The 55,969-nt window shown below is 65.4% G+C and carries 53 protein-coding genes, 2 tRNA genes, 1 pseudogene and 1 riboswitch (2 of these 57 only partly in view); of the genes and pseudogenes, 28 read left to right on the forward strand and 28 right to left on the reverse strand.

Going from position 1 to position 55,969, the window contains the following annotated elements:
- A protein-coding gene (locus tag BW990_RS13470; RefSeq protein ID WP_076448583.1) for a S1C family serine protease crosses the window boundary here: on the reverse strand, window positions 1–890 show its 5' portion. The gene continues 256 nt to the left of window position 1, outside the view; only the first 890 of its 1,146 coding nucleotides appear in the window; the start codon lies at window positions 888–890; its stop codon lies beyond the left edge, outside the window.
- Window positions 891–1,132: 242 nt separating this feature from the next.
- Here BW990_RS13470 and BW990_RS13475 point away from each other — a divergent pair, with 242 nt between their 5' ends.
- Window positions 1,133–1,807, forward strand: coding sequence for a response regulator (locus tag BW990_RS13475; RefSeq protein ID WP_076448584.1), 675 nt, complete (start codon window positions 1,133–1,135; stop codon window positions 1,805–1,807).
- The gene (locus BW990_RS13480; protein WP_076448586.1) at window positions 1,804–3,162 is read left to right on the forward strand and encodes a sensor histidine kinase; all 1,359 of its coding nucleotides are present in this window, start codon (window positions 1,804–1,806) and stop codon (window positions 3,160–3,162) included. The genes BW990_RS13475 and BW990_RS13480 overlap by 4 nt, the downstream gene beginning before the upstream one ends.
- A gap of 18 nt (window positions 3,163–3,180) precedes the next feature.
- Here the strand turns inward: BW990_RS13480 and BW990_RS13485 are convergent, their stop codons facing one another.
- The 3 genes from BW990_RS13485 to BW990_RS13495 form a co-directional block, all read right to left on the reverse strand.
- Entirely contained in the window at window positions 3,181–3,744 is a 564-nt protein-coding gene (locus BW990_RS13485) for a hemerythrin domain-containing protein (protein WP_076448587.1), read from the reverse strand.
- A gap of 41 nt (window positions 3,745–3,785) precedes the next feature.
- Window positions 3,786–5,291 carry a D-alanyl-D-alanine carboxypeptidase/D-alanyl-D-alanine endopeptidase gene (gene dacB / locus BW990_RS13490; RefSeq protein ID WP_076448589.1) on the reverse strand — a complete coding sequence of 502 codons (1,506 nt, stop codon included), beginning with the start codon at window positions 5,289–5,291 and terminating at the stop codon, window positions 3,786–3,788.
- 302 nt (window positions 5,292–5,593) lie between these two features.
- Entirely contained in the window at window positions 5,594–6,199 is a 606-nt protein-coding gene (locus BW990_RS13495; RefSeq protein ID WP_076448591.1) for a nicotinate-nucleotide adenylyltransferase, read from the reverse strand.
- 177 nt (window positions 6,200–6,376) lie between these two features.
- Here BW990_RS13495 and ettA point away from each other — a divergent pair, with 177 nt between their 5' ends.
- A complete protein-coding gene (gene ettA, locus BW990_RS13500) occupies window positions 6,377–8,032 on the forward strand; it encodes an energy-dependent translational throttle protein EttA (RefSeq protein WP_076448592.1) in 1,656 nt (551 codons plus the stop codon).
- An 81-nt stretch (window positions 8,033–8,113) separates the two neighbouring features.
- Here ettA and BW990_RS13505 read toward each other — a convergent pair whose 3' ends face one another.
- Entirely contained in the window at window positions 8,114–8,689 is a 576-nt protein-coding gene (locus tag BW990_RS13505) for an REP-associated tyrosine transposase (RefSeq protein WP_076448594.1), read from the reverse strand.
- A gap of 223 nt (window positions 8,690–8,912) precedes the next feature.
- Between BW990_RS13505 and BW990_RS13510 the strand changes: the two genes are divergently transcribed.
- Together BW990_RS13510 and BW990_RS13515 are read left to right on the forward strand one after the other, a co-directional pair.
- Entirely contained in the window at window positions 8,913–9,119 is a 207-nt protein-coding gene (locus tag BW990_RS13510) for a cold-shock protein (RefSeq protein ID WP_076448595.1), read from the forward strand.
- Between the two features lie 174 nt (window positions 9,120–9,293).
- Complete coding sequence (locus tag BW990_RS13515) at window positions 9,294–10,199, forward strand: DMT family transporter (RefSeq protein ID WP_076448597.1); 906 nt, start codon at window positions 9,294–9,296, stop codon at window positions 10,197–10,199.
- Here BW990_RS13515 and BW990_RS13520 read toward each other — a convergent pair.
- Complete coding sequence (locus BW990_RS13520) at window positions 10,171–10,848, reverse strand: thiamine diphosphokinase (RefSeq protein WP_076448598.1); 678 nt, start codon at window positions 10,846–10,848, stop codon at window positions 10,171–10,173. The two genes, BW990_RS13515 and BW990_RS13520, sit on opposite strands and share 29 nt — an antisense overlap.
- A gap of 137 nt (window positions 10,849–10,985) precedes the next feature.
- On the opposite strand from BW990_RS13520, the gene BW990_RS13525 reads away from it, so the two are divergent.
- Window positions 10,986–14,009 carry a prolipoprotein diacylglyceryl transferase gene (locus BW990_RS13525; protein ID WP_076448599.1) on the forward strand — a complete coding sequence of 1,008 codons (3,024 nt, stop codon included), beginning with the start codon at window positions 10,986–10,988 and terminating at the stop codon, window positions 14,007–14,009.
- A 143-nt stretch (window positions 14,010–14,152) separates the two neighbouring features.
- Here BW990_RS13525 and fsa read toward each other — a convergent pair whose 3' ends face one another.
- On the reverse strand, window positions 14,153–14,806 hold the full coding sequence (fsa, locus tag BW990_RS13530) for a fructose-6-phosphate aldolase (RefSeq protein ID WP_076448600.1): 654 nt from the start codon (window positions 14,804–14,806) through the stop codon (window positions 14,153–14,155).
- A 76-nt stretch (window positions 14,807–14,882) separates the two neighbouring features.
- Between fsa and BW990_RS13535 the strand changes: the two genes are divergently transcribed.
- Window positions 14,883–17,084: a primosomal protein N' gene (locus BW990_RS13535; RefSeq protein WP_076448601.1), complete on the forward strand. Its 2,202-nt coding sequence runs from the start codon at window positions 14,883–14,885 to the stop codon at window positions 17,082–17,084.
- Window positions 17,085–17,099: 15 nt separating this feature from the next.
- On the opposite strand, the gene BW990_RS13540 is transcribed toward BW990_RS13535, so the two are convergent.
- The 10 genes from BW990_RS13540 to BW990_RS13585 form a co-directional block, all read right to left on the reverse strand.
- Window positions 17,100–17,714: an ABC-type transport auxiliary lipoprotein family protein gene (locus tag BW990_RS13540; protein WP_234990260.1), complete on the reverse strand. Its 615-nt coding sequence runs from the start codon at window positions 17,712–17,714 to the stop codon at window positions 17,100–17,102.
- Between the two features lie 8 nt (window positions 17,715–17,722).
- On the reverse strand, window positions 17,723–19,462 hold the full coding sequence (locus tag BW990_RS13545) for an MlaD family protein (protein ID WP_076448603.1): 1,740 nt from the start codon (window positions 19,460–19,462) through the stop codon (window positions 17,723–17,725).
- A gap of 10 nt (window positions 19,463–19,472) precedes the next feature.
- Window positions 19,473–20,255 (reverse strand): ABC transporter ATP-binding protein, encoded by a 783-nt coding sequence (locus BW990_RS13550; RefSeq protein WP_076448604.1) that lies wholly within the window; start codon window positions 20,253–20,255, stop codon window positions 19,473–19,475.
- Window positions 20,252–21,379 (reverse strand): ABC transporter permease, encoded by a 1,128-nt coding sequence (locus BW990_RS13555; RefSeq protein ID WP_076448605.1) that lies wholly within the window; start codon window positions 21,377–21,379, stop codon window positions 20,252–20,254. The genes BW990_RS13550 and BW990_RS13555 overlap by 4 nt, the downstream gene beginning before the upstream one ends.
- A gap of 41 nt (window positions 21,380–21,420) precedes the next feature.
- On the reverse strand, window positions 21,421–22,869 hold the full coding sequence (locus tag BW990_RS13560; RefSeq protein ID WP_076448606.1) for a TrkH family potassium uptake protein: 1,449 nt from the start codon (window positions 22,867–22,869) through the stop codon (window positions 21,421–21,423).
- A 306-nt stretch (window positions 22,870–23,175) separates the two neighbouring features.
- Window positions 23,176–24,270, reverse strand: coding sequence for a GTP cyclohydrolase FolE2 (folE2, locus tag BW990_RS13565; protein WP_076448611.1), 1,095 nt, complete (start codon window positions 24,268–24,270; stop codon window positions 23,176–23,178).
- A 133-nt stretch (window positions 24,271–24,403) separates the two neighbouring features.
- On the reverse strand, window positions 24,404–25,582 hold the full coding sequence (metZ, locus tag BW990_RS13570) for an O-succinylhomoserine sulfhydrylase (RefSeq protein WP_076448612.1): 1,179 nt from the start codon (window positions 25,580–25,582) through the stop codon (window positions 24,404–24,406).
- A 78-nt stretch (window positions 25,583–25,660) separates the two neighbouring features.
- A riboswitch (SAM riboswitch) is annotated at window positions 25,661–25,739 on the reverse strand.
- Window positions 25,740–25,904: 165 nt separating this feature from the next.
- The gene (locus tag BW990_RS13575; RefSeq protein ID WP_076448614.1) at window positions 25,905–26,126 is read right to left on the reverse strand and encodes a DUF1127 domain-containing protein; all 222 of its coding nucleotides are present in this window, start codon (window positions 26,124–26,126) and stop codon (window positions 25,905–25,907) included.
- Between the two features lie 201 nt (window positions 26,127–26,327).
- Entirely contained in the window at window positions 26,328–28,715 is a 2,388-nt protein-coding gene (locus BW990_RS13580; protein WP_076448616.1) for an ATP-dependent helicase, read from the reverse strand.
- A 98-nt stretch (window positions 28,716–28,813) separates the two neighbouring features.
- Complete coding sequence (locus BW990_RS13585) at window positions 28,814–29,263, reverse strand: hypothetical protein (protein WP_076448617.1); 450 nt, start codon at window positions 29,261–29,263, stop codon at window positions 28,814–28,816.
- 402 nt (window positions 29,264–29,665) lie between these two features.
- On the opposite strand from BW990_RS13585, the gene BW990_RS13590 reads away from it, so the two are divergent.
- The 14 genes and pseudogenes from BW990_RS13590 (at window position 29,666) to BW990_RS13635 (ending at window position 44,241) form a co-directional block, all read left to right on the forward strand.
- The gene (locus tag BW990_RS13590; RefSeq protein ID WP_076448619.1) at window positions 29,666–30,814 is read left to right on the forward strand and encodes an alpha-hydroxy acid oxidase; all 1,149 of its coding nucleotides are present in this window, start codon (window positions 29,666–29,668) and stop codon (window positions 30,812–30,814) included.
- Window positions 30,815–30,868: 54 nt separating this feature from the next.
- Window positions 30,869–34,318, forward strand: coding sequence for a pyruvate carboxylase (locus BW990_RS13595; RefSeq protein WP_076448621.1), 3,450 nt, complete (start codon window positions 30,869–30,871; stop codon window positions 34,316–34,318).
- A 571-nt stretch (window positions 34,319–34,889) separates the two neighbouring features.
- Window positions 34,890–35,294 carry a rhodanese-like domain-containing protein gene (locus BW990_RS13600; RefSeq protein ID WP_076448623.1) on the forward strand — a complete coding sequence of 135 codons (405 nt, stop codon included), beginning with the start codon at window positions 34,890–34,892 and terminating at the stop codon, window positions 35,292–35,294.
- Window positions 35,294–35,695 carry an MAPEG family protein gene (locus BW990_RS13605; RefSeq protein ID WP_076448625.1) on the forward strand — a complete coding sequence of 134 codons (402 nt, stop codon included), beginning with the start codon at window positions 35,294–35,296 and terminating at the stop codon, window positions 35,693–35,695. The genes BW990_RS13600 and BW990_RS13605 overlap by 1 nt, the downstream gene beginning before the upstream one ends.
- A gap of 94 nt (window positions 35,696–35,789) precedes the next feature.
- A tRNA-Gly gene (locus BW990_RS13610) sits at window positions 35,790–35,864 on the forward strand.
- A 1,177-nt stretch (window positions 35,865–37,041) separates the two neighbouring features.
- Window positions 37,042–38,193 carry a tyrosine-type recombinase/integrase gene (locus BW990_RS21055; RefSeq protein WP_083950610.1) on the forward strand — a complete coding sequence of 384 codons (1,152 nt, stop codon included), beginning with the start codon at window positions 37,042–37,044 and terminating at the stop codon, window positions 38,191–38,193.
- 186 nt (window positions 38,194–38,379) lie between these two features.
- Window positions 38,380–38,454: transfer RNA gene (locus BW990_RS13620), tRNA-Gly, on the forward strand.
- A 257-nt stretch (window positions 38,455–38,711) separates the two neighbouring features.
- A complete protein-coding gene (locus tag BW990_RS21440) occupies window positions 38,712–39,302 on the forward strand; it encodes a hypothetical protein (RefSeq protein ID WP_143526197.1) in 591 nt (196 codons plus the stop codon).
- Between the two features lie 622 nt (window positions 39,303–39,924).
- The gene (locus BW990_RS22280; protein WP_234990261.1) at window positions 39,925–40,824 is read left to right on the forward strand and encodes a DEAD/DEAH box helicase; all 900 of its coding nucleotides are present in this window, start codon (window positions 39,925–39,927) and stop codon (window positions 40,822–40,824) included.
- Window positions 40,825–41,582: 758 nt separating this feature from the next.
- Window positions 41,583–42,089, forward strand: coding sequence for an ATP-binding domain-containing protein (locus tag BW990_RS22285; protein WP_268794341.1), 507 nt, complete (start codon window positions 41,583–41,585; stop codon window positions 42,087–42,089).
- On the forward strand, window positions 42,086–42,769 hold the full coding sequence (locus tag BW990_RS22545; protein ID WP_083950612.1) for a DUF2290 domain-containing protein: 684 nt from the start codon (window positions 42,086–42,088) through the stop codon (window positions 42,767–42,769). The genes BW990_RS22285 and BW990_RS22545 overlap by 4 nt, the downstream gene beginning before the upstream one ends.
- 26 nt (window positions 42,770–42,795) lie before the next feature.
- Window positions 42,796–42,924: a hypothetical protein gene (locus tag BW990_RS22470; protein WP_268794340.1), complete on the forward strand. Its 129-nt coding sequence runs from the start codon at window positions 42,796–42,798 to the stop codon at window positions 42,922–42,924.
- Window positions 42,925–42,927: 3 nt separating this feature from the next.
- A pseudogene (locus BW990_RS22290) lies at window positions 42,928–43,026 on the forward strand (IS5/IS1182 family transposase); the annotation flags it as partial.
- Window positions 43,027–43,926: 900 nt separating this feature from the next.
- Entirely contained in the window at window positions 43,927–44,241 is a 315-nt protein-coding gene (locus tag BW990_RS13635; protein ID WP_076448630.1) for a DUF1272 domain-containing protein, read from the forward strand.
- Between the two features lie 126 nt (window positions 44,242–44,367).
- Here the strand turns inward: BW990_RS13635 and BW990_RS13640 are convergent, their stop codons facing one another.
- Entirely contained in the window at window positions 44,368–44,604 is a 237-nt protein-coding gene (locus BW990_RS13640; protein ID WP_076448632.1) for an Lrp/AsnC ligand binding domain-containing protein, read from the reverse strand.
- Window positions 44,605–44,739: 135 nt separating this feature from the next.
- Between BW990_RS13640 and hisB the strand changes: the two genes are divergently transcribed.
- Genes hisB through BW990_RS13655 form a run of 3 tightly spaced genes read left to right on the forward strand, consistent with a single transcriptional unit; the run spans window position 44,740 to window position 46,648 of the window.
- Window positions 44,740–45,327 carry an imidazoleglycerol-phosphate dehydratase HisB gene (gene hisB, locus BW990_RS13645; protein ID WP_076448634.1) on the forward strand — a complete coding sequence of 196 codons (588 nt, stop codon included), beginning with the start codon at window positions 44,740–44,742 and terminating at the stop codon, window positions 45,325–45,327.
- A gap of 2 nt (window positions 45,328–45,329) precedes the next feature.
- Entirely contained in the window at window positions 45,330–45,968 is a 639-nt protein-coding gene (gene hisH / locus BW990_RS13650) for an imidazole glycerol phosphate synthase subunit HisH (RefSeq protein ID WP_076448636.1), read from the forward strand.
- Window positions 45,965–46,648 (forward strand): Dph6-related ATP pyrophosphatase, encoded by a 684-nt coding sequence (locus BW990_RS13655; protein ID WP_076448638.1) that lies wholly within the window; start codon window positions 45,965–45,967, stop codon window positions 46,646–46,648. Before hisH ends, BW990_RS13655 begins: the two co-directional genes overlap by 4 nt.
- 106 nt (window positions 46,649–46,754) lie before the next feature.
- On the opposite strand, the gene BW990_RS13660 is transcribed toward BW990_RS13655, so the two are convergent.
- Window positions 46,755–47,066 carry a DUF2147 domain-containing protein gene (locus BW990_RS13660; protein WP_407690140.1) on the reverse strand — a complete coding sequence of 104 codons (312 nt, stop codon included), beginning with the start codon at window positions 47,064–47,066 and terminating at the stop codon, window positions 46,755–46,757.
- A 211-nt stretch (window positions 47,067–47,277) separates the two neighbouring features.
- On the opposite strand from BW990_RS13660, the gene hisA reads away from it, so the two are divergent.
- Window positions 47,278–47,997, forward strand: coding sequence for a 1-(5-phosphoribosyl)-5-[(5-phosphoribosylamino)methylideneamino]imidazole-4-carboxamide isomerase (gene hisA / locus BW990_RS13665; RefSeq protein WP_076448642.1), 720 nt, complete (start codon window positions 47,278–47,280; stop codon window positions 47,995–47,997).
- 134 nt (window positions 47,998–48,131) lie between these two features.
- Here hisA and BW990_RS13670 read toward each other — a convergent pair whose 3' ends face one another.
- Window positions 48,132–48,587, reverse strand: a complete 456-nt coding sequence (locus BW990_RS13670) for a DUF302 domain-containing protein (RefSeq protein ID WP_076448644.1) — start codon at window positions 48,585–48,587, stop codon at window positions 48,132–48,134.
- A 182-nt stretch (window positions 48,588–48,769) separates the two neighbouring features.
- Here BW990_RS13670 and hisF point away from each other — a divergent pair, with 182 nt between their 5' ends.
- From hisF to BW990_RS13685, 3 genes are read left to right on the forward strand one after another with little or no spacing between them, the layout of a single operon-like run.
- On the forward strand, window positions 48,770–49,528 hold the full coding sequence (gene hisF / locus BW990_RS13675) for an imidazole glycerol phosphate synthase subunit HisF (RefSeq protein WP_076448645.1): 759 nt from the start codon (window positions 48,770–48,772) through the stop codon (window positions 49,526–49,528).
- Between the two features lie 2 nt (window positions 49,529–49,530).
- Window positions 49,531–49,845 (forward strand): phosphoribosyl-ATP diphosphatase, encoded by a 315-nt coding sequence (locus BW990_RS13680; RefSeq protein ID WP_076448754.1) that lies wholly within the window; start codon window positions 49,531–49,533, stop codon window positions 49,843–49,845.
- A gap of 6 nt (window positions 49,846–49,851) precedes the next feature.
- Window positions 49,852–50,736, forward strand: coding sequence for a DMT family transporter (locus BW990_RS13685; protein ID WP_076448647.1), 885 nt, complete (start codon window positions 49,852–49,854; stop codon window positions 50,734–50,736).
- On the opposite strand, the gene BW990_RS13690 is transcribed toward BW990_RS13685, so the two are convergent.
- The 8 genes from BW990_RS13690 to BW990_RS13725 all read right to left on the reverse strand — a co-directional run.
- Window positions 50,737–52,002: an aminotransferase class V-fold PLP-dependent enzyme gene (locus tag BW990_RS13690; RefSeq protein ID WP_234990262.1), complete on the reverse strand. Its 1,266-nt coding sequence runs from the start codon at window positions 52,000–52,002 to the stop codon at window positions 50,737–50,739. It lies immediately after the preceding gene.
- Window positions 51,999–52,196 (reverse strand): DNA gyrase inhibitor YacG, encoded by a 198-nt coding sequence (locus tag BW990_RS13695; protein WP_076448649.1) that lies wholly within the window; start codon window positions 52,194–52,196, stop codon window positions 51,999–52,001. Before BW990_RS13695 ends, BW990_RS13690 begins: the two co-directional genes overlap by 4 nt.
- Complete coding sequence (locus BW990_RS13700; protein ID WP_076448651.1) at window positions 52,193–53,212, reverse strand: ribonuclease E/G; 1,020 nt, start codon at window positions 53,210–53,212, stop codon at window positions 52,193–52,195. Before BW990_RS13700 ends, BW990_RS13695 begins: the two co-directional genes overlap by 4 nt.
- Entirely contained in the window at window positions 53,209–53,790 is a 582-nt protein-coding gene (locus BW990_RS13705; RefSeq protein WP_076448653.1) for a Maf family protein, read from the reverse strand. The genes BW990_RS13700 and BW990_RS13705 overlap by 4 nt, the downstream gene beginning before the upstream one ends.
- Before the next feature lie 72 nt (window positions 53,791–53,862).
- The gene (gene infA, locus BW990_RS13710; RefSeq protein ID WP_005978431.1) at window positions 53,863–54,081 is read right to left on the reverse strand and encodes a translation initiation factor IF-1; all 219 of its coding nucleotides are present in this window, start codon (window positions 54,079–54,081) and stop codon (window positions 53,863–53,865) included.
- Between the two features lie 96 nt (window positions 54,082–54,177).
- Window positions 54,178–55,035, reverse strand: coding sequence for a carbon-nitrogen hydrolase family protein (locus tag BW990_RS13715; protein WP_076448756.1), 858 nt, complete (start codon window positions 55,033–55,035; stop codon window positions 54,178–54,180).
- Window positions 55,036–55,090: 55 nt separating this feature from the next.
- Window positions 55,091–55,717: a CoA transferase subunit B gene (locus BW990_RS13720; protein WP_076448655.1), complete on the reverse strand. Its 627-nt coding sequence runs from the start codon at window positions 55,715–55,717 to the stop codon at window positions 55,091–55,093.
- 3 nt (window positions 55,718–55,720) lie between these two features.
- Window positions 55,721–55,969, reverse strand: the 3' end of a protein-coding gene (locus BW990_RS13725) for a PAS domain-containing protein (protein ID WP_076448657.1). It continues 810 nt past the right edge of the window; the window shows 249 of its 1,059 coding nt (coding positions 811–1,059); its start codon lies beyond the right edge, outside the window — the gene reads right to left on this strand; its stop codon occupies window positions 55,721–55,723.

The raw sequence follows: 55,969 nt of genomic DNA on the forward strand, positions 1-55,969 counted from the left end.
ATGGCGACATCGTCGCTGACGGGCGCGATGCGCACGCCGAGCCAGCCGCGCTCCACCGTGCCGTCATCGGACAGGTCCTCGACGATGGCCGAGGCCAGTTCGGACGGCACCGAGAAGCCGATCCCGACCGAACCGCCGGTGGGCGAGATGATCGCGGTGTTCACGCCGATGACCTGGCCCATCTCGTTGAAGAGCGGCCCGCCGGAATTGCCCCGGTTGATCGCGGCGTCAGTCTGGATGAAGTCGTCGAAGGGCCCGGCATTGATGTTGCGGCCCAGTGCCGACACGATGCCCGTGGTCACGGTGGTGCCCAGCCCGAAGGGGTTGCCGACGGCGATCACGTTCTGGCCGACCTGCAGCGTGGTGCTGTCCCCGAAGGAGACGAAGGGCAGGCCCTCGGCCTCGATGTCGAGCACGGCGATGTCCGTCGCGGGATCCGCGCCCACCACCTCGGCGGTGAATTCGCGACCATCCTCGAAGGTCACGGTGACCTCGTCGGCGCCGTCGATGACATGGGCGTTGGTGACGATGCGACCGTCTTCGGAGATCACGAAGCCGGTGCCCGCCCCCTTCATCTCGCCGCCGGGACGGCCCGGCTGACCGGGCATGCCAGGCATCGGCATGCCGAAGCGCTTCTGGAATTCCTCCATGAAATCGCGCTGCTCCTGCGGCATCTCCGCCGAGGCGGTGCGGGCAAGCTGGGTCACCTCGATGGTGACGACCGCCGGGGTCAGTTCCGCGACGAGGTCGACGTAATCGGTGCCCATCGCGGGCGCTGCGGTCGCGGGCGTGGCGCCGGGTGCGACGCTCAGCACGCCGCCGGTGGCAACCAGCGCGGCCAGCGCAACGCCGGTCAGGTAGGTCTTCGCGGGTCCAGTGGTTCTTGTCATGTCTGTTCTCTCCCGGTGATCCGGATTGATCTCATATCCGACCGCGGGGCGCGCGCCGCCCCCGGTTCCCTGCAACAGATTGAACACCAAGATTGCAGCCGCACAGGCCCCGGGATTACAATTTCGCAAGGTTTCTCACAGGCGCGCCAGAGACCGTATATGGCGGGCGCCGGGCCTTGAAACGGCGACGCGCGCGTCCCTTGTCTCACGGGCCGGTTGAGACCATTCCGAGGGCCATGCCCATGAAGATACTTGTCATCGAGGACGACGCCACCACGGCGGACTTCATCACCCGCGGCCTGACCGAAGAGGGACACGCGGTCGATCACATGACTTCGGGCCGCGAGGCGCTGAGCCTGGCCATGTCGCATCCCTACGATGTGATCGTGGTGGACCGGATGCTGCCCGATCTCGACGGGCTGTCGCTGGTCAAGGCGCTGCGCTCCGCCAAGGTCACGACACCCGCGATCTTCCTGACCGCCATGGGCGGGCTCGACGACCGGATCGAGGGGCTCTCGGCGGGCGGCGACGATTACCTCGTGAAGCCCTTCGCCTTCGGCGAGCTCTCGGCGCGCATCGCCGCACTCGGCCGCCGGCTGCCGATGTCGGATGCCGCCGAGACGGTGCTGCGCGCGGGCGACCTGGAGATGGACGTGGTGCGCCGCACGGTCACGCGCGGCGGTCAGCCGCTGGACCTCCTGCCGCGCGAGTTCGCCCTGCTCGAACACCTGCTGCGCCGCAAGGGCCGGGTGCAGACCCGCACGATGCTGCTCGAAGGCGTCTGGAACATCCATTTCGATCCGCAGACCAACGTGGTCGAGACGCATATCTCGCGGCTGCGCGCCAAGGTCGACAAACCGTTCGAACGCGATCTGATCGTCACCGTGCGCGGGGCGGGCTACAAGATCACCGAATGAACACGCCCCGCGCCAGCCTGTCGAACATCATCCGCTCCACCCCGGTGCGGATCGCGCTCTGGCTGGTGCTGGTCTTCGCGTCGGTGAATCTCGTGACGCTGGGCGGGGCCTACGTGACCCTGAAGGCCCAGGCCGAGGCCGCGATCCGCGCCGATCTGACCGCCGAGATCGCGGGCCTCGACATCACCGCGACGCCCAATGCGCTGCGCCGCCTCGTCGAGGTGCGCGCCCGTGCCTCCGACCCGCGCGACCGGGTCTACCTCTTTATCGGCGACGATGGCCTGCGCGCGGGCAATGCCGATGCGCGGCTGTCGGAGGGCAACGTGATCCTCAGCGCCTCGGACGGGCGGGCGCTGTCCCATACCGGCTACCTGCAGGAGGTGCGGCGGCTGTCCTCGGGTATCCTGGTGATCGCGCAAAGCCTCGAACGGGTGGAGGATCTGCGCCGCACCTTCTTGTGGCTGCTGGCGCTGTCGCTCCTGCCCACGGTGGTGCTGTCGCTCGGCCTCGGCACGCTGATCGCCCGGCGCTCGGCGCGCCGGGTGGAACGGATCGAGGCGACGCTGGGCCGGATCGCGGCGGGCGACCTCACGGCGCGCTACGATCCCGGCGCGGCGGGCGAGGACGACCTGACCCGCATCGGGCGCGGCGTCAATCGCATGGCCGCGCGGCAGGAAGCGGCGACCGAGGCCCTGCGCCAGGTCAGCGCCGACATCGCCCATGACCTGCGCACGCCGCTGCAGCGGATCGCGGTGCTGCTGGACGAATTGCAGTCGAAGACCACCGAGGACGACCCCCGCGCTCCGCTGGCCGACCGCGCCCGCGCCGAGGCGGATCGCGCCGTGCAGGTCTTCCACGCGCTGCTGCAGATCGCCCAGATCGAAGGCGCGGGCGCCCGGGCCGATGCCGCCCCGGTGGACCTGACCGAGATCGCCCGCGAGATGGCCGAGCTCTACGAACCCGCCGCCGAGGAGGCCGGCGTGACGCTCGGCACCGATCTGCCCGAGACCCCCGTCCCGGTGACCGGCGACCGCGCGCTGCTGGGCCAGGCGCTGGCCAACCTGCTGGAGAACGCACTGCGCCACGGCGGCGGCACGCCGATCACCGTGTCGGTGGCCCGGAACCCGGACGGCCCGGTGCTCTGCGTGTCGGATCGCGGCCCCGGCATTCCCGAGGCGGAACGCGACCTTGTCACCCGCCGCCTCTACCGGCTGGAGCGCAGCCGCACGACGCCCGGCAACGGGCTTGGCCTCGCGCTCGTGGCGGCGATCGCGCAGGCCCATCGCGCCACCCTCTCGCTCGGCGACAACGGCCCCGGCCTCAGCGCGCGGCTGCATTTCCCGTCGGTCGACTAGGCCGGGCGCAGCGGCCCGTCAGTGCAGGCCCTGCGGTCCGTTCTTCAGGATCACCGGCACGATCAGCTCTTCCTCGTCGTTGAGATGCCGGTCGAGCAGCGCCTCGAAGGACAGCAGTTCCTCGCGGAAGCGCCCGGTTTCGGTCTTGCCCTGCAACACGCCGTTGGCATGCTCGGCAAAGCGCGCGAGAAGGCCGTCCATGTCGTCGTGATCCGCCTCGAGGATATCGAAGCCGCGCGCCACCCGGCTGTCGAGGCCGACGAGCTTTGGGAAGTAATGGTGGTCCTCGATCTGGTGATGGCCGTGCAGCTCATTCAGCAGCATGCCGCCATAGCGCGACAGGCGCTGATTGCGCATCCGCGGGTCGAGCTTGCCGTCCATCTCGGCCTCGGCATCCTCGCGCAGCGCCGCGCAGATCTGCCGGAACATGCCGTGCCGCCCGAGCCAGAATTCGACGAGACCGGTGAAATGCGCATGCGCCTCCCAGCCGGTGCGGGGATATTCCTTCACCAGAACCCGGAGCGCGTCGGGCAGTCCCGTCCGCGTGCCGAGCCGCAGATCGTCGGAGATCCTGATTGCCATCTCTGTCCTTCCTGTCTCTGCGCGCCCGGGACTACCGGCTCTCAGACCGGCCCGTATACCGCGCGCCAGCGGCGCAGCAAGGCGTGTTGCAGGCGTTTCGCGCCGCCATTCCAGGTCCGTCCGCCCGGCGGGCGTTCGCGTTCGGCCTCGCTCAGCGCCGCGCGCCGCCCCAGATCGGCCGAGAAGATCGCGAAGGCCAGTTCGGTCCCGTCGGGCAGGGTCTGGAACCCCGCGAGCCCCGACACGAAATTGAGCGTCCCGGTCTTGGCGCGGATCTCGACACCCGCATCGGGCAGCGGCGTGCGGGTCTCGTCCTCGAGCGGGATTTCCTTCAGGATCGGTTTCAGCGTGCCGCGCGCCCTGAGCCGCACCAGCGCATGGACCATGTCCACCGCCGAGATGCGGCTGGCATCGCCCAGGCCCGAATGATCGACGAAGGCGATCCGTTCGAGCTCCAGCACCTCGCGCCCCCAGCTGTTCATCGCCTCGGCCGAGGCGGCGAGGCTTTCGGGCACCGCGCCCGTCCGCGCCGCACTGGCGGCAAGGCCCACGATCTCGGCGGTGATGTTGGTCGAATAGCGCAGCATGTCCTCGAGGATCCCGGGCAGGTCCTCGCTTTCGACCCGGGCCACCTCGATCGTGCTCTCGGGCAGCGTCTCCAGCAGCTCGGGCGCTTTCAGCCGCGTGCCCTGCGCGCCCGCCATGGTCTGGAAGACCTCGCCCGCGTAAAGCTCGGGCTGGCGCACCGGCAGCCAGCGCGCGCCGCCATTGCCCAGCGCGGATTTGGCGACGGTCCAGTCGTCGCGCCCGCCCGTATCGCGGTAGGTGTAGATCGGCGCGCGGCGCGCGACGACGACCATGCGGGCCATCGACACTTCCGGCCGGTACCTGGCCGACCGTCCGTCCATGGTGATGCTGTAATCGGCGCCCGCCCTGCGCCATTCGAAATGCACTCGGTTGAAATTGAGGTTCAGCCCCGAGATCGCGGGGTTGTAGCCCACATGATCGGGCTGCAACGCGTCGATCCCGTCGAGCCGCGGCAGCGCGCCGCCCCAGACGAGGAAGCGCCCGCGCACCTCGCGCAGGCCCGCGGCCTTCATCGCCGCGGCGAGTTCCGCCATCCTATCGGTATCGAGCGTCGGATCGCCCCCGCCCGCGAGGATCAGATCGCCGTCGAGGATGCCGTCCGGCGACACCTCGGCGGTAGCGAGAAGCCGCGTGACGAAGCGATGCTCCGGGCCCAGCGCCTCCAGCGCATAGGCGGCGGTCAGCGCCTTGGCGACGCTGGCGGGCGGCAGGCTCAGCGTGCCGGCATAATCCTCGAGGATCTGGTCCGAAGCCACATGCGCCACCGCCACGCTGGTCGCGCCGCCAAGCCGCGCCCCGGCCACCAGCTCCTGCAGCGAAGGCACGGTCTTGACGAGGAAATCCGGCGCGCGCGCCAACGGGCGCAGCGAAGTCTCGGGCGCCGCGGCAAGCGACGGCCCCGCGGCGAGTCCCGCCGCCATTCCGGCCAGAAGCCGTCTTCGGGAAAGCATACGCGTCATGCCCCGGAGTTAATACACCCGCCTTGGGCAGAACAAGGACGCCCGCGGGGCTTTTCGGCGATCCCGCGCGGTGGTAGCGCAATTGTCATGTGGCGGGCCCTTCTCCTGATGGCGCTGGCGATGCCATGCATCCCCGCAGGCGATAGGGCGGCAAAGTTTCTGGTGACCGTACAAGCCTCGCGCCGCTGTTCACGGGCTGAGCGGTCTTCGGCGATCTGCCCGATACGCCGACCTGGGCGGGGCTCGCCGTCATCATCGGCGCGGACGTGATCTTGGTCCGGCTCGGATGGCGGTCTTTCGCGCTACCCGCCCGCCCGGGCAGTGCGCAGCGCGGTTGAGCTGAGCGGGCTCATCGGCATGTTCAGAAAACACCAGGCAGGTGCCTCGGCGCTCGGCAGGGCTCGCGCCGCATGGGCGGGCAGACGCGCCTCCGCGAGGCACCGCGAAGCCTTCGCGTTAAGCGCGGCCATCCGCGATCCGGGCCGCGCGAGAATGCCCATCGGCACGCGGTGGGCGATCTCGCGCCAGCGGTCCCAGCGATGGAATTGCACGAGGTTGTCCGCCCCCATCAGCCAGGTGAAGGCGACCCGCGGATAAAGCGCCTGCAGCGCCGCGATCGTGTCGGCGGTGTAGCGCGTCCCGAGCCGCGCCTCGATATCCGACACCTCGATGCGCGGATGGCCGGTCAGGGCGCGCGCCGCCGCCAGTCGCTCCGAAAGCGGCGCGGGTCCTTCGGCCTTCAGCGGATTGCCCGGCGAGACGAGCCAGATCACCCGCGCCAGCCCGAACCGCTTCAGCGCCTCGCGGCTCAGATGCACGTGACCCGCATGGGGCGGATCGAAGGAGCCGCCCAAAAGCCCGATCCGGACGCCATCCGGCAGGGACAGGCCATGATCGCCGCGTTGCATGCTGTTCGGACCCGCTTCATTCATTGGACGCGGTGAAACACCGGATCGCGGCGAAAGGCAATCATCGCGCCGCCGCGGGGCCATTGCGCCGGACCACATGCCGCCCCTTCCAGTGTCGCGCCAAATCCCGTAGAGAGCCGGCAACACGTCACATGCGCGAACAAAGGGGGGCCGGACATGGCAGCCTATCAATACGTCTACCACATGGATGGCGTCTCCAAGACCTATCCGGGCGGCAAGACCTGCTTCGAGAATATCAAGCTCAACTTCCTGCCCGGCGTGAAGATCGGCGTCGTCGGCGTCAACGGCGCGGGCAAGTCCACGCTGCTCAAGATCATGGCCGGGATGGACAAGGACTTCCAGGGCGAGGCCTGGGCCGCGGAAGGCGCCAAGGTCGGCTACCTGCCGCAGGAGCCCGAGCTCGATCCGGCCCTCGACGTGCGCGGCAACGTGATGCTGGGCGTGGCCGCCAAGAAGGCCAAGCTCGACCGTTTCAACGAGCTGGCGATGAACTATTCGGACGAGACCGCCGACGAGATGGCGCAGCTGCAGGACGAGATCGACGGTGAGAACCTCTGGGATCTCGACAGTCAGATCGACGTCGCCATGGAGGCGCTGCGCTGCCCCGCCGACGACGCGGATGTCACCACGCTTTCGGGCGGCGAGAAGCGCCGCGTCGCGCTCTGCAAGCTGCTGCTCGAAGCGCCGGACATGCTGCTTCTCGACGAACCGACCAACCACCTCGACGCGGAAACCATCGCCTGGCTGCAGCAGCACCTGATCGACTACAAGGGCACGATCCTGATCGTCACCCATGACCGCTACTTCCTCGATTCGATCACCGGCTGGATCCTCGAGCTCGATCGCGGGCGCGGCATTCCCTACGAGGGGAATTATTCCTCGTGGCTGGAGCAGAAGGCCAAGCGGCTCGAGCAGGAGGCGCGCGAGGACAAGGCCAAGCAGCGCACGCTGTCGCGCGAACTGGAATGGATGCGGCAGGGCCAGAAGGCGCGGCAGGCCAAGTCCAAGGCGCGGATCCAGGCCTATGAGCAGATGGCGAGCCAGTCCGAGCGCGAGCGCGTCGGCAAGGCCCAGATCGTCATCCCGCACGGTCAGCGCCTCGGCAACAAGGTGATCGAGGTCGCCAACCTGAACAAGGCGATGGGCGACAAGCTCCTGATCGAGGATCTGACCTTCTCGCTGCCGCCGGGCGGCATCGTGGGCGTGATCGGCCCGAACGGCGCGGGCAAGTCGACGCTGTTCAAGATGCTGACCGGCAACGAAACCCCCGACGGCGGCACGATCGAGTTCGGCGATACGGTGGACCTGTCCTACGTGGACCAGAGCCGCGACGACCTCAATCCGACCGACACGGTCTGGCAGGCGATCTCGGGCGGGGCGGAAGTCATCAAGCTCGGCGATGCGGAAGTTAACAGCCGCAAGTATTGCGGGGCGTTCAACTTCAAGGGTGGCGACCAGCAGAAGGTGGTGGGCCAGCTCTCGGGCGGCGAGCGCAACCGGGTGCACATGGCGCGGCTGCTGAAATCCGGCGGCAACGTGCTGCTGCTCGACGAGCCGACCAACGATCTCGATGTCGAGACGCTGCGCGCGCTCGAGGATGCGCTGACGGATTTCGCGGGCTGCGCGGTGGTGATTTCGCACGACCGTTTCTTCCTCGACCGGATCTGCACGCATATCCTGGCCTTCGAGGGCGAGGCCCATGTGGAATGGTTCGAGGGCAATTTCGAGGATTACGAGGAAGACAAGAAGCGCCGCCTCGGCGCCGACGCGCTGGAGCCCAAGCGGATCAAGCACAAGAAATTCGCGCGGTAATCCTCGCGCGGCGTGCCCCGCGCGACCCCGCCCGATCCTCATGCGCCCCTCGCCTCGCGGCGGGGGGCTTTTCGTCTCGGGCTACGCCTGCGCGAACAACGACGCCTGTGCGGGCTGCGCGGGTGGAAGAGGCCGCGCGGCGGCGGCAGCGCCGCCCAAGTGGCCGGCCAGCCGCCGGTCGCGGTGCAGCGACGAGTACGGCCAGTCCTCGGCCCGCCTGGCGAGCTTGTGGAAGACCGGCGCCTCGTGGCAGGCGGCCACCGCGGCGCGATAATCCTCGGCATCCTGGATCACGCGGCGGGTGAAGCCCTGGGCCCAGATGCCCACCTCGCCGCGGCGGGCAGCCTTGGCCGACAACCGCCCCGGCGGCGGATCGGGCGCCCGGCCCGCGCGGCGCAGATGGCGCGAGAAATGCACCTTCACGCTGCCCCAGCGTTCCGAGTAGTTCGGATCGCCCTCGGGTAGCGTCCAGACCGCGTGCAGCCCGTCCGGCAGCACCACGAAGGCATCGATATGGAACGGCCGCTTGCGCAGAACGTCCCGCACCGCGGCGCGCAGGAGATCGATCTCGTCGACCAGAAGCGAGGTGCCGGGGCGCGCCAGCGCAACCGCAAAATAGAGTGTCACGCCAGTGACGAAGGGATGTACGAAAGCCATGCCCCGAAGCCTGGACCGCCACGGTTAAGATCCCGTGAACAAAGGCCGGCGCCCCGATTATCCTTGCCAGACGGCCCGGCACCTGTCATACGGCCCCTGCTAACGATCTTCTCTGTCGACCCTGCTGTTCTCTTCAAACCGGCACTCAGGTCTCTCGATCCAGACGTGACTTCGCCGGGCTGCCGCACTTCAGCGGGCAGCGACAACAGCAAGGAATGCTATCATGGCAACTGGCACCGTTAAGTGGTTCAACACCACCAAAGGCTTCGGCTTCATCGCACCCGAATCGGGCGGCAAGGACGTGTTCGTGCACATCTCCGCCGTCGAGCGTTCGGGCCTCACCGGTCTTTCCGACGATCAGAAGGTCACCTTTGACCTCGAGACCGGCCGCGACGGCCGCGAGAGCGCGACCAACCTCGCCCTCGCATAAGCGATAGACGGCCCGGGCGCGGGGAACACCCCGCCTCCGGCCAGACCCACGAACCGCCCCGCCGCAGAGATGCGCGGGGCGGTTTTGTTTTGCCCTCCGCTTTTTCATCAATGCCGTTTTCCGCGCCCCGCATCCTCCCTCGACATCGCGCCCACCACCGCAGAGCATGCCGCCATGACCACCCCCGCCCATATCGACCGCCCGCTTCTGGGCATTGCCCTGATGGCGGGCTTCTGCGTGCTGGCCCCGCTCGGCGACAGTCTCGCCAAGATCCTGGGGCCCACCATCCCGCTCCTGCAACTCCTGCTCGTGCGCTTTGCCGCGCAGGGCCTGCTGATGGCGCCCATGGCGCTGAAGGACCGCCCGGCGCTCGGCCCGCGCCTGCTTTGGCTCATTGCGCTTAGGACCGCGCTGCACATCGCGGGCATCGGCATGATGTTCAGCGCTCTCGTCCACATGCCGCTGGCCGATGCGGTCTCCATCGCCTTCGTGATGCCCTTCATCCTGCTGCTCCTGGGCTGGCTGTGGCTTGGCGAGGAGGTCGGGCTGCGCCGCCTTCTGGCCTGCGCGATCGGCTTCGGCGGCACCCTCCTGGTGCTGCAACCGGCCTTCGAGGAGGCCGGCTGGATCGCCTTGCTGCCCCTCGGGGTCGCGGTGACCTTCGCGCTGTTCATGCTCGTCACGCGCAGCCTGTCGCGGCACGTGGCCTCAATGACCATGCACGCAATCTCGGGCGGGATGGCGACGGCGGTCCTGCTGCCCGCGGTGGTGATCCTCGGCGCCTGGACGGTGCCCTCCGCGCGCGATGCCGCCCTTCTGGCGGCGCTCGGACTGCTCGGAACCTACGCGCATCTGTTGATGATCTGGTCGCTGAAATACGCGCCCTCCACCACCCTCGCGCCGATGCAATATATCGAGATCCCGGTGGCCACGCTTTTCGGCTTCGTGATCTTCGGCGATCTGCCGGGGCCGCAGGCGAGCCTCGGGATCGCGGTGATCTGCGCCGCCGGGCTCTACGTGATCTGGCGCGAACGGGTGACCGCGCGCAGCATCATGCGGGCCAGCGCGGCGCCGCCCTGAGCGCGTCCTCCAGCATCCGCGCCCCTGACGCCGGCAGGATCAGCAGCATGCCCGCCCGGTCCATCTCCAGCGTGACAGGCCCCTCGGCCATGTTCGAGGTGCCGGTGACCCGCCACGGCGCGAAGGCGATATCGGCGATCGGCCAGTGCAGCCCTTCAGAGCGCCCTGTCACCTCCGTCATTGGCCAGAGCGACACCCGCGTGCCCGGCGCCAGGTCAAGCGCGATCCGCGGCGGGCACAGCGTCACCACGTCCTCCGGCCCGATCAGCAGCACCGGCTGCGCCGGTCGCCGCACGAGCCCGGTGAAGACGGCAAGCTGATGATCCACCCGCTGGCCCAGAAATCCCATCCCCACCACCAGCGGCGCCGCGATCCGCGACAGGCACTTGTCGAAATCGGTGCTGTCCTGTTCGCCGATGCGATGGATCACGCCGCGCGGCAGCCGGGCCCGCGCGGCATCGCAGAGCGAATCCATATCGCCGATCACGGCACCCGGCTGCCCGCCCGCGGCCAGAACCGCCTCCGCACCGCGATCCGCCGCGACCACATTCGGGTAACGAGACAACGCCCGTCTCAACGCGGCATTATCCACGTCTCCGCCACCAACGAGCAGAATTGGCTCCACAGTGGAAACAATCGGGGAAATCATGGCGAATTCACCTCAATTTAAGCACATGATCACAATACAGACACGAAATGATACGTTGTAGGACGCAGATTCGGTCGGCTTTGGTCCCTGTCCAAATGTTAAACAGTTTGTTGCGGATAGACTGAAAGTGAGCAGCCATGGTGAGTTCGAGCAAAATCCTGACGGTCTCATACGGGACCTTCTCGTGCACCCTAGAGGGGTTCGACGACTCGTTCGATACGATGAAGGCGATTGCGGAATACTTTCGTGACCTGGCGCAGGACGATCGCTATTTCGGCGCCGAACCTCCGACCCCGGATGCCGAGATGCTGGCCCGGATCGCCGAGCGTGAGATCGCCCGCCGCGTCGAGGCCCGGTTCGAAGATAACGGCAGCGTGGTTTTGCGCGCCCGCCTGAGCGACGACACCGCAAAGGCCGCCGCAGCCACGGATACGCAAGACTATAGCCCGAGCGCACCGCCCGCCTCCGCCCCCATGGATACGGTCGACGCCGCGGACATGCCGGTGGAGGACGCGGAAGACGCGCTCGATCCCGCAGAAACGCAAGCTCTCGCCGAAGAAGCGGCCCCCGCAGAGACAGAATCGCAGGCCGCTGCAGCCCCCGAGACTCCGCAGGCCCCGGCCCCGCAGGACGTGAGCCCGGCCCAGCCCGACGACACCAATCTCGCACCCGAAGCCGATGCGCTCGTCGCCGCGGCGGATGCGCAGGCCGAGCCCATTGCCGAAGCGCCCAGCCCGGCCCCCGTCCCGCCTGAGAACAGCGTCGCCGCCAAGCTCGCCCGCATCCGCGCGGTCGTCTCGGCCCAGACTGCCGTTCCGACCGACACGTCCGCCGCCGCGGCCGCCGCGGCGACCGCGGTTCCCTTCGCGGCCACGGCAGCCAGCGCCTTCATCGAGGACGAACATGCCGAAGATATGATCGGCGCGCCCGAACGCCACTCCGGCGAGGACGCTGCGCAAGCGGCGGAGGAGCCGGTCGCGCAAGCGGACGACATGCAGCCCGCCGAGGCGCCGCAGGACGACATCGCCGAAGAAGACGATCCGTTCGACACCGAAGCGCTGGCCGCCGTCATGCGCGCCTCGCTCTTGGGCGATCCCGAAACGCCTGCCGGCGCGCAATCCGGCCCGATCACGCAGGTCGACGCCGAGGACGCCGCCGATACCAGTGAAGCGGACGCCGTCGCCGAGGCGCAGCCCGAAGCACAGCCCGAACCCGATGAGAGCGCGATCGACGACACGATCGCGACCTTCCTCGCCGGCGACTCCGAGGCCACGGCGGAGCCGTCCGCGCCGACTGCCATCGCAGAAGAGCCCGAGCCCGCGGAGAGCGCGTCCCCCTCGGCAGGCCCGGAAACCGGTGCCGATGACGACGGCGAGTTCGATTTCGACGAAATGCTCGCCTGGGCCCAGTCCGGGGACTCGGACACGACCGAGACCGACGCAACCGAGACCGAAGAACCGGAAGACGCCGCAGAGATCGCCGAGATCGACGCGCTCGAGGATGATGCGGAGGTAGAATCCGCGCCCGAGCTGGACGCAGACCGCGCTGTGGATGACACGCCGGAGGAGGCCGTCGCGGAGCATACGCTCGGCGACGACGACGCGGCGTTCGATAACGCCGATCTCGCCGAGACCGCAGAAGACCTGGCGCAGACCCCTGACGAGGCCGACAGCACGGATGACGGACAGGCCGCCGAGGCCGATCCCGCGCCGACACCGGCCCGCCAGCTGCGCATCATGAAGGTCAAACGCGCCGATTTCGACCACGCCCTGTCGGACGGATCGCTCGAAGCGGTGGCCGAGGACGACGAAGCCGAGGCCGAGGCGACCGACACGCCCCTGACCGCCCTCCGCGCCGCGCCGCGCGGCCTGACCGAGGACAGCACCCTGTCCCCCGAGGAAGAGGCCGACCTTGCCCGTGAGCTCGCGGCCTTCGAGGCCGAGGAACTCGCCGAGGCAGAGGCCGCGGCCGAGGAGCCTGTCACCTCCAAAGCGCGGGATGACGACGAGGACGAAGACGACGACGCGCCGTTCCAGCTGACCGCGGCCCATGCCGCGGCGCCCGACATGGCCGAGGACGAGGACGAAGACACCGCCTCTGACGACGCCGAGACCGATGCCCATGCCGGGCTCGACGATCTCGACGAGTTCGACGATCTGGACGATAACGAGGACGAGGACGAGGACGGAGACGCGAAAGCGCACCGCCCCGCCGCCGCCCGCCGCACCGAACAGGATGACGACGATCTCGATTTCGAGGACGCCTTCGCCAACGAGCTCGACGAGGCCTTCGCCGAGGGTGAGGAGGCCGATCTGCGCGCCACCGCCCAAGCGGTCGAGGCCGATCACGACGCGGACGAGGACGAGGCGGATGACGAGGCCGCGCTGAAGGCCGCGATGGACCGCGCCACCGAAGATGCGCGCCGCACGGTCAAGATGTCCTCCCCGGCCCGCGCGATGCTGACCGAGACGCCGGTCGAAGACGATGAAAGCGGCGTCGGGCGGCTGATGGACGAGACCAACCGCGAGATGGACGAGCCGGAAAGCAAGGGCCGCCGCTCCGCGATCCAGCATCTGCGCGCCGCGGTCGCCGCGACCCGGGCCGACCGGCTTCTGGGCCGCAAAGCGGATGACAGCGCGAAGACCGAACGCTACCGCGAGGATCTGGCCGATGCGGTCCGGCCCCGCCGCCCCGCCGCCGTGTCGACGCCCCCTGCCTCCGAACGCTCACGCCGCCCGGCGCCCGTGCGCCCGGCGCCGCTGAAACTGGTGGCCGAGCAGCGCGTCGATATTGCGCCGCCCGAAAGCCGCCCGGTGCAACCCCGCCGCGTCGCCCTCGTCGACGAGGTGCCGCAGGAGGCCCGCGCGAAGGCCGAACAGAGCTTCGCGGAATATGCCGAAAGCGTCGGCGCGCGCGACCTGCGCGACCTTCTCGAGGCCGCCGCGGCCTACATGGCGCATGTGGAGGGGCTGAGCGCGTTTTCCCGCCCGCAGCTCATGACGAAGCTGCGCGAGGCCGAGGAATCCGAAAGCAGCCGGGAAGACCGTCTGCGCGTGCTGGGCAAGCTCCTGCGCGAGGGCAAGATCTCCAAGCTCGACGGCGGCCGCTTTGCCGCCTCGGACGAGATCGGGTTTCAGCCGCCGAAACGCGCGGCGGGCTGACCCCCGGTAACCTGACCCCCGGTAATCCGCCCCCCGGTAATCCAAACGAAAAACAGCGCCCCGAGGGGCGCTGTTTTGCATGTCTGGCCGCAGACATCCGCCGGATGTCCGCAGCGCTCTGCGTGTTTCGCAAGAGGCAAGGCTCAGACGATCTTGATGCCCGCCTTCTCCGCGTCCTTGATGAACTGATCGAGCCCCTTGTCGGTCAGCATGTGGTTGGCCATCGCCTTGATCACGCCCGGAGGCGCGGTGGCAACGTCCGCGCCGATCTTGGCGCATTCGGACATGTGATTCGCGGTCCGGATCGAGGCCGCCAGAAGCTGCGTCTCGTAGCCGTAATTGTCGTAGATCTGGCGGATATCCGCGATCAGGTCGAGACCGTCCTGGTTCAGGTCGTCCAGCCGCCCGATGAAGGGCGAGATGAAGGTCGCGCCCGCCTTGGCGGCGAGAATCGCCTGATTCGGCGAGAAGCACAGCGTCACGTTGACCATCCGGCCCTCGTCGCTGAGCGTCTTGCAGGCCTTCAGGCCGTCCCAGGTCAGCGGCACCTTGACCGTGATGTTCTCGGCGATCTCGGCCAGTTTGCGGCCCTCGGCGATCATGTCCTCGGCCTTCAGTGCCACGACCTCGGCCGAAACCGGGCCGGAGATCATGTCGCAGATCTCCTTGATGACCTCGAGAATGTCGCGACCGGACTTCATGATCAGCGACGGGTTCGTGGTGACGCCATCCACCATTCCCAATTCGTTGAGTTCGGCGATTGCGTCGATATCGGCGGTGTCGACAAAGAATTTCATTTGGCTCTCCTCCCGCATGGCTTGGCCTCAGGCTCTAGAGCCTTTACCTCAGTTTCAAGCAAGGCAAAAGCCCCGGATGTTAGCGGAAACACCCTCATTCTTCGCGGCAGGCGACCGGATCGCGGTCCTGACCACGCAGCCTCTCGGCGGCGTGCTCGACTACCGTGCGCCCGAGGGCGGTGTCGCCACGGGCAGTTTCGTCGAGGTGCCGCTGGGCCCCCGCCGGGTCATGGGCGTGGTCTGGGGGCCCGGTGAGGGCGGCTTCGATGCCGCGAAGCTGCGCCGCGTCGGAGCGGTGCTCGATATCCCGCCCATGCGCCTCGAAATGCGGGATTTCCTGATCCGCGCGGGCGCCTACACGCTGACGCCGCTGCCGCAGATGCTGCGGCTTGCGACCCGCGCGCCGGGGCTCGGCCAGCCCCCCGGCATGCGCAAGGTCTACCGCGCGGGCGATGGCCGGCCCGACCGCGAAACCGCCGCGCGCAGCCGCGTGATGGACGCGCTGTCCGAGATGGGCGGGCTCGCCCTGACCCTGTCGGAATTGGCGCAGATGGCGGGCGTCTCGACCTCGGTCGTCAAGGGGCTGGTGAAACAAGGCGTCGTGCGCGAGGAGCAAAGCCCGCGCGACACGCCCTTCCCGCGTCTCGACCCGTCCCTGCCGAGCAAGGCCCTGGCCGAGGATCAGGCCGCCGCCGCGGAGGTCCTGCGCGACGGGCTCAAAAGCCGCCGCTACGGCACCACGCTTCTCAAGGGCGTGACCGGGTCGGGCAAGACCGAGGTCTATCTCGAAGCCGTCGCCGAATGCCTGCGCCAGGGCCGCCAGGCGCTGGTGCTGCTGCCCGAGATCGCGCTTTCGGCGGAGTTCCTGACCCGGGTCGAGGCCCGCTTCGGCGCGCGTCCCGCCGAATGGCATTCCGGCGTCACCCAGACCGAACGCCGCCGCACCTGGGCGATGGTCGCCGAGAACGGCGCGCAACTGGTGGTCGGCGCGCGCTCGGCGCTGTTCCTGCCGTTCCAGGACCTCGGCCTCATCGTCGTCGACGAGGAACACGACACCTCCTACAAGCAAGAGGATGGCGTGCTCTACAATGCCCGCGACATGGCCGTGCTGCGCGCCTCCATCAACGATGCGCGGGTCGTGCTGGCCTCGGCCACGCCGTCGCTGGAAAGCTGGGCCAACGCGGAGGCCGGCAAGTACGACCGGCTGACACTGACCTCGCGCTTCGGCACCGCCGCCCTGCCCGACATGCGCAGCCTCGACATGCGCAGCGAGGACCTGCCGTCCGACCGCTGGGTGTCCAACACGCTGGCCCGGGCGGTTCAGGTGCGGATCGACCGGGGCGAACAGGCGCTCTTGTTCCTCAATCGCCGCGGCTACGCGCCGGTCACGATCTGCCGCGCCTGCGGGCATCAGATCGGATGCAAGCACTGCGATGCGCGCATGGTCGAACACCGCTTCTTGAAGCGCCTCGTCTGCCACCAATGCGGCGAGACCGAACCGCGGCCCGAGACCTGCCCCGCCTGCGAGGTCGAGGGCAAGCTCGCCGCCGTGGGCCCGGGCGTGGAGCGGCTGGCCGAGGAGGCGCGCGCGCTCTTTCCCGAGGCGCGGATCGCGGTCCTCTCCTCGGACATGTACACCACCGCGCGGCAGCTGAAGGCCGAGATCGCCGCCATCGCCGCCGGAGAGGCCGACATCATCGTCGGCACGCAGCTCGTGGCCAAGGGGCACAATTTCCCGCTGCTGACGCTGGTGGGCGTGATCGACGCGGATCTGGGCCTGCAGGGATCGGACCTGCGCGCCGCGGAGCGCACCTTCCAGCTGATGCGCCAGGTCGCGGGCCGCGCGGGCCGGGCCGAAAAGCCCGGCATCGCGCTGTTGCAGACCTACCAGCCCGAACACCCGGTGATCCGCGCGATCCTGTCGGGTGACGAGGAGGGCTTCTGGCGGGCCGAGGCGCGCGAACGCGAGGCGGCGGGCGTGCCGCCTTACGGGCGCATGGCCGGGATCGTGCTGTCGTCGGAGGATGTGCAGCGCGTCTTCGATCTGGGCAATGCGCTGGCGCGGAACGCGCAAATGCTGCGCGCCGTCGGGGCCGAGGTCTACGGCCCTGCCCCCGCCCCCATCGCCAAGGTCCGCGGCCGGCACCGGGTGCGGCTTCTGGTGAAGGCGCCGAAGGGCACCGCGCTGCAGCCCGCGCTCGCCGACTGGGTGGGTCAGTTCAAGCTGAAAGGCGATCTGCGCGTGTCGGTCGATATCGACCCGCAGAGCTTTTTCTGAGCCGGGCGCGCCGCCTCAGCGCAGGCCGGTCACGACCCAATCCGCGAATTCGGCCAGCAGGATATCCGAGGCCTGATCGAACCCCGCGACGATCTGTGCGTTCTCCAGCCCGGCGGTCTGCGCCTCGGCGGTGAAGGTGCGGCTGGCGAGGATCGCCACGTCCCGCTCCCGCACCAGCTGCACCGAGACGCGCAGGGTGACGATGGCGGTCTCCGTGCCGGGGACCGCGCGGCCCTGGAAGTCGATGAGGTCACTGACCACCGCCACGTCGCCCGACAGGCCCAGGGGCTCGCGGCCCACATAGGTCAGCCCGTCCGTCGCCTGCAGCGCGCGCAGCATCAGCGATTGCATCATGACCGGCACTTCCTCGCCCCAGCGCGCGCCGGGCAGGTATTGCGCCTGCAGGTCCGACGGCTTGATCATGATACGGTCGGTCATGAGCGCCCCGGTGGTGGTCGGCTCCTCGACGGTCACGTTGAGACGCAGGCGGCGCGGCGCCTCGGCGATGCTCTCGGGCGCGCGCAACTCGTAGACATCCAGCGCCTCGGTGGCCTGGGACAGCGCCGACAGGGCCGAACAACCGGGCAGCAGGATCAGCGCGACAAGTGCGAGGGGGCGAAGCAAGGGCATGACAGGGCTCATCTTCTGAATTCCGGCGTGTCGCGGTCAAGCAGAAGCCGCGTCGGGTCGCGGCTAAGTTGCCGCGCCAGGCTGTCGAGGTTGCGAATGAGGCGCCGCGTCTCCGAGGCCAGCGCGGAATATTGCGGCAGGCCCTCGCGGGCGAAGGTCGCCACGGGCGCGCCGGTCTGGGCGACCACGCGCTGCAATTCCACGAAGGTCGCCTGCGCCGCGGCGGCGGCTTCGCGCAGGTCCTGGCTCAGCGCGGGGATATCCTCGGAAACCTCCGCGATCGCGGTGTCGAAGCTGGTGATCGCGCTGCGCAGATCCTCGGTGATGGCCGCGACCTCGGTATTGATGACGCGGTCCGCACCATTGAATGCCCGCTCCGCCGCGATCAGCGTCCGGTTGCCAGTCTCGAGCGCCGCATCGACCGCCTCGAGGGTGTTGTTCGCGGTCTCGAAGGTCGTCGTGGCCGCGACAAGCGCCGCCTCGGCCTCGTCGGACAATTCCAGCACGTTCTCCGCCGTCGCGGTGGCGCTCGCGCCAACCTCGTCGATCACGCGGCGCGCCGTGGCGGTGGCGCTGCGCACATCCTCCAGCACCACCGGCAGATCCTCGCGCGCGGCCTCGGCGATTATGTCCACCACCTCGGAGGTGTCGGCCACCACGATGCGCATCTCGTCGATCAGCCACTGGCCGTCTTCCTCGAACAACAGGTCGATATTCTCGGAGGTCTCGTAGATCGAATCGGACGCTTCCTCGAAGCTCGCGATCAGCGCCGAGGTCTCGGCGATCAGCGGCCCCGCCTCCTCGAAGCGGTCTCGCGCGACGCTGCCCGCATCGTTGATCGTGGCCAGCGTCACCGACGCCTCGTCGGTCAGGACCAGCAGCTCCCGGCGCAGATCGGCGATGGCGCCCTGCAATTCGATGGTCAGCGCCGGCAGGTCGTTCGACAGGAAGCCCTGCGCGCTGTCGATGGTCCGCGTCGTCGCGTCGAGCGTGCCCTGCCCCCGCTGCAGCAGGTCCTGTCCGTCCTCGGCCAACGCAGTCACCGAATTGAGCGTGCCGTCGGCGGTCTGCAGGACGACCGACAGGTCGTCCGACAGCGTCTCCAGCGTGGTGTTGAACCGGTCGATCTGTTCGGAGAAATCCGACACCTCCGCCGTCACCGCCGAGAAATCCTCGAGCACGGTCGAGAAACTCGCCGAGGCCTCGGCGACGTTGCCGAGGATCTCGTCGACCCGGTCGCGGTTCTCGGAACTCAGCAGCGCGTTGAGGTCCTGCACTACCTCCAGCGCCTCGGAAAGCAGCTCCGGCGCGTCCTCGCTCAGCGATTGCAGCACCGACCGGCCCGCCTGGATCACCGGCACGTCCTGCTCGCTCGCGGCCTCCAGCATCGGCGCCTCGGGCGTGCCCGCGCTGATGCCCACATAGGAAACGCCGGTGACGCCCTGGCTCTCGATGGTGGCCTCGGAATCGACGCGCACCGGGGTCTCCGCGTCGATCTCGAGGCGCACCTGCACCGTGCCGTCGCGGTCGGGCGAAAGGCGGATATCGACGACCTGGCCCACCGGGAAGCCCGCAAAGCGCACGTCCGAGGCCATGGACAGCCCCGAGACGGAGGCGAAGTTCACGTCGTAATAGGCGTAGCGCTCGTCCAGCTCGACGCCCGCGAACCACAGGAAAAAGCCCAGGATTCCAACGAATCCCGCCACCGTGAAGGCGCCGATCAGAATGAAATTCGCGCGCGTCTCCATCGCCCTCGCCTTACGTCTCGCCCTTGGCGGTCAGCGCCGCCCGGGCCCGCGGCCCGTGGAAATAATCATGCACCCATGGATGATCCACGCGGCCCATCTCTTCAATCGTGCCCGAGACCAGAACGCGCTGTTCCGCCAGCACCGCGACCCGGTCGCAGACGGCGTAAAGCGTGTCGAGGTCATGGGTGACAAGGAACACCGTTAGCCCCAGCGACCGGCTAAGTCCATGGATAAGCTGGTCGAAGGCCGCGGCCCCGATGGGGTCGAGCCCCGCGGTCGGCTCGTCGAGGAACACGATATCGGGATCGAGCGCCAGCGCACGCGCCAGCCCCGCGCGCTTGCGCATGCCGCCCGAAAGCTCCGACGGGTACTTGTCGCCCGCCGACCAGGACAGCCCGACCATGGATATCTTCAGATCCGCCAGCGCCGCGCGGGTGCCCGGATCGAGATCGGGCACGTGCTTCAGCGGCACCTCGACGTTTTCCCGCACCGTGAGCGACGAGAACAGCGCGCCATCCTGGAACATCACGCCCCAGCGGTCATCGACCTTGTCGCGCGCTTCCTCCCCGCCCCGGCGCAGATCGTAGCCCAGAACCTCGATCTCGCCCGCCTGCGGCGTCTGCAGGCCCACGATGGTCTTCAGCAGCACCGACTTGCCGGTGCCCGACCCGCCGACGACGCCCAGGATCTCGCCCCGGTAGACATCGAGGTCGAGGTCGTGATGCACCACCTGCCGCCCGAACTGGTTATGGATGCCGCGCAGGCGGATGACGACGTCGCGCTCCTCGGTCATAGGCCGATCTCCGCGAAGAAGACCGAGAAGATCGCGTCCGCCACGATCACCGCGAAGATCGCCTGCACCACCGCGTTCGAGGTCTGCCGCCCGAGGCTCTCGGCGTTCGATCCGACCTGCATGCCCGCATTGCAGCCCACCACGCCGATGATGACCGCGAAGACCGGCGCCTTGATCAGGCCGACGAAGACATTGGAGACATCCGTGCCCTCGATCAGCCGCACGAGGAAGATGCCCGGCGAGATGTCGAGCACGAGGTAGGACATGATCCCGCCGCCCAGAAGGCCCATCACGTTGGCCACAAGCCCGAGGATCGGCAGCATCAGGATCAGCGCGAGGATACGCGGCACGAAAAGCGCATGGGCGGGGTCGATGCCCAGGGTCTGCATCGCGTCGATCTCCTCGCGCATCTTCATCGAGCCGATCGCGGCGGTGAAGGCCGAGGCGGTGCGGCCCGCCACGATGATCGAGGTCAGAAGGATGCCCAGCTCGCGCAGGATCGAGATCGCGATGAGGTCCACCACGAAGACCTCGGCGCCGAACTGGCGCAGCTGCGTCGCGCCCTGAAAGGCCAGCACGACGCCGATCAGGAAGGACAGAAGGCTGACGATGGGCACCGCGCGCCAACCCACATCCTCGCAATGGGCGACCAGCGCCGTGAGGTGGAACCTGCTCGGATGCCGCAGGCTCTGACCCAGCCGGTAGAGGAACATCCCGAAAGCATTCAGGAAGACGCCGCCATGCTTGCCCATATCGACCACGCGCCGCCCGATGGCGTCGAGCCGGCCGGTCAGGCCCTTCGGCCCGGTATCCTCGGGCAGATCGGGCGTGGGGATGGCCGCATCCACCCGTCGCATCAACGCCGAAAGATGCGGCGCGGCGCCCTGCGTCTCCAGCGTGAAGCCCGCCTCGGCGATCCGCGCCTCCAACCGGTCGAGCGCCCAGGCGCCCGCCGTGTCCAGCCGCTCCAGCGCCGCAAGATCGAGCAGCACCGCCCGATCCGCCGCGATGGCCGCCAGGCGCGGCTCGGCCCCGGGCAGGTCGTGCACGGTGAAGACACCCGACAGACGCACCAAGTGGTGATCGGCGGCGGTCTCGACGGTCAGGGACAGGGCGTCATTCATGTCGCGGGCCAGTGTGGGTCATTCGGAGCGGGGTGAAAAGCTCATGCACGCCAGAACCGCACGGTGAAGAGCACGAAGACCGCCATCAGCTCCAGCCTGCCCATCAGCATGGCAAGGATGAGCAGCCATTTGGCGGTGTCGTTGAGCGGCGCGAAATTGCCCGCCGGTCCGATGATCGGCCCGAGACCCGGACCGATATTGCCCAAGGCCGTCGCCGCCCCCGAAAGCGCGGTGATGAAATCGAGCCCGGTCATCCCGAGCGCCACGGCAAAGAGGCCCAGCGTGACGATGAAGAACAGAAAGAAGGTCATCACCGAGGACAACACGTCGTCGCCCACGGGCCGCCCCTCGAAGCGCGGCGTGAAGATGCCGTGCGGCGCGCGGATGCGGCCCAGCTGCGCGCGCACGGAAACCACCAGAAGCTGCCATCGGAACACCTTGATCGAACAGGCGGTCGAGCCCGCGCAGCCGCCGATCAGCCCCAGGAAGAAGAACAGCGCCACGAGGAACGGCCCCCAGAGCATGTAATCGACCGAGGCATATCCGGTGCCGGTCATGATCGAGACGATATTGAACAGCGCCTCGCGGCCCGCGCGTTCGGGATCGTGCGGAAACAGGATCAGCAGCGCCACGGTCACCACCACGCAGACCACCGCGATGATGGCGAGGAAGGCGCGCACCTGGCTGTCGCGCAGGATCGCCCGCGAATTGCCGTTCAGCATCTGCACGTAGCGCACGAAGGGCAGCCCCGCGAGGATCATGAACAGCGCCGCCACGTATTGCGCGGACCCGGTGAAGGCCCCGAAGGAGCCGTCGTAATTGGCAAATCCCCCCGTCGCCACGGTGGTCAGCGCGTGCACCGTCGCGTCGAACACATCCATCCCGCAGGCGAGGTAGGCCAGCGCGCAGCTCATCGTGATGGTGATGTAGATGGACGAGATCGACGAGGCGATCTCGGCGGCGCGCGGCAGCACCTTGCCCATCGTGTCGAACCCTTCGGAGCGGAAGATCTGCATGCCGCCGACGCGCAGTTCCGGCAGAAACACCATGGCGACGACGATGATGCCGATGCCGCCCAGCCATTGCAGCAGCCCGCGCCACAAAAGAATGCCCTTGGGCAGCTCCTCGAGCCCGCTGAACACCGTCGATCCGGTGGTGGTCAGCCCCGACATGGCCTCGAAATAGGCATCGACGAAGCGCGCCTCAGTCGCCCCCAGCACGAAGGGGATCGCGCCGAAGACCGGCAGCACCGCCCAGACCGAGGTGGTCAGCAGGAAGGTCTGTTGCAGCGACAGCCTGTCCTTCACCGCGTTCTGCGAGGCAAGCGATATCAACCCGCCCGCCAGCGTGGTCACGATGGCGCTTTCGAAGAAGACGGCCCACTCACCGCGCCCCTCGACGATATCGACCAGCATGGGCACCAGCATGGTCAGGCCGAGGCACATCACGAGCAGGCCGATGACATAGGCCACGGGGCGCAGATCGAACATGGCGCCGAGCGTTGAACCGCGCACCTCGCCAAGTCAAGAGACCGCGCCGCCGCGCCTGGACGCGCCGCTCGATCGGCGCATCCGCGCATCGCCTCCGCCGCTCCGCGCGGCGCCCTGCGCTGTTATCGGCCCCCGCAGGCCCCGCCCGGCTCAAGCTGCGGGCGGCATGCTGCCCATGCCGCTTCACCTTTCCCGAAATCCGCAAACGCGCGCTTGGCCACCGGGACCGCCGGCGGGCAGGCCGCGCAGACGAAAACGCCGCCCCCGAAGGGACGGCGCATCGTATTGCCCGGGCGCGGCCCGCGATCAGCCGACGTGAAACAGCGTCGAGAAGAGCTGCGGGTCGAGGCTTTCCTGCGCGAAAAGATCGCCCTCGGTCAGGACCGACACGGCGTCATGGCTGTGCAGACTTTCCTGATGGCTCGCCAGCACGCGGTAATCGCCAATGCGGCCGTCGCGTTGCAGCTGGTCGGCGAACAGCCGGGCCGCGTCTTCCACGAAGATCGGGTTGGCGGCGTTCAGCTCGGCGAAGGCCTGTTCGTCCTCGCGCTTGACCATGACCTGCGTCTCGGTCGGCACGGCGGCGCGGCAGAGGTCGATCAGGTCCTCGAACCACAGCACGTCCTCGCCCTTCAGCTCGACCGAGATCCGCGCGACCGAGCGCTGCGAATGCGGCGTGGCCAAGACGCCCCGCTCGCGGCGGGCATGTTCGCTCAGCTCCAGCGAGCAGGGGCAGGTCGAGGAATAGACGTAGTCGAGATGCATGACCTTGCGGCGCACGCCCTCCAGTTCCACGAGTTCCAGCGCGATGTCGTAATACTGAAAGCCCGACAGGCCCGAGCGCAGGCTATCGACCTTCACCGGGAAGCGGAGCCGCATGTTGATGCGCGCATCGAAGCTTTCGAGGTCGGTCTTGTAATCGTCGAGCGCGGCCTCGATCACCTCGAAGGAAAACGTCTTCTCGGCATGCTTGTAGAAGGACCGCATGATGCGGGACATGTTGATGCCCTTCTTGTCCGCATCGAGGCTGACCGTGCCGGTCACGCTGGTCTCCAGATGCAGATCGCCGTTGTCGCGGGTGTGATAGGCGATGGGCAGGCGGAAGTTCGAGATGCCCACATGCTGGATCGGACGGTTGGCGCCCCGGATCAGCGACGAGGGGCCGTTCTGCAGGTCGGGCAGCGTGTCCTTGTAGGCCGTATCCACGTCGAAGCCGCTGTCGTAATCGCGCGCCAGAATGGGATAGCTGTCGGCGCCGGGCAGCAGCTTCTGGACCGCCGGGTCCAGCGCCTCGATCTCGGCTTCATGGGCGCGGTCTGCCCATTGGCGCAGCACGGCCAACGCAGCCTCCGCCTCTTCGCGGCTGGGCTTGCGATCAAACTCGGGGTCGTACACGTTCATGAGGGGCACTCCGCATCCATGTGGGATAGAGATAGGGGGTCGGGGCAAATTGCCCAACTTTCCTCTCTGTTACGGGTACAACGCCCGACCGGATCATAAGGTTTCCCCATGACCGCCGGGCGCTGCCCGACCCTCACATCGCCGTGAGCGCCTGCTCGATATCCTGCGTCAGATCGTCCGCATCCTCGAGACCGACCGACAGCCGGATCAGCCCGTCGGTGATGCCGAGAACGGCCTTCATCTCTTCCGAAAGCCGTTGATGCGTGGTCGTGGCCGGATGCGTCGCGATGGTCTTCGCGTCGCCGAGATTGTTGGAGATCAGGATGATCTCCAGCGCGTTCATGAAGCGGAACGCGGCCTCCTTGCCGCCCTTCACCTCGAAGGCGATCATGGTGCCGCCCGCGCCCATCTGCCGCACCGCCAGCGCGTGCTGCGGATGGCTCTCGAGGCCCGGATAGATCACCCGGCTCAGATGCGCATTGCCGCTGAGCGCATCGGCGATCGCCGTCGCGTTCGAGGTCTGGGCGCGCACGCGCAGATCGACCGTCTCGAGGCCCTTCAGCAGCACCCAGGCGGTAAACGGGCTCATCGAGCCGCCGGTATGCTTCATGTAGGGCTCCACGACCTTGCGGATATGCTCCCGCGTGCCGAGAATGACGCCGCCCAGCGTGCGCCCCTGCCCGTCGATATGCTTGGTCGCGGAATAGATGATCACGTCGGCGCCCTGCGCCACCGCGTCCGAATAGACCGGCGTCGAGAAGACGTTGTCGACGATGACCGTGGCCCCCTTGGCATGGGCGATCTCGGCCACCGCCGCGATATCCACGAGTTCCAGCGTCGGGTTCGACATGCTTTCGAAGAACACTGCGCGGGTGTCGTCGCGCACCGCGTCGCGCCACTGGTCGAGATCGGCACCATCGACCAGCGTCACCTCCACGCCGAAGCGCGGCAGGATGTCCTCGACGATGTAGAGACACGAACCGAAAAGCGCCCGCGCCGAGACGATATGATCGCCGGCCTTCAGCATCGACATCAGCGCGCCGTTGACGGCCGCCATGCCCGAGGCCGTGGCGAACCCGTCCTCGGTGCCTTCCAGAAGCGCGATCCGCTCCTCGAACATGCGCACGGTCGGGTTGCCGTAGCGGGCATAGATGAATTCGTCCTCGCCCGCGCCGACGAAGCGCTCCTCGGCGGCCTCCGCCGACGGATAGACGAAACCCTGTGTGAGGAAGATCGCCTCGGAGAGTTCTCCGTATTGGCTGCGGCGCGTGCCGCCATGGATCAGGTTGGTGCGTGTCTTGCGCTTTGACATCTCGTTCGCTCCGTCTCGGCCCCTGTCGCGGGCACAAAAAAACCCCGTCGCGGCCAAGCGAAAGGGGTCTCCTCGGAAGGGCACTCTCGGCTGACCTCTTTAGCGGATTGTTTAACGTGGCCCGCAATCCGGTGAACAAATCGCCACGATGCGCTGCTATAAACCCGCAGCCTGCCACGCGTCAAGACAGAGGCGCGGACGCGGCCCCGGCGGCGCGGCTGCGTTTTTTTTGCAAAGACGATCCGGCAGGGCGGCGCCGTGCCCCCCTGCCCCGTGCCTGTGGTACAACCGGCGCCCGTCCCGAAAGGCGGGCGCGGGCTGCTTACATTTCGGCGGCGGCCTGACGGGCCAGACGCGGGATCTCGCTGCGGTGGAACCCCAGATCCGCAAGTTCGCGATCGTTGAGCGCGTGAAGCTCGTCGACCGTCCGCAGGTAGATCGCCCGGCGCGCACGGTGCGCGCTGTAGGCTGCGCGAAGGGTCTCGAAGCGCGCCTTGAAGCGGCCGAGGCCGCTTTGGGTCAGGTCGTTCTGTGCATAGGCCATGGGAAGCCTCCTGTGCTGTCTCGATATGAGCATGAATCGTTACAGGTGAGATAAGCGGATGCTGCGCATGCACAATCACCCGACGGGTATTGCCGCTATGCACCATCATCAAGGCTCTGAAACTGCCCGGATGTCAGAGGCTTGCGCCCGGGCGCGCCGCGGGTTCCGTCAGGGCCGCAAGAAAAGCGGGACGCGTTTCGCTCAGAACGGCACATCGTCGGCAGCGCAGACGAAGCGCGACACGACCTTTTTCGTGCCCGCCTTGTCGAAGGCCACCTCGAGCTTGTCGCCCTCGATGCCCACGATCTCGCCATAGCCGAATTTCTGGTGAAAGACCCGCTCGCCCATCACGTAGGAGGATACCGCGTCGAGGTCGATCACCTGGTGCCGGCTCTCGCGCGGCTGGCTCATCGGCCGGTCCTTCGACCGCTCCTGCAACCGTCGCCAGCCCGGCGAATTGTAGACATCGGCCCGCGCCGCGCGGTCGTGCAGGCCGCTCTGCGCATTGGCCATGATCTCGGGCGAGGCCGACGCCGCCATGCCCGCCGCCCCGTAGCCGCCGCCGTAAAGCCCCGGCGGGGTCAGCACCTCCACATGGTCCTCCGGCAGCTCGTCGATGAAGCGCGAGGGCATCTGGCTTTGCCATTGGCCAAAGACCCGCCGGTTGCCGGCGAAGGAAATCGTGCAGACCTCTTCCGCGCGCGTGATGCCCACGTAAGCCAGCCGCCGCTCCTCCTCGAGGCCCTTCAGCCCCGACTCGTCCATCGAGCGCTGCGAGGGAAAGAGCCCGTCCTCCCAGCCCGGCAGGAACACGGCAGGAAATTCCAGGCCCTTCGCCGCGTGCAGCGTCATGATCGACACCTTCGCGCCGCCATCGTCCGACTCGTTGTCCATGACGAGGCTGACATGTTCGAGGAAGCCCTGCAGATTCTCGAAGCTTTCCAGGGCCTTGACGAGTTCCTTGAGGTTCTCGAGCCGCCCCGGCGCCTCCGGCGTCTTGTCGTCCTGCCACATCCCCGTGTAGCCCGATTCGTCGAGGATGATCTCGGCCAGTTCCATGTGGGTCAGATCCGCATCGCCGGCCATCCGGCCCCAGCGCGCGATATCCTCCACCAGAACCTTGAGCGCCGCGCCCCCCTTGCCCTTGATCGCGCCCTCCTCGACCGCGATCCGCGCGCCCTCGACGAGGCTCACGCCCTTGGCCCGCGCCATCTGCTGGATGGTCTGCTGCGCCTTGTCGCCCAAGCCCCGCTTGGGGGTGTTCACGATCCGCTCGAAGGCCAGGTCGTCCTCGGGGCTGGTCACGACGCGGAAATAGGCCATCGCGTCGCGGATCTCCATGCGCTCGTAGAAGCGCGGCCCGCCGATCACCCGGTAAGGCAGCCCGATGGTCAGGAACCGGTCCTCGAAGGCGCGCATCTGGTGCGAGGCCCGCACGAGGATCGCCATCTCGTCCAGCGAATAGCCCCGCATGCCCCGCGTCCCGCGCTGCATCGCCTCGATCTCCTCGCCGACCCAGCGCGCCTCCTCGTCGCCGTCCCAATGGCCGATCAGGCGGACCTTCTCGCCCTCCTCGGCCTCGGTCCACAATTCCTTGCCGAGCCGCCCCTGGTTGCCCGCGATCACCCCCGAGGCGGCCGCGAGGATATGCGGCGTCGAGCGGTAATTCTGCTCCAGCCGGATCACATGAGCGCCCGGGAAATCCTTCTCGAAGCGCAGGATGTTGCCCACCTCGGCACCGCGCCAGCCGTAGATCGACTGGTCGTCATCCCCCACGCAGCAGATGTTCCTGTGCCCGCCCGCCAGAAGCCGCAGCCACAGGTATTGCGCCACGTTGGTGTCCTGGTACTCGTCCACCAGGATGTAGCGGAACCACCGCTGATACTGCGCCAGCACGTCGTCATGGGTCTGGAAGATCGTCACCACGTGCAGCAGCAGATCGCCGAAATCCACCGCGTTCAGCTCTTTCAGCCGCGCCTGGTACTCGGCGTAAAGCGCCGGCCCCTCGTGGTTGAAGGCCCCCGCATCGGCGGCGGGCAGCCGGTCGGGGCTCAGCGCGCGGTTCTTCCAGCCGTCGATGATGCCCGCCAGTTGCCGCGCGGGCCAACGCTTCTCGTCGATGCCGCGCGCCACGATGAGCTGCTTCATCAGCCGCACCTGGTCGTCGGTGTCGAGGATGGTGAAGTTCGACTTCAGCCCCACCAGTTCCGCATGCCGCCGCAACAGCTTCACGCAGATCGAATGGAAGGTGCCGAGCCACGGCATGCCCTCGATCGTCTGGCCCAGCATGCCGCCCACGCGGCTCTTCATCTCGCGCGCGGCCTTGTTGGTGAAGGTCACGGCGAGGATTTCGTTAGGCCGGGCGCGGCCCTGGTTCAAGAGATGCACGATTCGCGCGGTCAGCGCGCGGGTCTTGCCGGTGCCTGCCCCCGCCAGCATCAGGACCGGACCGTCCAGCGTCTCCACCGCCTGGCGTTGCGCCGGGTTCAACCCGTCGAGATAGGGCGCGCCGCGCGCCTGCATCGCCCGCGCGGCGAGGCCCGGAGTCGCCGCCGCCTCGAAGGCATCCATGTCATCGAAACTGCTCATGCGCGCGAAGATAGCCGCAAACCGGCCCGAGATAAAGCGGCGTTCGCAGAATGTTCCGCCCGGATCCCGGGACCGATCGTCTCAGCCGCGGGCCCCGATCAGACGCCGTTGCCGTCTTCCAGAAGGCTGGCGAGGTCGCACAGACCGCGCTGCGGCCCGGCCATCGGAATGTCGTGGCCCTCGGCGCGCCGCCACGGGGCCGTGGCCCGCCAGCGCTGCACGAAGGCCTCGGCGCAGCGCACGTATCCGACGCCCAGCCGCGCTGCCACAAGGCGCATCTCGTATTCGTAGCGGCCCTCGCGGCCATCCCGGTCGATCAGCACGACAAGCGGCGTCTTGCCGGTGATTTCCGCCGCGAAGAGCGCCTGGTGCAGGCTGTCGCGCGCCGAGGCCCGGTCGTCGAGGCCGATCTCGATCACGTGGCGCGCCGTCTCGCAATCGACCCGGATGCCGCGCGTGCCGCCGAGATTGGCGAAGTCGTGCCGCGCCTCGACATCGCCGCCCGACAGGAGGCTGCAGAGCAGAAGCGCGATCTGGGTTTCCATCATGGCAAGCCACCGGAGCGTTAAGGAAATCTTAACACTTCCTAACATACCGCCCCACGCCCCGCCACCGGACGGCGCGCCGCAGCCCTGTCACGACCGGACCGGAAATACCTCTCGGGGGAGCGCGAGGGGGCAGACAGCCCCCTCGCCTTGCGCGCGCCGTTGTTTCAAGAAAAACGGCGGTGGGGCAGACAGCCCCCTCGCTTTCGCGCGCCATTGTTTCAAGAAAAACGGCGGTGGGGCAGACGGCCCCCTCGCCTTCGCGCGCGCCCGCGCCGCACGAACCCGCCCTCCGACCGGCGCGGCACGCCGCGCGATGATCGGCACGATCAGCGCGCCAGACATGCGGGCCGCGGCACGCGGCCCTCCTCTGGACAAAAGACGGCGCAGGCGCACAATTGCGGCATGGACCTCGATGCCCGCTACCCCGCCATCGCCGATCTGCGCGACCGTGCCCGAGCACGCCTGCCGCGCTTCGTCTGGGATTACCTCGACAGCGCCACCGGACGCGAGACGATGCAGGGGCTCAACCGCGCCGCCCTCGACCGGCTCCGCTTCGCCCCCTCGATCCTGCATGGCGAGGTGGCCGCCGCGCTTGACACGCCGCTTCTGGGCGAGACCCATGCGCTGCCGTTCGGCGTGGCACCCGTGGGCATGTCGGGGCTCATCTGGCCCGAGGCGGAACGCCATCTCGCCCGCGCCGCCACCGCCGCGCGCCTGCCCTACACACTCTCCACCGTCGCCGCCTCCACGCCGGAAAAGATCGGCCGCCACGTGGACGGGCGCGGCTGGTACCAGCTTTATACCCCCCGCGATCCCGGGATCCGCGCCGACATGCTCGCCCGCGCCCGCGATGCGGGCTTTTCCACGCTCGTCATGACCGTCGATCTGCCCACGGCCTCGCGCCGCGAACGGCAGGTCAAGGGCGGGCTCACCCAGCCGCCGCGCCTCACCCCGCGGCTTCTCGCCCAGACCGCGCTCCGGCCCGCCTGGGCCATGGCCTGGGCGGCGCAGGGCCGCCTGCCGCGGATGGAGACGCTCGACAAGTATGCCCGCGCCGATGCCAGCCTCTCCTCGACCGCCCATATCGGCTACCAGCTCCGCGTCGGGCCGGACTGGGAGTACCTCGACGCGGTGCGCGCCCTCTGGGACGGGCCGCTCATCATCAAGGGCGTGCTGCGGCCCGAGGATGCGCCGCGTCTCGAAGCCGCGGGCGTCGACGCGATCTGGGTGTCGAACCATGCGGGCCGGCAATTCGACGGCGGCCCGCCCGCCATCGACGTGCTGCCGCGGATCCGTGCTGCGACCGAACTGCCCATCGTCTTCGACGGCGGCATCGAGGGCGGGCTCGACATCATCCGCGCCATGGCGCAGGGCGCCGATTTCGTCATGCTGGGCCGGGCCTGGCATTACGCGCTGGCCGCGCTCGGCCCCGACGGCCCCGACCACCTGATCCGCATCCTCACCGCCGATCTTGCCGCTAATTTGGGCCAATTGGGCGCGCGCCACCCTAAAGACCTGCGCGGCCATGCGCTACCCAATGCTACGAGTTGAGCGCCCCCGACCGATTGCCTAAGAAGGCGTCAGACACTCCGTGAAGGACCCTCCATGCCCGACTTCCAGAAGATCCTGATCGCCAATCGCGGCGAGATCGCCATCCGTATCATGCGCGCCGCCAACGAGATGGGAAAGAAGACCGTCGCGGTCTTCGCCGAAGAGGACAAGCTCGGGCTGCACCGCTTCAAGGCCGATGAGGCCTACCGCATCGGCGAGGGGCTGGGGCCGGTCCAGGCCTATCTCTCGATCCCAGAGATCATCCGCGTGGCCAAGCAATCCGGGGCCGATGCGATCCATCCGGGCTACGGCCTTCTGTCGGAGAACCCCGAATTCGTCGATGCCTGCGACGCCGCGGGCATCGCCTTCATCGGCCCCCGCGCCGAGACCATGCGCGCGCTCGGCGACAAGGCGAGCGCCCGGCGCGTCGCCATCGAGGCGGGCGTGCCGGTCATCCCCGCCACCGAGGTTCTGGGCGAGGACATGGACCAGATCCGCGCTGAGGCCGAAAAGATCGGCTACCCGCTCATGCTCAAGGCCTCCTGGGGCGGCGGCGGTCGCGGCATGCGCCCCATCGAGGGCCCGGACGAGCTGGAGACCAAGGTCAAGGAGGGCCGCCGCGAGGCCGAGGCGGCCTTCGGCAACGGCGAGGGCTATCTCGAGAAGATGATCACCCGCGCCCGCCACGTCGAAGTGCAGATCCTCGGCGACAAGCAGGGCAATATCTACCACCTCTTCGAGCGCGACTGCTCCGTCCAGCGCCGCAACCAGAAGGTCGTGGAACGCGCCCCCGCCCCCTATCTCTCCGCCGCCCAGCGCGAGGAGCTCTGCGAGCTTGGCCGCAAGATCTGCGCCCATGTGCAGTATGAATGCGCGGGCACCGTCGAGTTCCTGATGGATATGGAAACCGGCAAGTTCTACTTCATCGAGGTGAACCCCCGCGTGCAGGTCGAACACACGGTGACCGAGGAAGTCACCGGCATCGACATCGTGCAGGCGCAGATCGCCATCGCCGAGGGCAAGAGCCTTGCCGAGGCCACGGGCAAGGCCAGCCAATACGACATCACCCTCAACGGCCATGCGCTGCAGACCCGCATCACCACCGAGGATCCGACCAACAACTTCATCCCCGATTACGGCCGCATCACCGCCTACCGGTCCGCGACCGGCATGGGCATCCGGCTCGACGGCGGCACCGCCTATGCGGGCGGGGTCATCACGCGGTTCTACGATTCGCTTCTGGTGAAGGTCACCGCCTGGGCAGCGACGCCCGAAAAGGCGATCAAGCGGATGGACCGGGCGCTGCGCGAGTTCCGCATCCGCGGCGTCTCGACGAATATCGAGTTCGTGGAGAACCTCCTCCAGCACCCGACCTTCCTCAACAACCAATACACCACGAAATTCATCGACGAGACGCCCGAGCTCTTCGACTTCAAGCCGCGCCAGGACCGCGGCACCAAGGTGCTGACCTATATCGCGGACATCACCGTGAACGGCCATCCCGAGACCGAGGGCCGTCCGAAACCCGCCGCCGACCTGCGCCCCGCCCGCGCGCCCAAACCCAATGTCGAGACGCCCGAGCCGGGCACGCGCAACCTGCTCGAAGAGAAAGGCCCGCAGGCGGTGGCCGACTGGATGGCGGCGCAGACGCAGCTCCTGATCACCGACACCACCATGCGCGACGGCCACCAGTCGCTGCTGGCCACGCGCATGCGGTCGATCGACATGATTCAGGTCGCGCCCTCCTATGCCGCGAACCTGCCGCAGCTCTTCTCGGTCGAATGCTGGGGCGGGGCGACCTTCGACGTGGCTTACCGCTTCTTGCAGGAATGCCCCTGGCAGCGTCTGCGCGACATCCGCGCCAAGATGCCGAACCTGATGACGCAGATGCTTCTGCGCGCCTCGAACGGCGTCGGCTACACCAATTACCCAGACAACGTCGTGCAGGGCTTCGTGCACCAGGCCGCCGAGAGCGGCGTCGATGTCTTCCGCGTCTTCGACAGCCTCAACTGGGTCGAGAACATGCGCGTCGCGATGGATGCCGTGCTCGAGACCAACAAGGTCTGCGAAGGGGCCATCTGCTATACCGGCGACATCAACGATCCCGACCGCGCCAAGTACGACCTCAAGTATTATGTCGAGATGGGCAAGGCGCTGCGCGACGCGGGCGCGCATATCCTCGGGCTGAAGGACATGGCGGGCCTCTTGAAACCCGCCGCCGCCGGCCCGCTCATCCGCGCCCTCAAGGACGAGGTGGGCCTGCCCATCCACTTCCACACCCACGACACGTCGGGGGCCGCCATCGCGACGGTCATGGCCGCCGCCGAAGCGGGCGTCGACGCGGTCGATGCGGCGATGGACGCGCTGTCGGGCAATACCTCGCAGCCGACCCTCGGCTCCATCGTCGAGGCGATGCGCTTCACCCCGCGCGAGACCGGCCTCGATATCGAGGCGATCCGCGAGATCTCCAATTACTGGGAGGCGGTGCGCGGCAATTACGCGGCCTTCGAATCCTCGCTGCAGGCCCCCGCCTCCGAGGTCTACCTGCACGAGATGCCGGGCGGGCAGTTCACCAACCTCAAGGCACAGGCCCGGTCGATGGGCCTCGAGGAGCGCTGGCACGAGGTGGCCCACACCTATGCGGACGTGAACAAGATGTTCGGCGATATCGTGAAGGTCACGCCGTCCTCGAAGGTGGTGGGCGACATGGCGCTGATGATGGTCAGCCAGAACCTCACCCGCGCCGATGTGGAGGACCCCAAGCGCGACATCTCCTTCCCCGATTCGGTGATCGACATGATGCGCGGCAATCTCGGCCAGCCCCCGGGCGGCTGGCCCAAGGACCTGCAGAAGCGCATCCTGAAGAACGAAAAGCCCTTCACCGACCGGCCCGGAAAGCATCTCGAGCCCGTCGATTTCGACGCCAAGCGCGCCGAGCTGTCCGCGAAATTCGAGGATGCGGAGTTTGATGGCGAGGACCTGAACGCCTACCTGATGTATCCCAAGGTCTTCACCGACTATTTCACGCGCCACCAGCAATACGGGCCGGTGCGCACCCTGCCCACGAAGACCTTCTTCTACGGCATGCAGCCCGGCGAGGAGATCACCGCCGAGATCGACCCTGGAAAGACGCTGGAGATCCGCCTCATCACCATCGGCGAGCCGCAGGAAAACGGCGAGCGGCGGGTGTTCTTCGAGCTGAACGGCCAGCCCCGCTCGGTGCGCGTCGCGGACCGCAAGGCGACGGGCGGCAAGGCGGCCGCGCCCAAGGCCGAGATGGGCAACCCCAACCATGTCGGCGCGCCGATGCCGGGCGTCGTGGCCTCGGTCGCCGTGGAGGCGGGCAAATCGGTGAAGAAGGGCGACCTGTTGCTGACCATCGAGGCGATGAAGATGGAAACCGGCCTGCACGCCGAGCACGACGCGGTGGTCAAGGCCGTACATGCCACGCCGGGCGGCCAGATCGACGCGAAGGACCTGCTGGTGGAATACGAGGCGGAGTGAGAGGCACCGCGTCCGGCCACCTGATCCGTCTTCCGACAGGGTCTGGCTGAAAGCGCCAACCCAACCCGCCGGGCCGGAGGCCTGCGCCCTTCCCGCCGGCGCACTCCTTCCGCCTGCGGCCCGGCGGGGCTTTGGCGCGGCAACGCGCCAGGCAGCCTTCGCGTCGTCCCTTCGAAGGCTGCGAAACGCTCCCGTCACACAAGCACCCCAGCCACACGCCTGCCCGCGGGATGGCGCTGCAACCGGCGCACGCAGGCGCTTTATCCCCGCCAGATCACCGCGCAGAGAGAACGATGCGTCCCCGGCACCAAAACACCAGCCCGCCACGCCAAAGGCGTGTCACTTCCAATCGGCGCACCTCTGGTGCGACGGAGCGGGCAGGCGCTGGCGCGGCGGCTGCACGCAGCCTCGATTCCGCGCCCGGCCATCGACCCGAGCGGCACAGGACCTCGACACGGACCAATCGCCCCGAAGACGCCGCCCAGCCGCGCCGCGGCCCTTGCCTTCCCGCACACGCCGCGCCTAGGCTCTGGCCGACACAGCCTCTCAGCCAGACAAGGCCGCCGCATCCATGAGCAAGCTCGAAATCTCCGCCGCCGACCTGGTCGCCGAGGCGCGCAGCCAGATCCCCGAGGTCACCACCGAAGAGGCGCTGGCCATGGCGCACGACCCCGATGTCGTCATCGTCGATATCCGCGACATCCGCGAACGCGCCAAGACCGGGTTCATCCCCGGATCGCTCCATGCGCCGCGCGGCATGCTGGAATTCTGGGTCGATCCCGACAGCCCCTACCACAAGCCCGAATTTGCCCAGGACGGCAAACGCTATGTCTTCCACTGCGCCAGCGGATGGCGCTCGGCCCTCGCGGTGTTCCAGCTGCAGAAGATGGGCTTCGAGGCCGCGCATATGAAAGACGGCTTCAACGACTGGGTCGCCAAGGGTGGCGCCGTCGAAAAAGACGACCGGTCGCGCTGATGGACGGGTCGACAAGCCTCGCGATCACCGCGATTTATGGCGGCCTTCTGGGGCTGTTGTTCCTCGCCCTCACCGCGGGCGTCATCCTGCGGCGCGGGCAGACCGGCACGGGCATGGGCGATGGCGGCGACCGTCTGCTCGCACGGCGCGTCCGGGCCCATGGCAACTTCGCCGAATTCGCGCCCTTGGGCCTCGTGCTCATGCTGCTGACCGAGCTGATGGGCGCGCCGCGCGAGGCGCTGCACCTCGCGGGCGGGCTCCTGCTCGTGGGCCGCGCGATGCACGGGCTGGCGCTCTCGCGCGAGACGCCGTCGGTCTTCCTGCGCTCGGGCGGGATGGTGCTGACGATCCTCTCGGTCGGCTCCACCTCCGTCGCGCTCATCGCCCACAGCCTGTGGTGAGACCGGCCGCGGGCCGAGAATCCCGGCCGTCGGCGCGATTTTCCCCTTGCAGCAGGTCGCGCGATTTTCTACATCCCCGCTACTCGATTGGTAAGCGGGCGTAGCTCAGGGGTAGAGCATTACCTTGCCAAGGTAAGGGTCGGGCGTTCGAATCGCCTCGCCCGCTCCAATTGTTTAGAAAAATCAAAGACTTACGTTGATCCCAGCCAGTAGCTGAGCAGAATCTTGTTCCAATGGAACAGATTATTGCGCCTAAACTTGACTTTGCACAACATTCGCAAAATTTGAGAACCTGAAAAAATTAACAAAAACAGGCGCTTACAGGCTTGCGAGTATTACTTTTCCGATTCGCAGTGAGTAATTTGCGGGCGCGCGCCGTAGAATCCGCGACTGAAGCGCGACGGGCTCCCTCCCCACTGATGCCAGCGAATTTATGAGTATTACTTTCCCGAAGCGCGGTAAGTAGTTTGCACGAGCTCCGTTGAATCTGAGACTGAAGCGCGGTCGGCCCTGTCTCTACTGATTCCAGCGACACTCGAAATCTCGCCGATGCCGAGTGCGTTGAAGGGGTTTACGAGTGAGATGCGGATATGAATTTCGGTGGCTAAAATTTCTTGCCTGAACCGGGGAAGTAATCCGCGGGGCATTCATCATCACTGCGGACAACCGGGAGATCATCTCCCGGCGGACTGTGTTGAATGCCGGTAACAGCGGATAAGGCATCCGCGACCTGATGAGAGCGCCGTAGAACAGAGTTTCGGAAGCTACAGAGCCCCGCACACAGTACAGATGCTGAGCGACGTCGGCTCATGTTGCGTCGCCAAGGGGCCGCGAATCTGCGCTCGCCAAATCGGCCTCAGTCCATGCTACACCGCCGTGAGGAACCTCGAGACAGCCGAATAGCGGAGGCGCTCATGTGGACATCATAGCGCGACTACGTCGACGTCACGCCAGGTCCTGAAGCTGTCCAGTCCTTGAATTGATCGCAGGGTGGTTCGAAGGCTACAACGACCACCACCCGCACTCGTAGCCGAAGATGCGCTGGCCTCTCGAGTTCCCCGCAGCTCAAACCGCAACAGCCGGAGCGTCCGGCAGAACGGGAGCAAGACCATCCGCCTAACCGCATGTGTTTGCGAAGTGAAACGCTCGAAGCAAAGCTTTGAAAAACGCCAGTTTCTAGTTCGATCAACTTCTGTCTAAGATTCGCTAGCACGACTGAGAATCGCGAGCCGTTGAGCTAAAGCGCACTCAACTAAGATGCATGAATCTATGTCACTGAGACTTACCTTGCTATTGCAATACTCTGGTGCTGAGATTGGTTATAGTCCGGCCTCAGAAGGGCGCTTATGGTATTGCAGCATACGTCAGATAATACTCCCTACCTTAGAAGGAAGCCAAGCGGCATCTATGAGATTGTTTGGTATCAAGATGGGGTGCGCAAGCGGAGAACCACCGGACTTCGTGACATCTCCATGGCAAAGTTCGCATTGCCGCAAATCTTGGAAAATACTACACAGCACCGCCTAGGACGAAATCCGAACTTGTCACAGTTGATTGACGTCTTCCTGCGTCATCAACGACGCTGGAAGACGAAGCAGCAGCACGCGACAATGACTTGCGCCCTTAACCTGGTTGCTGATCGGATGGGTCGTGTGCCGATAGGAATTTTTGGGCAACACCACGTAGACCAGTTTACCGCGATCATGAAGATAGAAGTACCTCCAAACCGTTCGGAGGGTTTCTACTCAACTTCAACAATACGCAAGGCGCTAGTGATGCTTCGCGCATGCCTCAACGACGCGGCAGCACGTCGTTACATTGCAAGAGCCCCAACATTTCGAATTCGCCTGTCTGATGCGCCTGCACGCAATGAATTTTTATCTCCCAAGGACGTCGAACGATTACTGAATAGCTGTCGCCCAAGCCATGGGCACAGTGACTTTCGCAGTGTGCCGCATAGCCATGTTCAAAACCGGGAGCACCTTGAGGGTTTCGTTTTAATCGCAGTGACCACTGGAGCACGCAAACAAGCTATTCTGGATCTTCGCTGGAGCGGAGTTCATCTTTCTTCGCCAACAGTCGGTGGCGTGGCGAACTCCCGCACAGGAGAGGCTGACTGGATAGATTTTGGCCAATCTATTGGAAATAAAAGAAGGCCCAAAATTTCTATTTCGCACAATTCCCGTCTGCTTGCGTGGTTACATGAACGCGCGAGCTCAGCCCTTCCAGATGATCAAGTAATTCAATACCATGGTCGCCCGGTATCTAACATTACGAAAGGCCTTTTGTCGCTTTACAAAGATGCAGGCTTAAGTCGTCCAAGCGCCCCTGCGCACATCTTTAAGCATACTGCTATCACCTGGATGATGCAGGCAAACGTACCCATAGCTTCCATCGCGGCAATGACCAACACTTCGGAAGCCGTTCTGACTAGGGTGTACGGTCATCACTCCGCTGATTTCAGACACCAACTTTCTGGGCTCAACATATCGCTGTGACGAGATTTTTGCCTGCATCTGTAGCAAACGCCCGCTTATATGCGCCCGGACGCCCAACACGGATCCGGTACAAATATTTGTTTTTAAACATATTATTCACGATTCCAGGTCATTCAAGCCCACCCCACGTCGCCGCAAAATTTTGGGTTGAACACGATCGAAAACGACGATAGGCAATCAGTCGTCGCGGGCGTAGCTCAGGGGTAGAGCGTCACCTTGCCAAGGTGGATGTCGTGAGTTCGAATCTCATCGCCCGCTCCAAACACGCACATCTCTTGAGTTAACGGAGCACCACGCTTCGAATCCGTGATGGGTTGGATCGACCCGCTCATCGGATGCCACTCCTTGTGCAAGTCAAGCTCCGATTAGCTGGTGTTTTTAAAATCCATGACAAGACGCTTACACCGATTATCTCGACGTATTCGGAAATTTTTTACTTGCTTTGAAACAAAAATATAAATCACATACCCTTCAAGCTAAAACATGACACTTATCACCCGTAACCACATTCTTTCCACATGAATGAACTCAAGAAATCCAAAGAAGGCTCAGAAAACTCTTCTGAAGCTCCCGCACCGGTCCTTGGCTTATCAGCTGCGCAGTGGACCATGCTCAGTAACGTGATTACCGTATTCTCCAGCCTAGGCATTCTGATAGCAATTATTGGAGTAACGCTAGCTTATCGAGAGCAAAAATCTAATGAGGATTTTCGTGAGTTAAAAGAGACCCTGGAACTTATCTCTCAGTGGGAGGAACAAGAAGTCTCACTCCAATTTGAAGCGCTGACACAATTGATTTCTGAAAAATTAACACCGGCAATACAAGCGCGCCCTAGGATATCAGAAGAAAGCTTTGATTTTGCGGTAATGCAAATTATTTCGCAACACGCATCCACTCCTGACGCAGAGATAAAGCTAAGACAGATCAATCGTTTTTTTAATCGACTGGGTCTTTGTGTCGCAGCTTCAGTCTGCGACGCTGATTTCGCAATTAATCACTTCCGGTCCGAGATCGAAACGTGGCAAATACTGTATTCTGCGACCGAAAATACAACGAACTACTCATTTGGGACTGGCGTACCTTATCTTTTCTCATTGATAGAGCCTTAACCTTAGTTAAGGCTCCTATTCGTGAGGACATAAACTCCATTGATTCCACCCTCTAAGATATAATTTCAAGCTACCTGCAATCAACAAAAAGGATAACTGATAATCCAACCAAGGAACTTGCCAGGATTTTTGTTCGCCATAACACCAGAACCTTGATACCTTTCTTGCTTTGCCTATTCCCAAGCTCGGACTACTTTATTTTGTAGAGCGTATTCCTCTACGGTCTCCATGCAGGACGACAGACGGCTGTAAATCATTGCTCGAAACTTACCGTGTCATATCAAATCTCAGAGGCCTTTGCCCGCCGATCGCTTCCATAATCCGCACAGGGTACATCGAGTTGTTTGGGAGGATTAGGCACCCCGAAGAGCGAACCACTTCATACGTGTAGATAAGGGGGCACTCAAGACGCGCCAATACATCGGGGACACCCAAAATTTAGAACAAACCTTTTATAAGGTCGCTTGATAACCGAAGAACGCTAGCTCAAACTTTTCTCTCTGCTACCACTGGCTGCGCCTACAAGAGAGAGCTAGTGTGGGTAGCAACGCTTAGCTGTGATACGAGAGGCCATGCTTCTCTCGTTTGCGAAGCGATTTTGTAGCATTCGAAAGGAGAGAGCATGCTGGACATCGTGTTTGGGTCAGCAGGACAAAGCCCTGCAGAAACCAGTCTTCGCGAGGTCTTGTCCAGCGCTAATCTCGACGGAACATTGTACTTTGCTTATCCGCTGTTCGACAGCGCAGACGGTCAAGTGAGCGCTGACGCTCTCCTGATCACCCGAGAACATGGTCTCGTACTTTTTGACCTCACACCTCATCCGCGAGGCGACCAAGAATCGGACGCCTGGATAGAGGAGCTCCTAGACCGGCAAGACGAGATTTTTCGGAATATCAGTTCGAAGCTTTTCGATAACAAAAATCTCGTCAAGCGCCGAGATCTAGTCCTAGAACCTCAAATTGTTACATACTTTGCAGAAGATCCAGAGATAAGTGAAGATGATATAATTTTCGCAACTCCGGAAACGTTAGTGCAGCTTATTGGCAGCTTTCCATCTCTCCTCGAGGAGCATGAGCGCGCTCTAAACGCCACAATTCAGCGCGTCACGACAATCAAGCCGAACAATAAGCGCTTGAATGTTGATAAGGAAGATTCGCTTGGAGCAGTCTTAAAGAAGATTGAAGCCGGAGTAGCAAATCTTGATTCTTGGCAGAAAAAGTCTGCGATTGCTTATCCTGAAGGGCCACAGAGGATTCGAGGCCTCGCTGGCTCTGGAAAGACAATCGTCCTAGCTTTAAAGGCTGCATATCTTCATGCTCGCCATCCCGATTGGAATATAGCGGTTACGTATTACAGTAGGTCTCTGCAGCAGCAATTTAAAGATTTGGTTCGCCGTTTATGTACGAAACCAAGAAAGATGAGCCTGATTGGAGTAAGATTCATATTTTTCATTGCTGGGGCAGTCGATCAGAACCAGGCTTTTATTCTCGAGTGGCGCGTGCGTATGACGTTGAGCCACTAACTTGGAAGGCTGCTGATCAGAAGTACGGCAGAGAAAGCTTCGATGGAGCCTGCAGCGAGCTCCTTAAAATAATAGAAGGTCAAGAAGAGCACAAGGTACTCTACGACGCCCTTCTTATCGATGAAGCTCAAGACCTTCCAGTATCATTCTTCAGGATTGCATATTCTGCTTGTGCCTCACCAAAGCGTATTGTTTGGGCCTATGATGAATTGCAAAATCTCGGTGAATATAGCATGCCATCTCCCGAAGCGCTTTTTGGTGAAAATCATAATGGTCAGCCACTAGTTCAATTGCGTAAAGATCCTAACCGCCCCCCTCAAGATATTGTGTTGCCCGTATGTTATCGGAATACACCTTGGGCTCTCACGGTCGCTCACGGCCTCGGCTTTGGGATTGCGAGGGAAGCTCCACAGGGTTCGGCTTCAGGGTTAGTGCAAATTTTTGATGAACCAGAGCTTTGGGATGATATTGGATATGAAGTCTCAAGCGGGAATCTGGCACTAGGCGCGCACGTGACTCTAAAACGTAAAGCGGAGTGCTCGCCGGTGTTTTTCACGGACCCTGATAAGGCATTAATCAATAGAGATGATGCCGTCGCCTTCCAAAGCTTCGCCGACGTAGAAGAGCAGGCGGATTGGGTCGCAGATCAAATTGAGAAAAACCTGCTCGAGGATGAACTTCTCGCGCGCGATATTTTAATTATTTTGCCCGACGCATATACGTCGAAGAGGCAATTTTCTTTTATTTATAAGGCATTAATGGAGCGGGGAATTCAATCCCATCTGGCTGGCGTTAACTCCAGCCGAGATGAAATCTTTGTAAACGATAGCATCGCTGTCACGCACATATACCGCGCGAAAGGCAACGAAGCAGCGATGGTTTACGTACTAAATGCGGATCACTGTTTCAGCGGCTTAGAACTTTCTAAAAAACGCAATACATTATTTACCGCAATCACTCGCTCTCGTGCCTGGGTACGTGTCTGTGGAGTAGGTCAAGCACAGGAACGCCTTACTGAAGAATTCCGAAAAATTCGTGACAAAGGTTTTGTTCTTGAATTCGACTACCCAAATGCAGCAGAAATTAAGAAGATGCGTCGAATTCATCGGGACCGCTCTGAGGCCGAACAAAAGCAAATCAATAGAAGTGTCTCGGATTTTTCAAGTATTGTTGCGCAGATTGACAGCGGCGAATTGTCGCCTGATGCTTTGCCCGATGAGTTACTTGAAGCACTGTCGCGAATTGTACCTAGGGATCATAAATGACGGCCGTTCTATTCGCTAGAACCTTAGATGAGTTTTGTGCAACATGTCTCCGAGAGGGGCTGGCGATAAATATTTCGTCTCACGTAGTGCGTAAAGTTGGCTCAGGGAGATACTCAGTAAAATGGACGCCGCTGCGGTCACGCGAGTTCAGACGGGTTCCAGATCTTGATCTTCAAGAATACTTGGAATGCTTACGCTGTGGTGATTTCTCACTCCTACTGGCGGATGGAGGCCTATTACAGGTCGCAGCTAATTTCGAAAGAAATGAGATTGTCGAAAGTCGATACTACTACATCCCCTGTCCAATTGAATTTGATCTAGCTGAACTCAATGCTGGAGGCGAACTATACCCCCTAGAGGACTTCATTGACGAACTCACAACCGACGAATTGAAGGCAAGACTACGTATACGTGCACCGTTCAGGTTCGAACTTGATCCTGCGCAGGAGGATTTGATGCACCCAAAAAATCATGTACATGTCGGACCTTCAACGTCTCGTATTCCTGTAGCCCTTTCGGTTTGTTGGAATGCTTTTTCTCGTTTTATCTTTAAAAATTTCTATCCTGAGGACTTTCCCAGGGTCGAGAGAATGCTTCAACATCCCGTTCCATATCGGAACAATACTCTATCGGACGAGGACGCCTATGAGCTGCACATGTCATTCAGAGTATCGGAATAATATGTCTATCAAGATAGCAAGGAGTAATGGCTGGCAAAGTCAACGCCACAGGGGAAATCGTGCCTTTTGAAGCCAAACAGATTGAATGGTCTGTGTTTTTTGAAGGGATGACAGTCAGCGGATCATCGCGTGAATCCATTGAGGCAGAGCCATAGGTGCGCGGCTTCGGTCGTCAGCTCGTCGAACTACAGATCCGCCTCGCCGTGCTGGACGACAACACGGCGCTCGCCATACCCGTCACGGAGAGCGTGGGTTAAGGGTCCAGAGGAGGGTGAGTCCGGAGTTTACTCTGCTTGCGCAACAAAGCCAGTGCGTACGAGGCCATTGGAAGCATATAAAATATAATATTATCAACATGTTGATATACTATTACTGCGTCCCTCAATTCTTACGAACCGTCCCTCACTTCTTTCGATACGCAGCTAGACAGCTTCTCAATAGTGGACGAAGAAAAGCGGAAATCGAAACTTATTAGTTCGCTGCAAAGTCTTGGTAGCGCCTTTAAAACGTAATTAAATCAATAATTTACCTAACCACTCCCTTAGCGTCCCTCACTTCCTTAGTAACGCCCCCACGCCTTAAGAGATGCAGCTGGACAGGACTTGAAGAAAAAACGAGAGTGAAGGACGGTGCCGCTTGCCGTCCCTCAAAAACCGGGCTCCGTCCCTCACTTGTCACTATAAATTACGTCCCTCTTTCGGGAACAGGAAAAATGAACCACGCAAACCACTGTTTTAAAAGGGGTTTTACAAGCGTCCCTCATGTGAGGGACAGAATGGCTATCTTGAGTAGTAGATTGCCAAGGTAAGGGTCGGGCGTTCGAATCGCCTCGCCCGCTCCATCGGACCCACCGCAGGACGCCCGGAACGGCGTCTCATCCCAGACATGATTCTTGTTGTACGCCATGTCTTTGGACCTGGCCCGCAATGCCTTTGGCGCCCGGCAACCGAACAGAAATCCGGTCGGTTCATCCCTCAGGCAGCCTTGCGAATTGCGTGAGGGAGGCGGACCGCTCCGACCCGATTATTCCAAAACATCACCGCACCGAAATCGACGCCCAAGTCAGCGACTGCGTGCGGCAAGACAAAGCGACCCGTTCTGCCATTGCATTCCGCGGCCTTCCTGCCCCTGATGAACAGCAAACGAAGGGAGCAGTCATGCTGGAGATACGCCCGAATTGCGAGTGGTGCGACAAGGACCTGCCACCCGATGCGCCCGATGCACGCATCTGCAGTTATGAATGCACGTATTGCGCCAAATGCGTGGAGGATGTCCTGCACAACGTCTGCGCGACCTGTGGAGGCGGCTTCGTGCAGCGACCAATCCGACCGCGCTCGTCGAACCGGACGGGTGTGAACACCGGATTGGACAGTCACCCGGCAAGGACGGACCGGGTTCTTTCGAGATGGTCCCGCGACGACGTCGACGAAATCAGCCTGCGCTTGAGAGAGGTTCCCGCGTCGGAGAGATAATCGCGAAGAAAGCGCGTCCCTTTCGCGCGGCTTTCGTTGATCTTGGCGCTCTCCTGACATCCCCAAAGCGCGGAGCGTGCCAATGCTCACAGGTTTCCGTCTCGGGCGATTACGACCGTTTCGGTCTCAAAACACCTTGAAGGTCAGCGTCGTCAGCGACCGTTCGATCCCCGGGATCACCAGCAGGTTCTCGTTGATGAACTTGCCCACGTCCTCACCCTCGGGGACGTAGAGCTTCATCAGAAGGTCATACTCCCCCGAGGTCGAATAAAGCTCCGAATGCAGCTCGCGCAGCGCAATCTTCTCGGCCACGTCATAGGTTTTGCCGGGGGTGCAGCGGATCTGGATGAACAGGGCGCTCATGGTCTCTCCTCGGGCTCGCGGGACGTCTCCAAGCTGGCACGGAAGTCACGGGCGCACAATGGCCCCGGACCCGCCCTTTTCCTCGCGCGACGCCGCGCCTATAAGCGCCCCGAACACCCCCGAAGGATGCCCGAGATGCGCCGCGCCGAGATCACCCGCAAGACCGCCGAGACGGACATCACCGTCACGCTCGACCTCGATGGCAGCGGAACGTACGACAACCAGACGGGCGTGGGCTTCTTCGACCACATGCTCGACCAGCTGGCGCGCCACGCGCTGATCGACATGACAGTGCGCTGCGCGGGCGATCTGCACATCGACGATCACCACAGCGTCGAGGATGTGGGCATCGCCCTCGGCCAGGCGCTCACGCAAGCCATGGGCGACAAGCGCGGCATCCGCCGCTACGGGTCCTGCCTGCTGCCCATGGACGACGCGCTGGTGCGCGCGGCCCTCGATCTCTCGGGCCGGCCCTTCCTTGCCTGGAACGTGGACATGCCCACCGCCAAGATCGGCACTTTCGACACCGAGCTCGTGCGCGAATTCTTCCAGGCGTTCTCGACCCATGGCGGCATCACGCTGCATGTGGACGCGCTTGCCGGGATCAACAGCCACCACATCGCCGAGGCGGCGTTCAAATCCGTGGCCCGCGCCCTGCGCGACGCGCTCGAGACCGATCTTCGCAAATCCGACGCCATTCCCTCGACCAAAGGAGCGCTCTGAGCATGCTCACGGCGATCATCGACTACGAATCCGGCAACCTGCATTCCGCCGACAAGGCGTTCCAGAAGATGGCCCGCGAAGGCGCGGGCGGCGAGGTCGTCGTCACCGACAAAGCCGAGGTGGTGGCGAAAGCCGACCGCATCGTGCTGCCCGGCGACGGCGCCTTCCCGGCCTGCGCCGCGGCACTGCGCGGCAAGGACGGCGTCTACGAGGCGCTGGTCGACGCGGTGGAAAATCGCGGTCGTCCCTTCATGGGCATCTGCGTCGGCATGCAGCTCATGGCGCGCAAGGGCCACGAATATGTCGAGGCGGACGGGCTCGGTTGGATCGACGGCGAGGTGCTGAAGATCGTGCCTACCGACCCCGCGCTGAAAGTGCCGCATATGGGCTGGAACGACCTGGTGATCGAACAGGCCCACCCGGTGCTCGAAGGCGTCGAGACCGGCGATCACGCCTATTTCGTGCATTCCTACCAGATCCGCATGGCCAATCCCTCCCAGCGCATCGCCTATTGCGATTACGGCGAGGAGGTCACCGCCATCGTCGGGTCGGAAAACCGCATCGGCCTGCAATTCCACCCGGAAAAAAGCGCCGAGACCGGCCTGCGGATGATCTCCAACTTCCTTCGCTGGACCCCGTGAGCGCGCCCCGCGCGGTCCTCTCCTGGTCCTCGGGCAAGGATTGCGCCCATGCGCTGCATGTCTGCCGCCGCGACGGGCTCGCGGAGATCGAGGCGCTCTTCACCACGGTGACCGGCGCGGGCCGCGTCGCGATGCACGACACGCGCGCCGAGATTCTGCGCGCGCAGGCCGCAGCGCTGGAGCTGCCGCTCATCGAGGTGACGCTGCCCTGGCCCTGCCCCAACGCGGAATACGAACGCATCATGGCCGCCGAGACGGCGAAGCTCGAAGCCGCCGGGATCACCCACATGGTCTTCGGCGATCTTTTTCTCGAGGATATCCGCGCCTATCGCGAGGCAAAGCTCGCGGGCACCGGGATCACGCCGCTCTTCCCGATCTTCGGTGCGCCCGCCGACACGCCGCGCCTCGCCCGCGAGATGATGGAAAGCGGGCTCGCGGCCCGGATCGCCACCTGCGACACTTCCCGCCTCGATGCGGCCTTCGCGGGCCGGACCTGGGATGCGGCCCTGCTGGCGGAGTTGCCCGGCACGGTCGATCCCTGCGGCGAGAATGGCGAGTTCCACACCATCGTCACCGCCAGCCCGGAATTCCGCGCGCCGCTCACGCTGAAACACGCCCGGACCGAGATCCGCGACGGCTACGCCTATGCCGATCTGCACCCGGAAAGCGCCACCGCCTGACGCCGCCCCGCCCCTAAACGAAAAGGCAGGGAAGCCACGTCCCCTGCCTTGCCTCTTTTCCAAATACGCAATCCGACGCCCGGGGCCCCGGGGCGCCCCCATGCGATCAGTTCAACCGGCTCCAGGTCTGGCTCGAGCAGAGCAGCCCGCCCGCCACGCAACCGCGCAGTTTCAGCGTGTTGCCGCTGAGATCCATCTTGCCGAGGTAGATCTTGTCGTTCGACGGGCGCCAGACGCGGCCTTCGTACTTGCCGCCGCCCTGCGCGACCATGTTCCGCACCAGCACCTTGCCCTTGTTGGGCGAGTCGTATTCGCCCGACCCGTTGAAGGTGCGCGCGATCACGCCGCAGAGCTTGTCGCCGCAGGGCACCATCTGCACATGGGCGTAATTTCCCTCGTCGACTTCGGTTTTCCACATGCCCTCGATCGGGTCGGCGAACGCGGCGGTCGCGCTCAGCGCGAGGCCTGCAAGGGCGGTCAGAATGGCTTTCACGGGTGTCCTCCTCTCCATGAGACGCGGCAATCCAGAGCGCGGCCCGCGCGGCAAATCAAGATTGACGCCGGGTCGCGTTGCATGTGCCGTTCCGTCATGTCATCTGGCAGCGGCCCAGATTTGCGGAGCGCATGCCATGATCCTCTACCCCGCCATCGACCTCAAGGACGGCCAGGCCGTGCGCCTGCTGCGCGGCGACATGGAGAAATCCACCGTCTTCAACGACGATCCCGCCGCCCAGGCCCGGGCCTTCGTCGACAGCGGCTGCCAATGGCTGCACCTCGTGGACCTGAACGGCGCCTTCGCGGGCACGCCCGTGAATGCCGCGGCGGTCGAGGCGATCCTCGCCGCCTGCCCCGGCGTTCCGGCGCAGCTTGGCGGCGGCATCCGCGACATGGCCACGATCGAGGCCTGGATCGACAAGGGGCTGGCGCGCGTGATCCTCGGCACCGTCGCGGTGGAGAACCCCGCGCTGGTGCGCGACGCCGCCCGCGCTTTCCCGGGCAAGGTGGCGGTCGGCATCGACGCGCGGGGCGGCAAGGTCGCCACCAAGGGCTGGGCCGAGGAGACCGACGTGGACGCCACCGATCTGGCGCGCAGCTTCGAGGATGCGGGCGTCGCGGCGATCATCTACACCGACATCAACCGCGACGGCGCCATGGGCGGCCCGAATATCGAGGCGACCGAGGCGCTCGCGCGCGCCGTCTCGATCCCGGTCATCGCCTCGGGCGGGGTGTCGTCGCTGGCCGATCTCGAGGCGTTGCGCGATACCGGCGTGATCGCCGGCGCGATCTCGGGCCGGGCGCTCTACGATGGCGCGCTCGATCTCGGCGCGGCGCTGAAAGCCCTGGGCTAAGGCGCCATCGCGACCCGCGCCGAAACCGGAACGCCCGAGGCTCCAGACGCAAGCCGAGGCGGGCCGAAAAACGCGATCACCGGGGGCCGCTCGGACCGCGCGCCCTCGATGACCCGGGCCAAACGCCCCGCGCCTCACTCCGCCACGGCCGCACCGGTCAGCTTGTCGAGCGCCCCGCTCATCATCGCCAGATACGGCGCATCGCCGGGCACCTGCAGCCCGTCCAGCATCGCCTCGGGGCTCTCATAGGCGACCCAGACCTGCCCCGCCGCGTCCTCATAGGCCAGAACCCGCAGCGGCAGATGCACGCCCGCCCGGATGTCGTCCTGCAGCGCCGGCGTTCCGAGCTTCGGGTTGCCGAAGATCAGCAGCTCCGCCGGGGCCAGCTCCATCTCCACATTCGCGGCACCCCCCGCGTGATCGACCCGAGCGAAGATCGTGGCGCCCGCGTTCTTCACGGCGGTCTCCAGCTTGTCGATGGTCACCTCCACCGAATGCGGGCTCGGCGTCTCGATGTAATCGGCCTGCGCGGCGCCCGCGCTAAGGACGATCAGCGAAAGGGCGGCAAGGTTGGGGGCCAGGTTCGGCATGGGTTTTCCTCCGGTCAAAAGGTGGTAACCGCCATCCTGACACGGCCGTTCCGCACATGGGCGACACTTCGGCGTGACGCGAAGGCGGCAGGCGGTTCGCCGCCGCTTCGGGCGCGCCATCCATTCTTGTGATCCGATGCCGCTTTCGGCATATCGGGAACAAGCCAGAAGGACCGAACGCGATGCTGAAGACCCGGATCATTCCCTGCCTCGACGTGGCCGATGGCCGCGTGGTCAAGGGCGTCAATTTCGTCGACCTGCGCGATGCGGGCGACCCCGTCGATGCGGCCCGCGCCTATGACGAGGCGGGCGCCGACGAGATCTGCTTTCTCGACATCACCGCCAGCCACGAAGACCGCGACACGATGCTCGACGTGGTCACCCGCACCGCGGAGCAATGCTTCATCCCGCTCACGGTAGGCGGCGGCGTCCGCTCGGTCGCCGATGTGCGCAACCTGCTGCTCGCGGGTGCCGACAAGGTCAGCTTCAACTCCGCCGCCGTCGCCAATCCCGACGTGGTCTCCGAAGCCGCCGACCAGTTCGGCAGCCAGTGCATCGTCGTCGCCATCGACGCGAAATCCGTGGGCGAGAACAAGTGGGAGATCTTCACCCATGGCGGGCGGCGCGAAACCGGCATCGACGCCATCGACTTCGCGCTCACCATGCAGGCCAAGGGCGCGGGCGAGATCCTGCTGACCTCGATGGACAAGGACGGCACGCGCTCGGGCTTCAACATCCCGCTAACCCGCGCCATTTCGAACGCGGTGACGATTCCGGTGATCGCCTCGGGCGGCGTCGGCACGCTCGACCACCTCGTCGAGGGCGTGACCGAAGGCGGGGCCTCGGCGGTGCTCGCCGCCTCAATCTTCCATTTCGGCGATTACACGATCGGCGAGGCCAAGGATTACATGGCCGAACACGGCATCGCGGTGCGCCGATGACCATGACCCTCGAAGAGCTGGCCAAGACCGTGGCCAAGCGCGCCAAGGCCGATCCCGAGGACAGCTGGACCGCGCGGCTCATCGCCAAGGGCCCCGAGAAATGCGCCGAGAAATTCGGCGAAGAGGCCATCGAGGCGATCATCGAGGCCGCCAAGGGCAACCGCGCCGGGCTGACCGCGGAAGCCGCCGACGTACTCTTCCACTTCCTCGTGATGCTGGAGGCCCGCAAGGTGCCGCTGTCGGACGTGATGGACGAACTGGCCAAGCGGCAGAAACGCTCGGGCCTTGCCGAGAAGGCCGCCCGCAAGGGCCTCTGAGGCGGGTTGGACTCCCGCGCGCGCCTCGCCGGTCTCGCCGCGATCATCGCCGCGGCGATGCTCTGGGGCACCACCGGCACGCTGCAGACTCTGCTGCCGCCCGACCGCGCGCCGCTCGCGGTGGGCGCGCTGCGTCTTCTCGTCGGCGCCTGCGGGCTTCTGGCGCTGGCCGCGGCGCAACCGGCCTGCCGCCGGGCGCTGCGCACGCTGCCCCTTGCGGGCATCGTCTTCGCGGGCGCCGCCATCGGGCTCTACAACCTCTTGTTCTTCTGGGGCGTGACCGAGGCAGGTGTCGGCATCGGCACCGCGATCACCATCGGCAGCGCGCCGTTCTGGGCCACCGCCTACGAGGTCTTCGTCCTGCGCCGGCTGCCCACGCCCCTGCGCGCGGGCGGGCTCGTCCTGTCGGTCGCGGGCGTGGCGCTTCTGGCGGGCTCGGATGCGCGCGGCGCGGCATCGGTCCTGGGAATCGCGCTGACCCTCGGCGCGGGCGCCTGCTATGCCGCCTATTCGCTCGCGACGAGCCGCATGGGCCATCGCGCGCCATCCACTGCCATTGCCGCGGCGACCTTCACGATGGCGGCGCTTTTCGCGCTGCCGGTCCTCTTCGTGCTGCCCCTGGCTTGGCTGGCCGCGCCCGGCGCGGCGCTGACCATCGGCGCGCTCGGCCTCGGCGCGACCGGGTTCGCCTACGCGCTCTACACCTGGGGGCTGACGCGGGTCGCGGCCTCGACCGCGGTGACCCTGGCCCTTGCGGAGCCCGTCACCGCCTGGCTGCTCGCCACCTTCCTCGTGGGTGAGCCCGTCAGCGCGCAGGGCGTCGCGGGCGCGCTTCTGGTGCTGGCTGGGCTTGCCGTCGTCGCCCTCTCGGGCACCCGCCGCGCCGCCTGATCAGAGGATCTTCGACATCGCCGCGAGGAAGGCCGCCACCTCGGCGCGCGTGTTGTAATGGCACATCGACACCCGCACCGCCGCCTCGAACCCGAGCGGCGTCAGGATGTTGCCGGAATAATGATCGGCCTTGCGGATATGCACCCGCACGCCCTCCTCCTCCAGCGCCTCGACGATTTCCGCCGCAGGACGGCCCTCGGCGACGAAGGTCACGAGGCCCTCGCGATGGGCGTTCTCGACCCCGCCGATCACGGTGACGCCCGGCATTTCCGCCAGACCCGCAAGGTTGCCCGTGCCGTGCAGCATCGCCTCGCAGAGCATCGCTTCCTGCGCCGCGATGGCCCGGCCCGCCGCCTCGATCCGCGCGCGGGGCTCGGTCGCGTCCGAGACCTCGCCGCCCAGCCAGTCGAAATGGGCCACCACGTCCGACAGGGTCGCATAGGCGCCGGTATCCCGCGTGCCCAGCTCCCAGTTGCCCTCGGGCCCGCCCTTGAGCGCGTCGTGATCCAGCGCCGTCAGCCGGTCCGACGCCCAGGCCACCCCGTAGCCATGGCGCGAGAACACCTTGTAGGGCGAGATCACGTAGCCATCGACCCCCGCCGCCCTGAGGTCGATGCCGCCGTGACAGGCATGCTGGATGCCGTCCACGATGATGAAAGCCTCGGGCGCCGTGGCCCGGATGGCCGCCGCGATCGCCGCGATGTCGTTGCCGATCCCGGTCACCGGCGAGGTGTGCAGGATCGTCGCCACGCGCGTCTCCGGCGTGACCTTTGCGGCATAGGCCTCCGCCGTGACGCGGCCTTCGGCATCGTCATGGATGACCTGCACATAAGGCTTGCCCGCCACGTCCGCCCAGCGCTGCGCGGCCGACCGCGAGGCGGGATGCTCCACCGACGATCCCAGCACGATGCCGCCCTCGGGCGCGCCGAGGCAGGCATCCCGAATGAGCCGGAACAGCAATTCGGTGCCCGATTCGCCCACGAAGACGCGGCCGCCCTCGGCATTGAAGAACAGTGCCGCGTCGGCCCGCGCGGTGTCGATGATCTCCTGCAGCTTTTTCGAGGCCGCGTTCATCCGGCCCTGGTTGTCCGGGATCGCGGCGAATTTGGCGCTGGTCTCGACCGCCGATTTCAGCGTCAATGCGCCGCCCGCATTCTCGAAGAAGATGCGCGGCCCGGTCAGCGGGCATTCCTCCACATGGGCGAAGCGCGCGCGCACACGCGCAATGAGCTGCCCATGGTCCTCAATCGGAACCGCCCCGGTCAATGCGTGCTCTCCCCGTCGTCGCGCGCCCGCGCGGCCAGCGCGGCGTCGAGCGCCTCTTCCACCTCCTCGGGGTCGGTCGACGGCACCGCGTAGGAACCCGAGAACCACCGCCCGAGATCGAGATCGGCACAGCGGCGCGAACAGAACGGCCGGTACTTCGCGTCGCTTTTCTCCGAACAGATCGGACAGCTCATCCCATCACCTCCCTGAGTGCGACGCGGTCGCGCTTGCGCTGCAATTCGATGTTGCCCATGGGCGTCCAGCCCACGAAGGTCGTCTCGACGCTGTCGGACTTGAGCGCGGCCCGCAAGACGCTCTCGATCTGCCGCCGCTCCTTTTTCGGGAACGGCGCGGGGTCGATGACGATGACGCCGCCGAGGCCCCGCAGACGCAATTGCCGCGGCAGGTCGCGCAGGGCCGCGATGGTCGCCTTCAGCCCCGCCGCGGGCGAAGTGTCTCCGCCGGTATTCACGTCGACCGCCACCAGCGCCCGGGTTTCCTCCACCGCCATGGTGCCCGCGCCCTTCAGCGGGACCACGGGCGAGGCCAGCGCCTCCAGCGCATCGGCGGCGCCGGTGATCTCGAAGGCGTCCGGGCCCTCGACCACATCCGCCGGCATCACCCATTCCCGCCAGGCCCGCAGGCTCGGGCTGTCGCCCTCCAGCAGCACCTCGGCCTCGCGGCCCTGATCGCCCGCCACCTGGTCCGCGACCTCCTGCATCGCGCGGATATCCTCTGCGATCTCGGCGGGATCGGCCCCGGCGCAGGACGAGCGCAGGATCAGGCCCGCCGTGCCCTCCATCACCTCGTGGGCGATCTCGAGCAGCGCGTCGCGCGTCTCCTCGTCGCGGATCTGGCGCGAGACGTTCAGCCCCGGCGCGTCCGGCGTGACGATGGCGTAGCGCGACTTGAACAGCAGCTTCGTCGTGACCGGCACCGCCTTGCCGGGCTCCGCATGGCCGGTGACCTGCACGATCAGCGCGTCGCCCGGTGCCACGCCCTTGATCTGGCGCAGGTAGACCGGGCCGTCCGGCGTGTCGCAGAAGATGCCGCCCTGGCCCTTCATGGGCCGCCGCGCGATGGCGCGGTAGATGGTGCCGGGGGCCGGCTGGTCGCCCGCGACGAACAGATCGTCGAGCCGCCCGTCCACCATCAGCGCCGCCGCTTCGCGGCCCGCGATCTCGCCCAATGCGATCTGTGCGCCCTTCATGCCGCCTCCTCCGTCCAGATGGGGTGGCCCGCCGCCTGCAGGAGCTGCGCGGTTTCCGCGAGCGGCAGGCCGACGATGGCCGAATAGGAGCCCGACATCCACGGGATCAGCGCAGCCGCCGGTCCCTGGATGGCGTAGCCGCCCGCCTTTCCCTGCCAGTCGCCGGTGGCGAGGTAGCCGTTCACCTCGATATCGGACAGGGCCTTCATCTTCACCTGGCTCATCACGTCGCGCTCCCAGATTCGGTCGCCGCGCCGCACCGCCACCGCCGTCACCACCCGGTGCCGCCGTCCGGACAGCGCCCAGAGGAAGGCCGCCGCCTCGCCCGCATCTTCGGGCTTGCCGAGGATGCGGCGGCCCAGCGCGACGGTCGTGTCTGCACAGAGCACGATATCGTCCGGCTCCGCCGCGACCGCGCGGACCTTCTCGCGCGCGATCCGCTGGCAATAGGGCCGCGGCAACTCGCCCTTGCCGGGCGTCTCGTCGATTTCGGGCGGGCGCACCGCGTCCGGCACCACGCCAAGCGTGGCGAGAAGCTCCAGCCGCCGCGGGCTGCCCGATCCCAGAATGAGCGCCATGATGCGTCCCCCAGACATGCGAGAGGGGCCCGGAGGCCCCTGTCATCGCCGATCCCGATCTTGCGGTTCGGCTTACTTGAAGCGGTAGTTGATCCGCCCCTTGGTCAGGTCGTAAGGCGTCATTTCCACCTGGACCTTGTCGCCAGCCAGAACCCGGATGCGGTTCTTGCGCATCTTGCCTGCCGTATGCGCGATGATCTCATGGCCGTTTTCTAGCTCGACCCGGAACGTCGCATTCGGCAGGAGTTCCTTCACGACACCGGGAAATTCGAGCGTATCTTCCTTGGCCATGGTCTCTCCTGCATTGGGGTTTGCACCGCTCCCCGAGGGAAAGCGATGCGATGCGCGGTAAATGAGCCCGTTTCAAGCTTTTTTCAAGAGGCAATATCACCGGAGCCGCTGCAGTGCGGCAATGCCGTCGCGGCCTGTCTGGTCCGCCCAATGCGCCCGGTTCAGCACGACGCCATCCGCGCGCACCGCCGCGACCTGCGCGGGATCGACCCGCGCATAGGTCCAGCCGGGCGCGTTCAGCCTGCCCTCGGCCAGCACGCCCGTGGCCGGAAAGCCCGTATCCGGCGGGCCGAAGACGCCGCCCGCGCCGCAATTGGTGTCCACCGCCTCAGACCAGGGGGCATCGCCCACGGTCGAGGCCATGACCGCGATGCATTGCGCCTCGAGCGCGCGGGCCGTGGCCCCGATCCGCACCCGCCAATAGCCCGTCAGCGCCTCTGTGCAGGAGGGCATGAGCAGGATCTCGGCCTCCGACAGCGCGCGGCCCAGCAGCGGGTATTCCCCGTCATAGCAGATGAGGATGCCGATCCGCCCCAGCGCCGTGTCGAAAAGGCGCAGCGGGCCGCCCGGCACGACGCCCCAGACCTCGCGCTCAAACCGGGTCATGATCTGCTTGTCCTGCACGCCGATCTGCCCGTCCGGTGTGAAAAGCCGCGCGCGGTTCACCGGGCGCGGCCCGATCTCCGGATCGAAGACCGGCGCGGAGGCCGCGAGGATGTGCACGCCGTGCCGCATGGCCAGATCGCGGTGCAGCGCGTCGGCCTCGGGGATCCGGGCCGACACCGCGTGCAGCGAGGCCTCTAGATCGCCCGCCACCTCCGGGCCTGCCAGCGTGGCCAGCTCCATCGCGCCGTATTCGGGAAAGACCAGAAGCTGCGCGCCCTGCCCCGCGGCCTCGGCCACCCAGGCCTCGATCTTGGCGGCATAGGCGGCCCAGTCTGGCAGCTGGTCCATCGGGTAGGCGGCGGTCGCGACGATGAAGGCGGCCGCGCTGCCCGACCGCAGGTCTTCAGACAATTTTGGCGTCAGTGGCCGCGATGATGTCCTCGCGGGTCACACCCGGGGCGCATTCCTGGATGTGCAGACCCTTGTGGGTCACGTCCAGCACGCCGAGATTGGTGATGATACGGTCCACGACCCCCTTGCCGGTCAGCGGCAGGGTGCATTCCTTCAGCAGCTTCGATTCGCCCGCCTTGTTCTGGTGATCCATCACCACGACGACCCGCTGCACGCCCGCGACGAGGTCCATCGCGCCGCCCATGCCCTTCACCAGCTTGCCGGGGATCATCCAGTTCGCCAAGTCGCCCTTCTCGGACACTTCCATGGCGCCGAGGATGGCCGCCGCGATCTTGCCGCCGCGAATCATGCCGAACGAGGTGGCGCTGTCGAAATAGGAGGTCTCGGGCAGCTCCGTGATGGTCTGCTTGCCGGCATTGATGAGATCCGGGTCCTCTTCGCCCTCATAGGGAAAGGGGCCCATGCCCAGCATGCCGTTTTCCGATTGCAGCGTGACGGTCACGCCTTCGGGGATGTAGTTCGGCACCAGCGTCGGGATGCCGATGCCGAGATTCACATAGGTGCCGTCTTCGAGTTCCTGGGCGGCACGCGCCGCCATCTGTTCACGATCCCAAGGCATGTCTCATGCTCCTTTTTTTGCGAGGTCGTGCGGGTGCACGGGCACGTCGACCATGACGACGGTGCCCGCCGCGCCGCGCGCGACATTGATGGTTGCATCGAGCCCGTCGAGCAGCGAGGCGATCAGCCGACCGCCCACCGTGTTGTTCGAGGGCCAGTCGATCTTGGCCGGGATGCCGACCCCGTCATCGGACAGGATCAGCCGCAATCCCCCCGCCGCGAGCTTGGTCACCCGCAGGTCGACGAAGCCGCT

The sequence above is a fragment of the Roseivivax lentus genome, from assembly GCF_900156805.1.
GTDB lineage: Bacteria > Pseudomonadota > Alphaproteobacteria > Rhodobacterales > Rhodobacteraceae > Roseivivax > Roseivivax lentus.

Coding starts and splice junctions, on each gene's coding strand:
- BW990_RS13545 (WP_076448603.1), bottom strand. CDS start 19,462: ATGGAGACGCGCGCGAATTTCATTCTGATCGGCGCCTTCACGGTGGCG.
- BW990_RS21440 (WP_143526197.1), top strand. CDS start 38,712: ATGAATGAACTCAAGAAATCCAAAGAAGGCTCAGAAAACTCTTCTGAA.
- BW990_RS13505 (WP_076448594.1), bottom strand. CDS start 8,689: ATGGCTTTCGTACATCCCTTCGTCACTGGCGTGACACTCTATTTTGCG.
- hisF (WP_076448645.1), top strand. CDS start 48,770: ATGCTGAAGACCCGGATCATTCCCTGCCTCGACGTGGCCGATGGCCGC.
- infA (WP_005978431.1), bottom strand. CDS start 54,081: ATGGCCAAGGAAGATACGCTCGAATTTCCCGGTGTCGTGAAGGAACTC.
- BW990_RS13550 (WP_076448604.1), bottom strand. CDS start 20,255: ATGACCGAGGAGCGCGACGTCGTCATCCGCCTGCGCGGCATCCATAAC.
- BW990_RS22545 (WP_083950612.1), top strand. CDS start 42,086: ATGACGGCCGTTCTATTCGCTAGAACCTTAGATGAGTTTTGTGCAACA.
- BW990_RS22280 (WP_234990261.1), top strand. CDS start 39,925: ATGCTGGACATCGTGTTTGGGTCAGCAGGACAAAGCCCTGCAGAAACC.
- BW990_RS13535 (WP_076448601.1), top strand. CDS start 14,883: ATGTTAGCGGAAACACCCTCATTCTTCGCGGCAGGCGACCGGATCGCG.
- BW990_RS13560 (WP_076448606.1), bottom strand. CDS start 22,869: ATGTTCGATCTGCGCCCCGTGGCCTATGTCATCGGCCTGCTCGTGATG.
- BW990_RS13485 (WP_076448587.1), bottom strand. CDS start 3,744: ATGGCAATCAGGATCTCCGACGATCTGCGGCTCGGCACGCGGACGGGA.
- BW990_RS13580 (WP_076448616.1), bottom strand. CDS start 28,715: ATGAGCAGTTTCGATGACATGGATGCCTTCGAGGCGGCGGCGACTCCG.
- BW990_RS13600 (WP_076448623.1), top strand. CDS start 34,890: ATGAGCAAGCTCGAAATCTCCGCCGCCGACCTGGTCGCCGAGGCGCGC.
- BW990_RS13540 (WP_234990260.1), bottom strand. CDS start 17,714: ATGCCCTTGCTTCGCCCCCTCGCACTTGTCGCGCTGATCCTGCTGCCC.
- fsa (WP_076448600.1), bottom strand. CDS start 14,806: ATGAAATTCTTTGTCGACACCGCCGATATCGACGCAATCGCCGAACTC.
- BW990_RS13695 (WP_076448649.1), bottom strand. CDS start 52,196: ATGAGCTGTCCGATCTGTTCGGAGAAAAGCGACGCGAAGTACCGGCCG.
- hisA (WP_076448642.1), top strand. CDS start 47,278: ATGATCCTCTACCCCGCCATCGACCTCAAGGACGGCCAGGCCGTGCGC.
- BW990_RS13640 (WP_076448632.1), bottom strand. CDS start 44,604: ATGAGCGCCCTGTTCATCCAGATCCGCTGCACCCCCGGCAAAACCTAT.
- BW990_RS13595 (WP_076448621.1), top strand. CDS start 30,869: ATGCCCGACTTCCAGAAGATCCTGATCGCCAATCGCGGCGAGATCGCC.
- BW990_RS13700 (WP_076448651.1), bottom strand. CDS start 53,212: ATGAAGGGCGCACAGATCGCATTGGGCGAGATCGCGGGCCGCGAAGCG.
- dacB (WP_076448589.1), bottom strand. CDS start 5,291: ATGACGCGTATGCTTTCCCGAAGACGGCTTCTGGCCGGAATGGCGGCG.
- metZ (WP_076448612.1), bottom strand. CDS start 25,582: ATGTCAAAGCGCAAGACACGCACCAACCTGATCCATGGCGGCACGCGC.
- BW990_RS13585 (WP_076448617.1), bottom strand. CDS start 29,263: ATGATGGAAACCCAGATCGCGCTTCTGCTCTGCAGCCTCCTGTCGGGC.
- BW990_RS13680 (WP_076448754.1), top strand. CDS start 49,531: ATGACCCTCGAAGAGCTGGCCAAGACCGTGGCCAAGCGCGCCAAGGCC.
- BW990_RS21055 (WP_083950610.1), top strand. CDS start 37,042: ATGGTATTGCAGCATACGTCAGATAATACTCCCTACCTTAGAAGGAAG.
- BW990_RS13670 (WP_076448644.1), bottom strand. CDS start 48,587: ATGCCGAACCTGGCCCCCAACCTTGCCGCCCTTTCGCTGATCGTCCTT.
- ettA (WP_076448592.1), top strand. CDS start 6,377: ATGGCAGCCTATCAATACGTCTACCACATGGATGGCGTCTCCAAGACC.
- BW990_RS13705 (WP_076448653.1), bottom strand. CDS start 53,790: ATGGCGCTCATTCTGGGATCGGGCAGCCCGCGGCGGCTGGAGCTTCTC.
- BW990_RS13510 (WP_076448595.1), top strand. CDS start 8,913: ATGGCAACTGGCACCGTTAAGTGGTTCAACACCACCAAAGGCTTCGGC.
- BW990_RS13480 (WP_076448586.1), top strand. CDS start 1,804: ATGAACACGCCCCGCGCCAGCCTGTCGAACATCATCCGCTCCACCCCG.
- BW990_RS13475 (WP_076448584.1), top strand. CDS start 1,133: ATGAAGATACTTGTCATCGAGGACGACGCCACCACGGCGGACTTCATC.
- BW990_RS22470 (WP_268794340.1), top strand. CDS start 42,796: ATGGCTGGCAAAGTCAACGCCACAGGGGAAATCGTGCCTTTTGAAGCC.
- BW990_RS13715 (WP_076448756.1), bottom strand. CDS start 55,035: ATGGACCAGCTGCCAGACTGGGCCGCCTATGCCGCCAAGATCGAGGCC.
- BW990_RS13495 (WP_076448591.1), bottom strand. CDS start 6,199: ATGCAACGCGGCGATCATGGCCTGTCCCTGCCGGATGGCGTCCGGATC.
- BW990_RS13720 (WP_076448655.1), bottom strand. CDS start 55,717: ATGCCTTGGGATCGTGAACAGATGGCGGCGCGTGCCGCCCAGGAACTC.
- hisH (WP_076448636.1), top strand. CDS start 45,330: ATGCTCACGGCGATCATCGACTACGAATCCGGCAACCTGCATTCCGCC.
- BW990_RS13515 (WP_076448597.1), top strand. CDS start 9,294: ATGACCACCCCCGCCCATATCGACCGCCCGCTTCTGGGCATTGCCCTG.
- BW990_RS13555 (WP_076448605.1), bottom strand. CDS start 21,379: ATGAATGACGCCCTGTCCCTGACCGTCGAGACCGCCGCCGATCACCAC.
- folE2 (WP_076448611.1), bottom strand. CDS start 24,270: ATGAACGTGTACGACCCCGAGTTTGATCGCAAGCCCAGCCGCGAAGAG.
- BW990_RS13605 (WP_076448625.1), top strand. CDS start 35,294: ATGGACGGGTCGACAAGCCTCGCGATCACCGCGATTTATGGCGGCCTT.
- BW990_RS13635 (WP_076448630.1), top strand. CDS start 43,927: ATGCTGGAGATACGCCCGAATTGCGAGTGGTGCGACAAGGACCTGCCA.
- BW990_RS13525 (WP_076448599.1), top strand. CDS start 10,986: ATGGTGAGTTCGAGCAAAATCCTGACGGTCTCATACGGGACCTTCTCG.
- BW990_RS13520 (WP_076448598.1), bottom strand. CDS start 10,848: ATGATTTCCCCGATTGTTTCCACTGTGGAGCCAATTCTGCTCGTTGGT.
- BW990_RS13590 (WP_076448619.1), top strand. CDS start 29,666: ATGGACCTCGATGCCCGCTACCCCGCCATCGCCGATCTGCGCGACCGT.
- BW990_RS22285 (WP_268794341.1), top strand. CDS start 41,583: ATGGAGCGGGGAATTCAATCCCATCTGGCTGGCGTTAACTCCAGCCGA.
- BW990_RS13660 (WP_407690140.1), bottom strand. CDS start 47,066: ATGTGGAAAACCGAAGTCGACGAGGGAAATTACGCCCATGTGCAGATG.
- BW990_RS13575 (WP_076448614.1), bottom strand. CDS start 26,126: ATGGCCTATGCACAGAACGACCTGACCCAAAGCGGCCTCGGCCGCTTC.
- hisB (WP_076448634.1), top strand. CDS start 44,740: ATGCGCCGCGCCGAGATCACCCGCAAGACCGCCGAGACGGACATCACC.